This window comes from Paenibacillus sp. GQ49, from assembly GCF_059759055.1.
In genome coordinates this window covers 173015-230685 of sequence record NZ_JCAXEL010000007.1, presented here as the reverse complement: position 1 = coordinate 230685, position 57671 = coordinate 173015, and the positions used below count along the sequence as shown (strand labels likewise).

Here is a 57671-nt window from a genome sequence, read left to right as displayed (position 1 = left end):
TATTATCTGACAGAACGTGTGAATAAGAAAAGAGGACAAGTACATGACGCAAGCACAACAGACTAACCCCATAGAACAGATCCTGCGTGAACATCCGGTCATGATTCTGGATGGAGCGTTGGCAACGGAACTCGAACAGCATGGATGTGATCTGGATGATCCACTATGGTCTGCTCGTGTGTTGCTTGAGAATCCGGATGTTATTGTTCAGGTCCATGCAGATTATTTTCGAGCAGGAGCCGACTGTGCGATTACATCCAGTTATCAGGCGACGGTGGATGGTTTCCGCAAGAGAGGGATTGATGAACAGGCAGCACTGGAACTGATCCGCAAGACGGTGGAACTGGCTGCACAGGCGAGAGATGATGTGTGGGCAGAAGTGCAGAGTAGTTTAGTAGGGAGAGAAAGCTCAACAGGTCAGCCTGTAGCAGCTCCTTCGGTACGTTCCCAGAACGTGGAGCACGAGGAGAATATAACAGATCGTACAGTAGATCGCGAAGGAGATTGTCTTCGTCCACGTCCAATTATTGCCGGGTCCGTTGGACCGTATGGCGCCTATCTGGCGGATGGTTCAGAGTATGTGGGACATTACGGCGTGTCGGATGAGACGCTTGTCGCATTTCACCGTCCGCGTATGGCGGCGTTGATTGAAGCGGGTGCAGATATTCTGGCGTTTGAGACGATTCCTTCCTTGCAGGAAGCACAGGTGCTGGTTGATTTACTGAAGGAGTTTCCTCATGCGTATGCCTGGTTATCTTTTTCTTTAAAAGACGGGACAAGCATCAGCGAGGGCACACCGCTTGAGGTATGTGCACAGAAGTTTGGCTCCGAGCCGCAGGTTGCGGCGATTGGCCTGAACTGTGCTCCGATGGAAGTGGTGACGGAAGCAGTGGGCATTCTCAGCCGTGCGAGCGACAAACCTGTTATTGTGTATCCGAACTCGGGAGAAGTATACGATGCAGTGACGAAGACGTGGACTGGACAGGGTACTTGTGGCAGCATGAGTGATGCTTCGGAGCAGTGGGTTGCTGCGGGCGCTAAAATCATTGGTGGCTGCTGCCGAACAACGCCACATCAGATTGGTGCACTTGCGAAGAAATGGCGGAAATAGTTCATATCATGATAACAAGCCCTTCCACATCCTGTAGAGGTATGGAAGGGCTTGTTTTATTGTGTTAAGGCATCCTTATTACATTATTCGATAACCAGCATACGTGGCGATGCTTCCCGAATGATTCTCGAAGAGAACCATGAGCCAAGACTGGCTGCAATGATGCTTAGACAGGTGAACAGTACCATTCCACCCCAATGCAGGATCAGTGGAAGTTGTACGATACCATAACCGGAAAGGACCATTTCGAGTAGAAGAGGCAGCAGATATACGCCGACGAAAATACCCAGTATGGCTCCCACGGAGGACAGTATGAACATTCCCATGGTGAGCGACAACCGGATTAGGCGAGATGTCATTCCCAGCGATTTGTATATTCCGTACGTTCTGCTTTCTTTACGAATATTGATTCTACAGGTACTGAAAATAATGATGAACGTCACAGTGATAAACAGCAATCCAATCAGGCTCATCGGATAGATCAGGATGTTCGCGGCTTCCGCGTAAACGGAATCAAGCAATGTCTTCTGAGTAACTACCGAAGCAAAATCTTTAAATTGCTCATTTAATTCCGAGGCAACCTTATCCGCTTGTGCCATATCGTTCACATTGATAAAGATAACATCAAATTCACTATAACCGGGGTTTACACTTCTCATGGCATCAATGGTGATTCTGCCTGAAACAGACATGTTGGCGATCGCCTGATAGATTCCTGTAATGAGGAATGTACGCTTTTCTCCATCAATATAGATATCGATAAGATCACCGAGATCTTTATTTGATGTGTTGGCTACACTTACACCAAGGGCAATTTCATTCGCATGTTGTGGGTTAAACCCTTTTAACGTTTCGAATCCAAGTTCCTGATAACTCCCGTCCAGTACATTTAAGTTGATACTGGTGGATTGGCCCTTCACTGTTGCCGAAGACTCCGGGCTAATTACACCCGTTGTGTTCCCTTGCCAGCCTGCATTGCTAATCCTTGAATCCTCTTCTAACGTTTGTTTTAATTCAGTCTTTGGAACGTTACTTTTGTTCACGACCACTGCTGCAATATTGGCATTGTCATACCCCCATTTAGCTGCGGTCTGTTCAATTCCGGTTATACTGGTCAGCAGAACATAACCCAGAACAAGTACGGAGGAAGCCATGGTGGTTAGCAGGAGTGTTAGAACAGAGCTTTTGGTGTTTTTGAACACATGTCGGAATCCAAGCACGGCGGTCACAGGCAGTCGTGTGAAGCCGATCCGGTGGGCCAATGGCGAATTCATTTTGCCAGCCATCCGGCCGTGATCTATCTCCGACATACCATAACGAATAGCCTGCACGGGCTGTATGCTGCGTGCCTTTTTGGCATATAACACAGTGAACAGAATTACTAGAGCAAATAGTAGTACGCCGGACATTATGGCCGCATCCAATCCATGGACTGGAATGTTCTGATTCCCCACTCGAAGAGAGGATACAGAAATATTAATGATCCATTTGGATATCCATATACTGAGTGCAAGTCCTGGGATAATGGCTACGATGGATAACAATGCATATTGAATAACATAGGTGCCAATCGTTTTTCGGGAAGTCAGACCTAGGGATTTGAGGATTCCTATCGTTCTGTAATTGGCCAGGATGGCATCCGCAATCGTAAACCCGATGGTCATCAGGGCGATAGAGAGCATGACAACACCCATGAATATCATGATAAATCCAATAACCTGATTGATGATCAGATAAAAAGAGGCAATGGCCTCGAACTCCATTTTGGATTCTAGAAACGGAATACCTGTCTCACGATTGTATCGTTCCCAATACACCGAATTCATGCTGTAATCGTTAAAATGGATGCCTATCATACGATTCTCGTTGCCAGCAAGTGTAGCGAGATCATGTTGATAATCGGTAGGATTCATCCAGACCCGTGCTGTATTGGAGAATGGTGCCCCGTATGGTACATCGATTACAATGCCCGATACATTCAGATTCAGCGTACTTAAGCCGGTTTTGAAGCCAATGGTATCACCTACCGAAATATGATAGGTATTTGCCATAGATGTTGGAATCCAGACGGAGCCTTGTTCGGGAACTGTGTCGGGCGTCCCGCTTGAGAAAATTAGTTCATCCACACCCCAAGGCGGTGGAGGCGTATTAAACATGTACAGGTAGATGTTAGGGATGTGAGTTTCATTCAAAATGATGCCTGACAATGTACGATACGTTAACAAAGGGGACACCTGAACTCCATCCTGAGAAGCCCACCAGTTGTGCACAGCGTCAGGGTCATTCAGTCCTTTTTCAAACGTCAGGATCTGATGAGATCCATGGGTTCGGGTATGCATTTCATAAAACTGATTGCCTGTGTTCGCCAGAATGATAATAGCTGTAGATACAAGAAGTGTCGAGAGTAGCAGGAGCAGCGCAATCAACGCATTTTGTATTTTGTTCCTACTCAGATACGACAAGCTAAGTTTAAACATGACAGCCATCGTTATTCCTTCCCCGTAACTAAAGCGAAGATAATCGCTTCACGATCTTGAATTTGATGTTCGTCATAAGTGTCAAACTCAAGGATTCCGCCAATCTTGCCGTCCAAAATGTAGATCAGGCGGTCTGCCCGGCAGGCTGCTTTGATATCATGTGTAACCATAACTACGGACTGTCCTTTTCGATGGATAGCCGTAAGGATATCGAGAACAGCTGTGCCGTGTTCCATATTTAAGCTTCCGGTCGGTTCATCCGCAAAAATGATATCCGGCGAATTGATCAAAGCCCGTGCAATCGCAGCTCGTTGCTGCTGTCCTCCGGAAGTTTGGGATGGGAGGCGGTTACGCTGTCCATCAATATCCATGGCATTCATCAGCTCAGCAGCGCGGGATAGGATGTCCTTCTTTTTGTTTCCTGCAATATATCCCGGTAAAGCAATGTTCTCTTCGATGGAGAGGTCCGGGACCAGATTGATGCTCTGATAGATATAACCGATCTGGCGGGTGCGGAAGTTGGACATTTCCCGTTCACTGTAAGCGTCAATCCGCTGGTCGCGAAAATAGACCTCACCTGCTGTGATCTGGTCCAGTCCGCTTAGCAGATATAAGAGGGTTGATTTGCCAGAGCCAGAGTTACCCATGATGACCGTGAATTCCCCTTCATAGATATCGAGATCAACATTACGGATGGCATGATATTGTTCACTTCCGCTGTTGTACGTTTTGCACAGATTCTGTGCACGGATAATCACCTTTTTGGACAAGTTGAATCACTCCCGAGTGCAATATAGGATTCATTCTAGAGGAGGGATGTTGAGGAAGCCTTATCAAATTATGAATAAAGTATTACAGCTGTGGAGGGTGCTCAGCAGATCGGCAGATAGAACCGGAAGGTAGTACCTTGCCCTTCTCTACTAGTAAAGGAAATATGACCTCCGTGTGCTTCAATGATGCTTTGGCAGATGGAAAGGCCCAGCCCTGTACCTTCTTGAACACGTTGTTCTGCATGACTCGCCTGGCCTCTGAAGTAACGCTGAAAAACAAACGGCATGTCCTGTACACGTATTCCCTGACCCGAATCGGCAATCGTCACTTTCAAGTGCCCGGATTCCAGTTCCATATCAATACGGATCGTGTCTCCTGGAGCTGTATGCTTGAGGGCATTGGCGGCAAGATTGGAGATCACCTGTTCAATTCGAGTGGGGTCGATAGCGATTAACACATTGGGGATGTAGTTGGGCCCTTTATAGATAAGCCCCTTTGTTAGGACAACATGTTCAATCGGTTTCAACATCGTCTCCAGTATAGGCCCGCTGTACATTTCACGGGTTTCCACCGAAATTTGCCCCAATTCCTGAAGTGCATGAACCAGCAGATCCTCCACAAGGCGGGCCGTTTTATCCGTATGGGTTCGCATCACTCCCATGTATTCCATCAGCGTCTCCTGATCGTTGCATAGTCCTTCCTCAATAGCTTTTATGTATGCTTTTATTGTTGTAATTGGTGTTTTAATATCATGAGATATATTGGTGATGAGTTCTTTTTGTGCTTGTTCCTGCTGAATACGCTGCTCGCTCATATGTTTAATCTCCGTACGCATGAGATCAAACATGGCATATACTTCGAGCAATTCATCGTTCCGGTTGTAATGAATTTTTTCTTCATAATTGCCTTTAAGCATGGATTCCGCATGTTGCTTCAATTGATGGATGGGAGAGAGCAGGTGTTTGTCCAGTTTTCGTTTCATCCAGAATAGAAATAAGCTCAGAATCAGTGACAGGAGCATGAGTGCGCTAATCAATATAACCGGAAAAGTCATCGATTGCTGAACCGTAACCATGGCTTGGGGGATGGAAAAGATAGCATTGCCGATCTGACTTCCCACTGGTCCGTCCATCACGGGAAACGCAATATCAAGCAAATCGTTACCGTCCGCGGCCTGCGTGGCATGATGCAGATCATAATGGAGAGCTGAACGCAGATTAACTTGCGTTCCTTCAGAGGTGGGGTCGGAGGACAGAATGACTTTTCCATCCAAGTTTAGATAGGTAAGCAGAACCCCGGTATCTCTGGCGGCGGAACGTATGTCTTCACGAATAATTTGTTCATTGAGATGCTGATGATTTTGCTCCAAAGCGAGTAAGATCGAATTGACCTTGAGGCGAACCTGATTCAGGGACAGATTGGATTCGCCTGAATTTTGATCTTGTAACAGCATCATCGACAGTGCAAGGATACTTAAAACGATAATTATGAGAAGCCCAAGTGTTGTTAACAACCATCGTCTGGACCAGCTGTTCAATGACATGTGGGAGCCTCCAATCTCACTTATTCGTAATTGAATTTGTAACCGACACCCCATACCGTCTTCAGAACGGTCGGATGCGAGGCATCTGCCTCGATTTTTTCACGCAGTCTGCGAATGTATACGGTTACGGTATTTTCATCACCGTAGGTTGCATATCCCCAGATAGCGTCGAGCAACTGGGCTTTGGAGAATACCTGATTCTTATGGCTTGCCAGATAATGAAGTAATTCGAATTCCTTGGCAGACAGAGAAACTTCCGATCCGTCTAAGGTAACTTTATAGGCTTTTTTATCAATCACCAGGTTTCCAAGATGCAGCAGATCTGTTCTGTCTCCAACGGATGTCATGCTGTCATAACGCCTGAAGTGGGCATTAATTCGTGCTAACAGTTCGCTCAGCGAGAAGGGCTTGGTCATATAGTCGTCTGCTCCAAAGCCAAGACCAAGTACCTTATCGGTATCACTGCCTCTGGCACTTAGAATGAGGATGGGGATATTGTTGCGCCGTCTGATCTCTCGACAGACCTCGATCCCGTCCATGTCCGGAAGCATGATATCCAGAATGATGTAGTCTGGTTGAATAAGCTCCATAATCTGAAGTCCATCTTGTCCAGTGGCTGCCACGGCTGCTTCATATTGATTTTTGGTTAAATAATCTCGCAGAATGCGCGAAATATCGGATTCATCCTCGATGATGAGGACTTTGCGCTGGTGGATTAGCATATGTATCGCTCCAGTATGATAGATGGGAATTCAATGAGATATATGAATTAGGTAAGGTGACAGTCTTTATAATTGTACAGTCTTGTTCTGTTGGAGTCACATGAAAAAATATTAAAGTGTACTTCATTCTTATATAAAACGTTCTGACTTCCAGTCGTACTGAGAGTTGATCATAGTTCAATGTATTAAAATAACCCATGAACCTCTTTAAGGTCATGGGTTTCTGATACTGAACATCATACATGCTCCAGATCATCGATAGGTTCATGCTGCTTGGATTTGAGATACTCCGCCGGAGACACACCGAAGTGTGCCCGGAATACCCGGTGGAAATAGGAGTAACTTGCAAAACCGCAGGATTCGGCAATATGCTCCAGTGTCATTTCACTGTATTTCATTCGTTCCAGCGCTGCATTCAGACGGATCTCAATCGCATATTGAATCATGGTCTGATTGTAGTGCTCCTTAAATAAACGAACTGCACGTGACAGGCTGAGGCCCGCATAACGAGCCGCTTCGTCAAGCTTGAACGTAACCGTGGCATGCTCCTCAATAAAACGTTTTAACTTCAGCGCAGAGGAAACTGCCCGATCGGTCTGAATATTCTCTTTAATTGCCCGGTCGATATAAAGACATAATCCGCGCAGTAACGCATCCTTTAGCTCCGCATTTTCCTCAAGAGGTCCGCGACGTTTCTCAAGTAACATATTTCTCCACAGGCTGATGAGCTTGTCATCCAGTCCAATTCGGCTCACGGTAGATCGATGCTGCCTTTTCCACCAGTTCTCGATCCAGCTGCCCTCGCAGAACAGATAATAATCTCCGCTGGACAAACGTCCCTCCTTATGTGGTTCATCGACCACGAGATGATAATCGTCACCAGGCTTGAGCAGCAGCAAGTCCCCGCTCGTCATCCTGAATTCCTCATCCTGTACATATACTTTGCACGAGCCTTCGGTCTGCAGACGGAACAGATAGGTTTGCAGCTCGCCCTTCATATTATGAGTGAACGCCTTATAGTGGTATGAGTAGTCACAGATTAGTACAGATGTCTCTAACGTATCCAAAGATAAAATCCCCCAATATGTACATCCTGCATGCATTTAAATGGGCTCCATTCAATTGATGCAAAATGATGGAAATAAAATTTGATCAGATAGTTCATGTTCTGACTATATTGTATATGTTCATTCTAGCCTGTTTTGCGGTAGGATGATACCAGATAGAGCAATGAAAGCAAATTTGAGAACAGAGGTGTATCCTACATGAAAAAACTTAATATTGGTTTGCAATTGTTTACACTCCGTGATGAAACTGCAGCAGATTTTCGTGGTACGTTGCGTAAGGTAGCGGCCCTTGGATATGAAGGTGTGGAGTTTGCCGGATATGGCGATATTCCAGCTGAGGAAATGAAAGCGCTACTAGATGAACTTGGACTGAAAGGATTCAGCAGCCACGTTTCACTACATGCGATGCGTGAAGACTTGCAGAAACAAATCGATTACTTGAAAACAATTGGTGCACAATATATCATTTGCCCTTACCTGATGCCAGAAGATCGTCCTGAGAATGCAGAAGGTTGGACCAAGCTATTCGCTGAGTTACAACAATATGGAGCTGAAGCAGCGAAACAAGGATTGATCTTCGGATACCATAACCATGACTTTGAATTCCACGGCCAGGTTGGTGATGCCAATGCCTTTGATGCCATGTTCGCTCAAACATCACCGGAAGCGGTAAAAGTGGAAATGGACGTATGTTGGGTACAATTTGCGGGACAAAATCCGATCGAGTATATTAAACAATATGCGGGTCGCTTGCCGCTGCTTCATCTGAAGGACTTCAGCAAAGACGAACAGGGCCAGATGAAAACACTGGAATTGGGACAAGGTTCGGTTGACCTGCCAGCTGTTATTGAAGGCGCTACGAATGCAGGCGTGGAATGGCTGATCGTGGAACAAGACGTATGTCAGAACCCTCCGCTTGAGAGCGTATCCAACAGCTACAACTGGTTGAAAGAAAACTACCTGAATCAATTCTAATGGACCATCGAACCATGAAAAATGCGAATCTATTTGTCAAAGGAGACTTATGTACATGAGTAAAATTAAAGTTGCTGTATTCGGCTGTGGAGCCATTGCCGAGCGCAGACATATTCCAGAGTACGCTGCCAATGAGAACGTAGAACTTGTCGCTTTTGCCGATCCGGTTGTGGAGCGTGCGGAAAAGATGGCCGAGACTTACGGCGGTAAAGCGTATTCCAGTTACGAAGAATTGCTTGCAAACGAAACGGTGGATGCCGTTAGTGTGTGTACACCAAACTATCTGCATGCGCCAATGGCGATTGCTGCTGCAAATGCAGGCAAGCATGTATTGGTTGAGAAACCAATGGCAGTATCCACTGAAGAAGGCGAGCAAATGATTGAAGCTGCCAAGAAAAATGGCGTGTATTTGATGGTTGGTCACAACCAGCGTTTGATGCCTCCTCACGTAAAAGCAAAAGAAATCCTCGACTCCGGTAAACTCGGTAAAGTCCTGAATTTCCGTACATCATTTGGTCACCCGGGTCCGGAAGGATGGAGTGTGGACGGAGCTGAAAGCTGGTTCTTCCGTAAAGAAGAAGCGATTATGGGCGCAATGGGCGACCTGGGCGTGCACAAATCCGACTTCATCCGTTATTTGCTGAATGATGAAGTATCTGAAGTGGCTGGTTTCATCAGCACACTGCACAAGGAAGGCACTAAAGTTGACGATAACGCAACTTGTTTGCTGCGTATGAAGAGCGGAGCGATCGGAACGCTCGTAGCAAGCTGGACTCAATACAGAGCTGGAGACAACAGTACAGTGCTGTGGTGCGAGAATGGCGTTATGAAGATCGGAACAGTGGAAGGCGATGAAGTTATCGTTGAACTGACCAATGGTACAGTTGAGACGTACAAAGTTGGTGCCATGGCTACCAATGAGAAACAAGTGCCGAGTGGTGTCATTGACGCATTTGTAGAGTCGATTGTAACCCAAACACCTCCAGCGATTTCCGGAGAAGAGGGATTACGTTCCCTGCAAGTGATCCTGGCAGCATTCGAATCCGAGAAAACAGGTCAGATCATTAAGCTGTAATTCAACTGAATAACAGTGCAATTTCTAACATTCTATATGGCTTAATCTATGACATAAAGGACTTACCTTCAGAGATGTGCTCTGGGGTAAGTCCTTCTGTATTTGTTGATGAATAATTAACTTTCTTTAGATGCCGGCCGGCACTTCACTGCCTAGGTCCAGCCATGTTATTTCAGCAGGAGTCAGCGTGATGCGGGAACCTTCGTCACAGGAGAGCAGCTCCGCCTGATTCTGGGCTCCGATCAGGGCACAGGTTGGGAACGTCTGATTCAATACATAAGCGAGTGCAATCTGGATCGGTGTTGTTTTCTTCGAATTCGCCAATTGTTCAGCCCGGCGCAACCGTTCCCAGTTGCCATCACTGTAGAATACACGCACCAGATCTTCGTTATCCCGAACTTCAGGTGTGAATCTTCCAGTGAAGAAACCACGTGCTTGGGAGGACCAGGATAGCAAGGGCAACTTGGATTGCTCATGCCATGCCAGTGTCTCTGCATCTGCTGACACACAGCCTTCCCAGAAAGGTTCGTTTGCTTTGGCGAGACTGAGATTTGGGCTGCTGAATGTGAAGCCCTTCAGGCCATTTGCCGCAGCGTATGCATTGGCTTCCTCGAGCCGCTGCCAGGTCCAGTTGGAGGCGCCAATTGCGCCGATTTTACCAGATTCAATATGTTCGTTCAGTGCTTCAAGAATAACACTGACAGGGGTACTGGGATCATCCCGGTGCAAGGCATACATCTCTACGTGATCTGTCTGAAGACGCTCCAGACTTTCCATCAAGTCACTGCGGATGGCATCAGCGTTCACGCGTGGTCCATTCTGGTCATGATGCCCGCCTTTGGTGAGAATGACGATCTGGTCGCGGTTACCACGTTCCTTCATGTAACGACCAAGGACTTCTTCACTCTGTCCACCACAATAGATATGTGCTGTATCTACAGTGTTACCGCCAATCGACAGAAAAGCATCCATGTTCGTAGCTGCTTTATCGTAGGCATTATGCACGAAATAATCGGTTCCTTTAATTAATCGGGAGACACGTTTACCTGCACCAGCAATTTCGATATATTCCATAAGTCAGTTCATCCTCTCAATTATAGTGTAATTCGTGTACGTTCTTCCGCTGAACGAAGGCAAGCTTCCAGTACTTTCATATTAGCTACCGCATCGGAAGGGGCGAAGCGCAGATCCTTGCCCTGAAGTACAGCACGTGCCATATCATCTCCCTGTAGAGAGTAGTGGTTCACTTGCGGGACTTCAATCTCTCTGCGTTCACCACCAGCCGTTACATAGAAGTTGGAACTGCGGTCCTGTCCGCTGATAAATGCCGATGGGACTTCAATAATTCCTTCGGACCCCAGTACCTCCAGCGTATTGCGGAAGGCTGCCCACATGCTGCTGTCAAAGGTCACACCAACGTGATTATCGAATTCCAGCAGTCCGGAAGCCATCATATCGACTTGATCATGCTGTGGGGAGAACATGCCAATAACGGTAACTGCACTTGGTTCTTGACCAAGCAGCAGACGTGCTACGCTGATGGAATAACATCCGATATCATACAGTGCACCTCCACCCCACTCTTTCCGAAAGCGGACATTGCCGGATGCATTGGAGTTATTAAATGAAAATGTGCTGTGGATACCACGGATCTCACCGATCTCACCGCTGGCAATGATATCCCGGATCTGCTCATATCGTGGATGATGGCGGTACATGAATGCTTCAGCCAGATGCACACCTGCATCTGCACAAGCTTGAACCATCTCCTGAGCTTCCTGCGCTGTCAGAGCCATTGGTTTTTCACACAAAATATGTTTGCCTGCTTCAGCAGCACGGATCGTCCATTCCCGATGCAGATGATTCGGCAGTGGGATATATACCGCATCAATGGAATCATCCGCGAGCAAAGCTTCATAACTGCCATAAGCCTTGTCGATCCCAAGTTGATCAGCCGTCTGCTTGGCTTTATCTTCGTCCCGACTGGCAATCGCGGTTACTTCATTCAACTCGGATTGCTGCAAGCCTGGAATGACGGATTCCACAGCAATGCTAGCGCTACCAAGAATGCCCCAACGCAATTTTTGAACTGAATTCATGTGTTGTATCCTCCTGTGTATGAATGTATATTGTGATTATAAAGAATAGACCAATGAAATAAAATGATAATATATTGAAGTTAGTTAACACAATATTGTTGATCAAGGAGAACCGGCTATGATGAGACAAACCGTATTGCTTACCCTGCAGGATATTCCATATTTTTGTTATCCCGAGTCCGTTGGACATTATATGGACCACGTCCAGCATTCCGTGTTGCGTGAGGCTGGCGCACTGAACAACTTTAATATTCACTACGTCGCTTCGGGCAAGGGATATGTGGAAGTGGACGGGGTGGTGCATGAGCTTCGTGCAGGTCAGGCGTTTCTCTATTTCCCGCAGCAGCGGCAGCATTATTATAGTAGTGAAGATGATCCATGGGATGTACGATGGCTTCATTTTTACGGTGAACGTCTGCATGATTATATGATCGAGCGGGGGTTACATCGCAATCTACTGTGGACACTGCGGCAACGCAGCTCTTGGGAAGAGGCTCATCTGGCCTTGCTCACTGAGGCGGAACAGAACACGATGCTGCGTCCGGCTCAGCTATCCACACTGACCTATGCCGTACTCGCCGAGTTCGTGCAGCATGCAGTACCTTTAAAGAGCACACGCACCACAAGTAAGGCGGAGAGTCGGGTTCTTGCACTTCTTCCACAGATGCAGCAGGAGGCCTGTCAACCTTTCCTGTTACAGGACTGGGCGGATCTCGCAGGTGTGAGTTCGTATTACTTTTGCAAAATGTTCAAGAGTGCTGTGGAGATGACGCCCATGGAATTTATCACTCGTTCACGACTACAGATGGCAAAGCAATGGTTACTCGAACGGCCTACGGCCAACATTGGACAAATCGCGGAGGAAGCGGGGTATCCCAATGCCAGTTATTTTAACCGCCAGTTCATGGCCCATGAAGGGATGACACCTACGGATTACCGCGGATTGTATCACAATTAACCCGTATCCTTTCGTTTTTGCAAGCGCTTGAGGCATAGTGGTTTGACAGAGAGCTCAATCAAGTCTATTATGGATAAATTAAATCCGTGTATAATGAGGTGCCCTCATGAAATATTCAAAAGCGACAAATTATGCTTTGCATACGATGCTTCATCTTGTAAGTACTGCCCCTGAGCAGCTGGTTAGTGTACACCAACTTGCAGAATTGCAGAAGGTATCACCAACGTATCTGTCCAAAATTTTAACCAAATTGGTTAAGGCGGGCATGATCGAATCGACTTCTGGCGCCAATGGTGGCTACCGGCTTAGTCGTAAAAATCCGGATCCTTCTTTCCTGGAGATCATTCATGCGATTGAAGGTCAGGCGTCCCTGTTCGAATGTTCCCAGAATCATAACGCAGGCTGTTTGATCCAGCAGGTGATGGTGCAGGCGGAAGAAGAGATGGAAAGTTTTTTGAACAATAAAAAAATGTCGGAACTGGCTTCCCAGATGAAGGGTGCACATTCCCTGTAACTTGCAGATAGAAGTGAAGCTTCAATGGACGCTGTTACCCTCGTCTGGCACATAGGTATATCCAGATCTTTCCCCAACCTCGTGAGAGGTAAGGAAAGATTTTTTGTATCGTTGTACCTAATAGAAGCCGAATGGTACAATAAGGAAGGTATAGTATGCATACATACATGATCCTAATCTTACATCACATTTTACATCTCTGGAGGGACAACACATGAGCCAATCAACGATCACAGGACAGGAACAATTACTCGCGCTGGAAAACATTCGGAACACCAAGGCGCGTTATTGCCGCTATATTGATACGAAACAGTGGGATACCTTGGGTGATGTGTTTGCTCCGGATGCAGTGGCCGATTTCAGCACAGAAGGCAATCCAATTCCGGTATTAACAGGCCGAGATACGATCGTACAAGTCTTCCGTGATCTGGTGGATGTGGCCGTAACCGTGCATCATGTACATAGCGCCGAAGTTGAATTTGTATCCGAGAACGAAGCAAAGGTCATCTCCCCAATGGAAGATTGGGTCACGTTCCCGGAGGGCAATGAGAACAAATCCTTCCACGGATTTGGGCACTACCACGAAACTTTTGTCAAAATAGACGGCCAGTGGTACATCAAACATACAAGTCTGAAACGTCTTCGTTTGGACCTGTTTGAATAGGATAAGGATGGATAAAGATCACTTACAGAGGTTCGGTGCTGTAAGTGATTTTTTGGTTACCATGGAGACGAGTATTGTTCCGAAATTCGATATCAGACAAAATGTGAGTGCTTTATGTGAATTGTAAGATTATTTTACATAAAATTGAATTAATAGCATTGACGTTCCAAAAGTCATGGGTTAAGATATTCACAACAAAACAATTACATTTTATTACACAAATTGAAACTTAGGGATTTAATTCTCTCATATTTTATGTATATTTCCGCTTGGCTAATTTGTTAATCAGAGGATGATGCCATGAACTGGTACGCATTGTTTGTACATACAGGAAGCGAAGAAGTCATTAGGAAATACCTACATATGTATCTAGGAACCTCCATCCGAGTTTTAATCCCCAAGAGAAAAGTTCCGGAGAAGAAATCGGGTATTTTTGAAGCCTGTACCAAAAAAGTCTTTCCTGGTTATGTATTAATTCAAGTCAACATGTCCGCCGAAACATACCACTTAATCTGTTCTATTCCTCATATCATTAAAATGCTGGGAACTAATGCAAGCTGCACGCCAATCCCGGATCATGAAATGACCACATTGCTTAACCTCATCAATCCGGAAGATATTATCGATTATTCAACCGTATATATGGAAAATACCAAAGTTGTGGTGCTGGATGGCCCATTGATGGGAAACGAAGGCATCATTAAGAAGATTGACAAGCATACACGCAGAGCAAAGGTTTGGCTTCATCTAACAGGCTACGATGAACCCAAATTAGTTGATTTGGGTGTTGAAATTTTATATGCAACACAAGAAAAATGAGTACTCAGACATGTTATGGTCACATACGACAACCAAAACCGGAGGAGCAGAATGAAGCTTAGGCACATTATGCAACCAAGGGAGTCATATGCATAAACACTGAAATACACATTGTGTATCAACAGGGCGAAGCCATGTACGTTGAGCAGTCATCACTACATGTTGTTGAATAAGGTATTTCTGTGACAGTAAAGCGCAAACAAGCGGCTGAACTGTTTTTTTGTTGTCTTCAGGAAATTTATTGTTTTCAGAGAGGGCTGCTCACCTTGGATTCAGGAAAGGAAGACGTGATGCATGAGACAAATGACCATTCGCGGTATCGGCATGTATGTGCCGGAATCCGTGTTGACGAATCAGGGGCTGGAGGCCATGGGCATTAACGCCAATGCGGACTGGATCTACCATAACCTTGGAATCCGCGAACGAAGAATCTCCCATAAGCATGAGTACACCAGTGATTTGGCATTGGAAGCTGCGAGACAAGCTATAGAGCAGGCTGCGATGGATGCCGAGGATATTGATATGATCATTATGGCGACCTTCACACCGGATCGTTTAATACCACATCCGTCCGCTCTTGTGAAGGAAAAGCTTGGAGCAGACCAAGCCATTTGTCTGGATCTTCGCGCGGGCTGTGCCGGGTTCAGCTATGGATTATTGAATGCGTATTATACGTTCCAGGCTGAAGGAGATATAAGAAATATTCTAGTCATCGGCGCGGATACCTATTCGAAAGTAACGGATTGGCAGGATCGGGCAGCATGTTCCAGTGTGGGAGACGGCGCAGGGGCATTTGTCTTACAGGAATTAGATGAAAATGATTCTTATCACAGCGTTTTTTTGAACGGAATCATGCATCACGAGAATATGGAAGATATCAGTTATGGAACATTGCCTGTTCATTATGGACACATTCCTGACGGATCTGTTTCCGTCTATACGTCCAATGGCCGATATTTATATGAACAATTGGTCCGAGGTATTCCACGGCTCGTGAACCGTCTTTTGCGCAAAGTAAAATGGAATATGGAGGAAGTAGATCTGTTTATTTTCCCGCAAACGAACAGTAATCTGATTCGAGAACTCGCCGTTGCCTTGGGCATCCCGCAAGAAAAAGCCTATATGACGATGGAAAAATACGGGTATACCTCTAACGCCTGTTTGCCAATTGCGGTGACCGAGGCTGTGAAGCAAGGGGCACTGAAAGCAGGTAATCGTGTTGTGTTGGTTGGGGCCGGGGCTGGAACGTATTATTGCGCTACAGCGATTAGATGGGGAGAAGTCGTGTAAGTGGAGAGGAGATTATGACCAAGATGCGATTATATTGTGTCCCTTATGCAGGTGGTTCAGCATCAATATATAACAAATGGAAAAAGGGGTTATCCGAATCCATTGTACTGAACCCTGTTGAACTTGCAGGACGTGGATTGAAATTCTCCAAGCCGCTCTATGAGAGTATTCAGCAAAGTGTAGATGATGTATTTGATTATATATCTAGCGATTTACCAGATGAGGAGCCATATGCCCTATTTGGACATAGCCTCGGAAGTCTGATTATCTATGAACTGTATAACAAAATGCATGAAGAGCAGTTCAGGAAACCCATACACATGTTTTTCTCGGGGCGAGAGACGCCGGATTATAAAAAAGAACAGGTCTATTACCATTTGCCCGAAGGACAGTTCATCGACCGCATTAAGGAAATGGGCGGTACCCCGGATGAGTTCTTTGAGAACCAGCAACTGATGGATATGTTCATCCCCATATTACGTAAGGATCTGGAGATGAATGAGACGTATACTTACGAAGAGAAGCCTTATAAGCTGCAATGTGATATCACGATACTGAACGGAGCAGAGGATGAAGGTTACATTCTGGATTGTGCAGAACGTTGGAGAGGTTATACGGAACAAGGAAGTGCCGCCCGGATATACAAAGGGGGGCATTTTTATTTATTTGAAGGCAGTATGCATCGGGTGACTAGCATGATCAATCAGACATTAACAAGTTATATGGAGTAGATCCTATACGGAGGTGAGGTGTCCAATGAATCAACGGCAGATTACTTCAATTGAACAGCTAGAGGCAACTATTCTGGACGTATTTCATGTTGTGCTGGGAGCTGATGCGGGAGTCACAACCACGATTAATTTTTTTGACTTAGGGAGTGATTCTCTGCTTCTTGCCCAGGTCTATAATCAACTTGAAAAATTATATCCAGCCCAAATTACGTTAACCAATATGTTCGCCTATCCTACGATCTCCAGACTTGCCAAATTCATCGCAGACCAGGAAGGCATGGAACTGGAAGCATACCCTGTTCCATTGGATTACATGCAGAATGGTGGACAGGCCCTTCAAGACCATCGGTATGAATTCCGGATCGAGAAGGATCGCTTTAATGAAATCAGGAACTTGTCCAAAACGGCAGGCTGCACGCCTGTAGAATGGTTATGGTCTTTGTTTGCATATCTGTTGACGGAGATTGGCAATCAGCCGCAACTCACGGTCTATACACTGATTTATCGGATGAATCATATCAGTTCCATTCCGCTGGATGTGCAAGAGGTGCAGGATTTCAATGAGTTGTTTGCCCTAGCTAAACAAGCTTTACATACAGCAGACGAACAGCCTGGTCATCATATCCAGGATCTGGTTAGAGCAGGGATGAAATCACAGCATGACGCCATCCGTCCGCTATTTTACGAGGCAGATTATGTCAGTGGAGGCAGGGGGGCGCTGGAGGAACTGTTTGATGTCATCTGTGAAATTCAGAATGAAAAACGAAATATGTTGGTAACGCTGTATTGTAAACCCGGAATGAATACGGTTCAATGGAACCTTTTTTTCAGAACCTATGATCAAATGCTTGCCAAAGTGATTGAAAGTCTCCGCTCAGCGGCTGAAAGGGGATAAAACAATGAAAAACAAACTGATGGATTTCAGTGAACTGGGTATTCGTGACACAGCTCAGACGGAGTCGTCTAGTCAGCTGCCTCCAGTGGCAATTCCAGCTACTATCCGTCCGGGTGATATCGCGATCGTTGGGCTCAGTGTTCGTATGCCCTTGGCAGATGATGCGGAGCAATTCTGGAATAACTTGTTGCATGGTCTGGATTGTACGAGGGATCTGCCGGAGCAGCGACGCCAGGATGCCGATAATTACATCTCTCGTAAAATGAACCCTGGTGAAGACACCAAATACTTGGATGGCTCTTATCTGGAACATATCGATACCTTTGATTATCCCTTTTTTCGATTTACCCCAAAGGAAGCCAGTTTAATGAATCCGGCTCAACGTATCTTTATGGAGACAGCTTGGGCCGCTTTTGAAGATGGAGGATATACCAGTGAGAAGCTGGCGGGAAGCAATACAGGAGTATACGTTGGACTGGTATCCGATCTGGAAGGTTATCGGTATAAAGAGATGATTCATGATGTGGAGCCACAGTCTCTGCCGATCTCGGTCACAGGCAATCTATCCTGCATTTTACCCAGCCGTTTATCATACCTTCTTGATCTGAGAGGACCGAGTATGGTGGTGGACACTGCCTGTTCTTCATCTCTGGTTGCAGTGCATCATGCCTGTAATGCCATTCGTTTGGGTGAGTGTGACATGGCGCTGGCAGGAGGCGTAAAACTCAACGTGCTTCCTCTGGACAAGGATTACTACCGAATGGGCATTGAATCATCGAATGGCATGACACGCCCCTTTGATGATAGCTCAGATGGTTCCGGAATAGGTGAAGGTGCGGCAGTCATTATGCTGAAACCACTTCAGGATGCTATCAAGGACAAGGACCAGGTGTATGCAGTCATCAAGGGCAGTGCCATTAACCAGGACGGGAACTCCATGGGGATTACGGCGCCGAATGCCAGAGCCCAGAGTGAGGTCATTGTGAAGGCGTGGAAAGCTGCGGGGGTCGATCCGGAAAGTATCGCTTATATTGAAACCCATGGAACCGGGACTGTCTTGGGAGATCCGATTGAAATCGATGGCATTAAGGGAGCATTTGAGCAATACACCGATAAGAGGCAATTTTGTGCGATCGGTTCGGTGAAGTCCAATATCGGACATTTGTATGAAAGTGCTGGGATTACAGGACTTGTTAAATCCGTATTGTCCTTAAAAAAAGGAATTTTACCTGCGGTGCAGCATTTCGATCGCCCGAATCGCAATATTGATTTTAGTGGAACGCCTGTGTATGTAAATACACGTAACCGAATCTGGCCTGCTGAGGGTGAACCTGTACGAATGGGTGTCAGTGCATTTGGATTCAGCGGAACCAATTGCCATCTCATTCTGGAGCAGGCGGGTGCAGTGGAAACCAGCAGCGAGACTGAGACGCGGGAGTACCTCTTCCCTCTTTCAGCCAAGACGCTTCAAGCCCTGCAACAATATATATCCAAATATACGAAATATCTGAAAACAACCGATCACACGTTAGCTGATATATGTTACACGGCAGGCACCTCCCGAACCCATTATGAACACCGTCTGGTACGGATTGCTTCCAGCAAAGAGGATTTGCTCGCCCAACTGGCCGAACTTGAAGAAGGCGGATTGGAATCCATTCGAGAGCAGTCAGTCCCGGAGTCCAGTCAGCTGCATTTAACCGCTCATTGTGAAACCTATCTTGGGGGTGGGGAGGTAAGCTGGCCAAGCCTGTATTCAGGTGAGGATGTTCGCCGAATCAGCATCCCGACGTATCCATTTGAAGCTCATCGCTGCTGGATTGAGCTATCTGCTCCTCCGTCCCAAACCAAGACGGATGCCAGCGCTATGGAGAACATTCACCATTATGAGTTGGGTTGGGTTCCTGAACCGGAACGTAATTCCGATCGGAAGTTATCGGAAGGTCATATCGTTATTTTTATGGACGAAAAAAGAGAGGAAAAAAGAGAAGATCTATCTCTTCGTAAGACACTACAGCAGCAGGGGCATCAGGTTATTGAAGTGTTTGATGGACCTTCGTTCCTTCAAGTAGCTTCCGAGGAGTATGTCATTTCAGACCATCGTGAGAGCATGGAACAATTGTGGACTCATTTGGAAAAATTGACGATCACCCGGATTATCTATATTCAACAGGATCAGTCCTTTCATCCATTCTTCTATCTCCTTCAGGAGATGATAGGTGCCCAATCGCTGGAGCCTGTTGACCTGGTGTTGTTGACGAATCCAATCCATTCCATCACCGGGACCGAGGAAAATGTATTTCCTCAGGCTGCCCTGATGTTTGGTTTGGGTTTGGCTGGACGAAAAGAAGATGCACGCCTGCAATGCCGATCCATCCAAGTGGACGCGGAGACTTCACTCCAGGATATTGTGGCTGAACTGGATCATGAAAGTGATGATTATGGTGTAGCTTATCGTGCAGGTACGCGTTACATTCAGCAGTTTGGAGCACTGGACCCGTGTGCGTATCCTAAATGGAACTACAACATTCGCAATGACGGGTTGTATCTCATTACTGGCGGACTGGGCGGCATTGGGCTGGAGCTTGGATTACAACTCGCGGAGCGATACCCGGGAATTACACTCGCACTGGTGAACAGAACTTCGCTTCCCGCACGAGAAGAGTGGGATAGCATTGTTGCTACACATTCCAACGAAGTGTTAGCTCAGAAAATCCGATCTGTGCAACAAATGGAAGCTGCTGGTGCGACAGTTCTTCCTTACCAAGCAGACATTTCAGATGAAGCTTCCATGCGAATGATTTTGAGTGAATTACGTCAGAAATACGTTCGCATTGCAGGTGTCATTCATGGAGCAGGGGTCGCTGTAGGTGGAGATCATCCACTTAAGGATAGAACGATAGAAGAAGCTGAACGTGTATTATGCCCTAAAGTGCAAGGAACCCAGGTCGTGGATCAACTCACCAGAGAGGACAATCCAGACTTTTTTGTGATGTTTTCATCCATTGCAACGTTATTTAGCGGACCGGGACAGGCCGATTATGTTGCTGCCAATGCGTATCAGGATGCTTACGCAGCCTATCGCAACCAAGAGATGGACGGAACGATGACGGTCAACTGGTCAACCTGGAAAGAAACAGGCGCAGCTGCCGCAACGGGCTACGGAGTAGACACCCTTTTCAAAGCCATGACCAATAAAGAGGCTCTGACTTGGCTGGATCAGGTGGAAGGACGTCAGATTGAACGTGTATTAATAGGACAGATGTCGACAGACCGTGGCATGTTGAAGATGATTCGCAACTATCCGTTTAGACTTTCTCCTCAAGTGGAGGGCTGGATTGATTCACGTCTACAGAGAACTTCATCACCGAAGGCGCCAGCGCCAGTGACCCCGCAAAGTGTAGCCCGGCAGGATACCGTGCTGAATGGTGCGGATGACGGAGAATACACACCATGGGAGAGAAAGGTTGCCGAAGTGTGCCAAGCTATTCTGGGCTTTAATGAAATTGATATCCATGACAGTTTCTTCGAACTTGGAGCTGACTCGATTCTGGTGAAACAAATGTATGCACAACTTGACCGTCAGTACCCGGGGGTGCTCGTTGTTGCAGATCTGTTCGAACATCCGTCTGTGCACCGATTGGGTGGATATCTCGCTGATAAAACAGGCCACAAACGGGAGAAGAAACATGTAGAGGAGCCTGTAGGTGGGGCAATTGCGCTGGACGAGGAAGTCCATTCTCTTTTTGATCAGTTGGAAGATGGCAAGATCAGCATGGAGGATATGCTCAAAGGATTAAAACATATCTGATATGTAAGGGGACGATACATTGGAACAGTTGCTTAAATACATTATTGAGAATACATCTGGTGGCAAAATCGACAAAAAAACGGCGATTGATATGATTACGCTGTTGAAACAGCAGAAAAAGAACACTCGTGAAGATATTGCCATTATCGGCATATCTGCGCATATGCCCATGGCTGATCATGTGGAGGAGTTCTGGAACAATATCGAGAACAAAGTGAATTCCATTGTGGAGTTCCCTGAAGCGAGACAAGAGGATGTGCTGAAATATGTACGTTTCAAACAGCAGGATGAAGATGGGCTGAGCTTTATTAAAGGTTCCTACCTGGATGAAGTGGACAAATTTGATTATCGCTACTTTAAGCTGACACCCAAAGAAGCAGCCCTGATGAGTCCTGACCAGAGAATTTTTCTCCAGACGGCATGGGAAGCGGTGGAAGATGCAGGTTATGGAGGCGCAAAGTTATCTGGTAGCAATACGGGATTGTATGTAGGGTATTACAGCAGCACCCGAGACAATTATGCCAATATTATCGCCGATGTAGAACCGGAATCCATCTCCATCTCGGTAACGGGCAATGTGACTGCGGTACTGGCTGGGAGAATATCCTATTTGCTGAATTTGAAAGGCCCCAGCATGGTGGTGGATACTGCATGTTCATCATCTCTTGTTGCTGTTCATATGGCCTGTCAGTCGATCCGAAGTGGTGAGTGTGATGCAGCCATAGCGGGTGGGGTGAAGGTGAATACGCTCCCTGTTTTTAATAAATATGAGCAATTTGGCATTGAGTCCTCCGACGGGGAGACGCGGACATTTGATGATGCCTCAGATGGGGCAGGTGTGGGTGAAGGTGTGGCCGCCATTCTTCTGAAACCGTTAAGTCGGGCCATTGAGGATGGGGATCATATCTACGCCGTCATTAAGGGAACTGCTGCCAATCAGGATGGAACCTCTATTGGGTTGACTGCACCGAATCCGCGTGCCCAATCCGAAGCGATCGTGAAGGCATGGGAAGAAGCGGGGATTGACCCTGAGACCATCCGTTATATTGAAGCCCATGGTACAGCGACGGAGCTAGGAGACCCGATTGAGATTAAAGGGATTACCAATGCTTTTGAACAGTTTACCACCAAAAAACAATTTTGCGCGATTGGCTCTGTGAAATCCAATATCGGTCATTTATATGAATGTGCAGGCGTAACCGGGCTGCTCAAAGCAGTGATGGCCTTGAAACATCAGAAGCTGCCGCCGTCTCTTCATTTTGCCAAACCCAACCGCAACATCCGGTTTGAGCAAACGCCAGTGTATGTGAATACACAACTCCGACCCTGGGAAGCGGAAGAAGGAGTCCCGCGCAGATGTGGTGTCAGTGCTTTTGGATTTAGCGGAACCAACTGTCATGTCGTGCTTGAGGAAGCTCCAGCCGTTACTGCTCAAGACACAGGAGAGGATCAGGCTTTAGGCAAGCAGCTGTTTGTGTGTTCGGCTCAGACGGAAGAAGCGCTTATTCGATTGCTCCAGCGGTATGAGCGTTTCCTGAAGGAGAATCGTGAAGTTCCTGTTGCGAATGTCTGTTATACGGCAGCTACAGGTCGTGGGCATTATGAACATCGTCTGTCCCTGCTTGTGGAAGACACGGCTCAACTGATTCACCTGTTGGAACAACCGTGGACCCAATTGAAGACACAAGAGGGAGTCTATACCGGTGCTCCCGCTCCTAAGCCTACAGGAGCCGAGCGTATGGGATCGGAAGAACGTGAGCGCACCAGACGTCAATCGTCTCAGGCACAGGAACGGATCAAAGCACTTACTTCCAGTCCTCTTGTATGGGATGAATCAGCACTTCGGGAGCTGGCTTTACTCTATGCCGAGGGTGCAACGATGGATTGGGGGCAGCTATATCAAAGAAGACAGGTACGGAAGTTGAGTTTACCTACGTATCCGTTTGAGCCCAGCAGATGCTGGATTGATATTCAAGACCCGACTGCTGTGTCGTTAAAGGACTATTTTCATACGGTGCGCTGGATAGAGGACGATGGGGATACGACTTTGCATACCTCGGTGCCTTCCTCTTCAGGCACAGTCATGATGATCGGTAATGGTACCGAATTGGAACAGGAACTGTCGGCAGAACTGGAGGGCGAATGCAAGCGGGTAGTCCATGTGAGACCGGGTAACCAGTTCCGGCAAATATCGGAGAATCAATACGAAGTCGGCGGAGCTGCTCCGGCGGCCTATACTGAGCTGTTAAACATGTTCACAGACGGTGAAATTACTGAAATCATCTATTTATCCATGATGGGCAATTCATTATATCCTGAAGATTTGGCAGCTATTGAAGCCAGACAACAGGAAGCTTTCTACTCACCGGTCTATCTGATTCAGGCGCTTATGAGCAAAGGCTTTGCTGAAGAAATTCATCTGAACCTGATTGCTGAGTACGCTGGACAAGTCACAGGAAGAGAAGAGAGGATTACCCCTCATAATGCACTCTTAATGGGACTTGGTAAAGTGATTCAGCAGGAATATGGACATATTCGGAGCAAGTTTATAGATGTGGATCAGTCCATATCTGCGAAGGATATCCTCAAGGAAAGACATATCAACGGTGAAGCTTATGCTGTTTCGTATCGTGAAGGCCAGCGTTATACGGAGACCTTTACAGAGATGGATCTTGATGAACATGAGAGCGTACCTTTCAAGGTGCGTCCAGGCGGTTTATATCTCGTGACAGGCGGTACAAGTGGTATTGGTCTGGAAGCAGCACGGTTTCTGGCTTCTTCGGAGCAAGTGAAGCTGGCGATTGTTGGTCGGACACTTCTTCCGGCAAAGGAGGAATGGGAAGAAATATTGGAAGCAGGCCAAGATTCCCGTGGTCCCAAGATGCAAGGCATCCTTGAACTGGAAGCATTGGGCGCAACCGTTCATTATTACAATGCGGATCTGGCCGATGTTGTAGGCATGACGGAAGTGATTCAGGATATCACCCACCGCTATGGAAACATACATGGTGTTATTCATGGAGCAGGTATTCCCGGAGACGGATTTATATATCGCAAAAGCGATGATGAATTCCAGACCATTCTTGGACCCAAGGTGAAGGGAACCTGGATTCTGGAGAAACTGACGCGAGATCAAGACATGGACTTTATGGTATTGTTCTCCTCCGGTATATCTGTTATCGGTGAAATTGGACAAGGTGATTATACGGCTGCCAATTGTTATTTGGATTCCTTCGCGGCATGGAGGACGGGGCAGGGACGCAGAACACTCTCCATTGATTGGGTATCGTGGAAAGAGACCGGAATGTCCGTGGAATTTGGTATTAATGTGGATGGCATGTTCAAGACTATTCCTACAACGGATGGCATTGCAGCGATGGAAGCAGCCATGAGCAGACGACTCTCCCGAGTATTCATCGGTGCGATGAATTATGAAAGCAAACATCTCGCTGCACTCGGGCAGTTCCCGTTCCGTTTGTCGGATAAGTTGGAAGCTGGAGTGAAGCGGAGTAAGGAAATCGCTGACCAGGGAGCATCGAATCGTTCCAACCGGACCGTACCACAGGAGAAGCATACGGGGCCCGTAGATCTTTCAGGGAATGAAGGGGGACTCTATTCGGAAACCGAGCAGCAGGTAGCACGCATATACAGTGAGATTCTGGGTTATCAGGAGATCAATATCTATGATAATTTCTTCGATCTCGGGGGCAACTCCATTATGCTGATCCGTATGCATGAGAGGCTGAACGAGGAGTTTCCGGGTAAAGTGAAGATTGCTCATTTATTTGCACATACGTCTATCCATAAGCTGGCACTGCATGTGAACCAGGGTAACGGCACGGCTGTAAAAGCAAAAGCGGCTGCTCCTCTGGAGCAAAAGAAACCAATCGTTGAACAGGATGAGGCCATCGCCATTATTGGGATTGCTGCGGAAATGCCAATGGCTGATACGGCAGAGCAGTATTGGGACAACATCTTGAACGGTGTGGACTGTACAACGGATTTTCCAGAGGGACGCAAAAAAGACATGGATGCCTATCATCAATGGATGAATGCCAAGCTGGGTGCGGACAAAGAAGTGCAGTACCTTCAGGGTGCATTTCTGGATGATATTGATCAGTTTGATTATAAGTATTTCCGTTTGTCTCCGAAGGAGGCCGGATTAACGGACCCGATTCAGCGGTTATTCATGAAGACGTCATGGCATGCGGTAGAGGATGCAGGTTACGGAGGGCGCATCGAAGGAACAAATACAGGTGTCTATATGGGTTTTGCAAGTAGCCTGAACGATTCTTATCTCAAAATGATCTGTGATCTGGACCCCTATCAATATCCGATGTCCATTGTCGGGAACATCACAGCCATGATGCCGACTCGTATTGCCTATCCACTCGATCTCAAGGGGCCTACGATGGTGATCGACACGGCATGTTCTGCATCACTTGTCGCTACTCATCTGGCCTGCCGGGCCATTCGTAATGGTGATTGCGAGATGGCGATTGTCGCGGGTGCACGGATCAGCCTCAGTCCGTTGGATCATGATTATTTGAAAGTCGGCATTGAATCTTCGGATGGATTAACCAAGCCATTTGATCAAGAAGCAGATGGTTCGGGGCTTGGTGAAGGCGGAGCCGCCGTAGTATTGAAGTCACTAAGCAAGGCGATTGCGGATAAAGACAATATTTATGCGGTGATCAAAGGAAGTGCCATTAATCAGGATGGAGCTTCGATTGGCATTACCGCTCCGAATCCTGAAGCACAGACGGATGTCATTGTGAAGGCATGGCAGGATGCCGGTATTGATCCTTCGACCATTGGTTATGTGGAGACGCATGGTACAGCGACGAAGCTCGGCGATCCAATTGAAATGGATGGACTTACCACAGCGCTGCGCCGATATACAGACAAGCATCAGTTTGTTGCTATAGGCTCGGTCAAGTCCAATATAGGCCATTTGTTTGAAGCAGCTGGTGTGGGCAGTCTGGTTAAAGCGGCTATGGCCTTGAAGCATCGGGTATTACCACCTACGCTTCATTTTGATAAGCCTAACTCATCCATTTCATTCCAGGATTCGCCGTTGTATGTCAACACGAAATCGAGACCATGGGACGGGAACGGGGAGCCGCTTCGCTGCGGAGTCAGTGCCTTTGGATTTAGCGGAACCAATTGCCATCTCGTACTGGAAGAGCCGCCTGTGATCCAGGAACGGAAGATTACCAGAGATGTGGAAGTGTTCACGCTAAGTACCAAGAGCCGCAAGTCATTACTTGCGCTGGTTGATAACTATATCCGTTTTATCTCGGAACGTCAGCAGGAACTTTCGCTCAAAAACATATGTTATACCGCGAATACGGGGCGCTGGCATCATGTATATCGGATTGCCTTTGGAGTGACGGACACATCCGATCTGCTCATGAAGTTGCGGCTACTCGCTACATCAGGTCTCGAATCCACAGGTGAGCATCAGCTCTATTATGGCGTGCATAAAGTAGTCACAGAGAAGATCGAAGGGAAAGACCACGAATTGACGGGGCAGGAGAAGTCCATCTTGAAGCAGGAGGGCAGAGATTGCCTATCCCGATACATGGAGTCTTCAGATCCGGGTTTATTACATGAATTATGCAGACTGTACACTACAGGCAGTGACGTGGATTGGAGCCTGATGTACAGGGAAGAGGAAATTCGTAAAATCAGTCTTCCATTGTATCCATACGATAATACACGCTGCTGGGTGGATCTTCCCGAGCAGTCTTCAGTGTATGCACAAGCGAGCACCAGATCGGTACCGCAAGCCTACGAGCTTGTATGGCAGCAGAAAGAGATAGCGAAAGAGGATTCCGATCAGCCGATCGAAGCGAGCCATGGTACTACACTGGTACTTCTGGATGGGTCCGATTATGCAGCTGAGATAGCAGCACGTATGGAACAGTCGGGGATGCAGGTATATACCGTACTTCAGGCGGATGTTCTGCAATCTGACCCGGACAGTCGAAATCTGGAACAGGTGGAAGTCTATCAGCGTGTGCTGCAACAGGCGGGCCTAGACCAACTTTCCAGAGTGGTGTATCTAAACGGTGTGGGCAGTGATGAACATGCAGCAAGTGTATCTAGTGACATGGAATCATTAGAGTCTGTTCTAGATGAACGTGTATATGGGTTCTTCCGGTTTATTCGAGCGCTGTTGTCCAGTTCTCTGAGCCAGCCCATGGAGTTAGTTCTGGTATCCCGTGAGGTCAATTGCATTACCGGTACGGAGCGGATAAAGCCTCATCTGGCTTCTGCCTTTGGAATGGGCAGAGTGGTAGGCAAGGAGAACATACAGGTTCATTGCCGTTGTATAGATATGGATGAGGACTCTTCTCTGGAGCAGTTGTTGCAAGAGATCGGTACGACATCTTCCTATTATGAGGTGGCCTATCGTAATGGAACACGGTATGTTCAGGAGTTCAGAGCATTGAATGAATCTGCACCTGCTGAAGATGCCTTTATTTTTGACAACGATGGTGTGTACATCATTACTGGTGGTACCGGTGGAATTGGCTTGGAAACCGCGCGATATCTGGCTTCCGACGCTCCAGTGAACCTAGCATTAATCAGCCGTACACCGATGCCTGCACGTGAGGAATGGGATGCCATTGTTGCAGAACAATCGAGATTCAAGGTGATTCATCAAATTACAGTTATTCGTGAACTGGAGAGCCGGGGACATCAGGTTAGTTGCCATGCTGCAGATGTGTCGGATCTGGATGCCATGCGTGTAGTTCTGGATCAGCTTCGGGCAACGTTCGGGAAAATTAAAGGGGTTGTCCATGGCGCAGGGGTTGGAAGCTCGGAAATGATCACAAGCCGTTCACAGGCGGGATTCACCGAGGTATTCTCTCCCAAAGTACATGGTACTTGGGTATTGGATCAACTTACCGAACAGGATCATCTCGATTTTATGGTGCTATATTCATCGATCGCTTCGGTATTCAGCGCCCCGGGACAGGCGGATTACATTGCTGCCAATGCCTACCTAGATGCATATGCTGAATACAGATCAATGATGGGCAAGCGCACGCTGACTGTGCAATGGTCTACCTGGAAGGAAACGGGTATGTCAGCAGAGCACGGGTTTGCTGTGGATACGTTGTTCAAAGCCATGCCTACGGAACAAGCGATGAATCAATTATCTCTTGTGATGCGGCAATCATCGGTTCGCCGAGTACTTATTGGTCAGATTCATTATGAGGGTCAATTGATATCGGCACTGGCCAAAAGTCCGTTTGATCTCTCTTCCGCTATTCGCGTTCAACTGGACCAACGGATGAAGCAAATGGCCAACAAGCGTCTCCGGGTATCCCCGTCAGAGGAACGTGACGGAGAAGTGGTTTTGACAGGTAAATCAGACGCATCCTATACACCAACTGAAAAGGCACTCGCTTCCATCTGTCGAACGATGCTTGGTTTTCATGAGATTAATGTAGGGGACAGTTTCTTCGAGATGGGTGCTGATTCCATTGTGCTTATACAGGTTCAGGCCCGGATTGATCAGCAGTTTCCTGGTTTGACCAAAGTCACGGATTTGTTTGCGAACTCCAATATTAGCAGATTGGCTCGGTTTATGGATGAGAAGGCTACTTCGAAGCCACAAGACATGGAGCAGGATCTGAAGCGTGTAATCGACCAGATGGAAAGTGGCGACGTTACGCTGCAGCAGGCTTTGAATAACCTGATTAACCTGTAAAGGAGGAACTGTGGTGGAGAGTGTATACAAGTTTGTCATGGAACATCTGCAAGACGGAAGCTTGGACAAAACAGTGGCCGTGCAGCTGCTCAAAAAACTCAAATCGGAGGAGGACGCCTATACTGCGTCCGGGTCAACCAATACTGCCAAAGATATTGCCATTGTGGGCATGGCTTTGAAATTGCCGCAAGCTGATTCTCCCGAAGAATTCTGGGACAACATCGTCAGTGGTACGGACAGCATTCGTTCCTTTCCGGCTTCCAGAGTGCCGGACATTCATTCGTATCTGCAATATCTAGGTATGTCGCCAGACGAGATTCAATTCAACGAAAATGCCTATCTGGATGAGATTGATAAATTTGATTATGCCTATTTTAAAATGTCACCCAAAGAAGCCAGTCTGACGGACCCCAATCACAGGCTGTTTCTGGAAACGGCATGGAAAGCGATCGAGGACGCAGGGTATGGGGGAGGGAAACTGGTTGGCAGCCGCACGGGGGTATACCTGGGCCTTTCCAACAATATTCGGGATCTTTACTCACGTTTTATCTACGATGCGGAACCGGAATCCTTTGCGTACTCGCTTGTGGGTAATCTGGCTTCTGTAGCGGCTGGTCGGTTATCCTTCTTACTGGATTTAAAAGGGCCGAGCTTGGTGGTGGATACGTCTTGTTCATCCTCTCTGGTGGCCATTACACTGGCGTGTCAGGCGATCAAGGAGGGGCAATGCGATCAGGCGCTCGTTGGGGGAATCAAGATTAATCTGGTTCCGCTAAAGAGTGATCATATCAAAATTGGGATTGAGTCCACCGATTGGAGAACTAAAGCGTTTGATGACGATTCGGACGGATCGGGTATTGGTGAAGGCGCAGGGGTGGTGATGCTCAAACCATTGGTTAAAGCGTTGGAAGACCGGGATCAGATCTACGCTGTTATCAAAGGGTATGGCGTAAACCAGGACGGTAAATCCATCAGTATCGCTGCCCCGAACCCGGAGGCACAGACGGAAGCGATTCTTCAAGCCTGGGCGGATGCGGGTATCGATCCCGAGACGGTCTCTTATATTGAGACTCATGGCAGTGGCACCATGCTGGGCGATCCGCTTGAGGTACAAGGGATTGAGCAGGCATTCCGGCGTCACACGGGTAAAAGTCAATTTTGCGGAATCGGCTCGGTCAAAACGAATATCGGTCACCTGTCAGAGGCGGCTGGTGTCGTGGGTTTGATCAAATCGGCCTTGTCACTGAAACATAAACAGATTCCTGCCTCCAAACATTTTCACAGACCGAATCGGGCCATCGATTTTGCGGCATCCCCGGTCTATGTGAATGCCCGGTTGCGGGAGTGGGATAACGCTGCCACGCCACGACGTAGCGGTGTTAGTGCATTTGGCATCAGTGGGACCAATTGTCACATTGTGCTGGAAGAAGCGCCGACCACTACGGTTAAAGAGCCGGAAATACGCGGAGAATATCTTCTAACCGTATCGGCCAAAACGCAGGCAGCGCTCCAGACGCTGATTACGGAATATACTCACGTTCTCTCTCAAGTTGAAGCTCAGAATGTACCTTCTCTGTGTTATACCGCCAACACAGGGAGGGGGCACTACGCCTACCGTTTACTGGTCACCGGACAGGATGCGGAAGAGCTCTTGCTTCGATTAAATGAAGCTGGACGAATGATCGGAGCCGATGAGAATTTAAGCAAAAGTAGTGGACCCAGTGGACATCGAAGTCCAGGGATTTATTACGGTTATCACAAGGTTAGCAACGATCAAAATCGTCCAGATTCACCAGCTACAGGTGGCGAAGATGGCCACAAGGGCGATCGGACTATGAGTCTGAATCCGGAACTGGCGAAGATGGGTAAGGGTCAGCAGGCTGTACAGGACATACTGGACCAGATTGGACTGCATTATGTACAAGGTGCAGAACTGAACTGGGAGCTTCTATACACAGGAGACGGACTGCGCAAAACAAGTCTGCCAACCTATCCATTTACCCGGACTCGCTGCTGGTTTGAAGTTCCCGAGGGCGCTCGTACTGCCGCTACCGCAAATTGCAGCAGTGCGGTCTCGGAAGAACCGACGCCAGCCCGATTCTATCGGATGAACTGGAGGAAAGCTGATCTAACAGAGCCAGAACCGATTCAGGGAACAGGTGCAGTTCTGATTTTGAAGGATGAGGGTAAACGGGGAAGCGCATTGATTGAACGCCTTAAGCAGTCAGGGCGCCAAGTAATTGAGGTGCGTTACGGAGAATCCTTCAAGCATGAACCTGACGGTTCGTTCACGGTGAATGGTTCGGAAAGCAACTTTGCGGAGCTATTTGCAGCGCTGGGGAATACATCCATAAGTGACATTGTACATCTCTTTGCGGTGCCGAGTTCTGCGGAAATTCATACACTTCAGGATTTGGAACATAGTCAGCAAAAGGGCGTATATAGCCTGTTTTATCTGATTCGTGCACTCATTGAACACGGAAGTGACAACGCACTGAATATGATGCTGGTCTCCGAACAGGTCTACGAAGTTACAACGGATGAGAGTCGACTTTCTCCTGAAGCGGCCTCGTTATACGGTTTGGGTAAAGTGCTCGCCTTGGAATATCCGCATATTACCTGTCGAAGCATTGATCTGGACGAGAGCGCAGGGGCAGATGAACTGCTTCAGGAAATGGGTTCCCAAGATCAGAGTTATACCTCTGCCTATCGTAGTGGGGTCCGTTATATCGAGGAATTGGGTGAGGTTCAAGCCGATGAGCTGACAGATTCTCCTGTCGATATTCAACAGGGTGGTGTGTATGTCATTACTGGGGGTACAGGCGGGATTGGTCAGGAAATGGCAAAATTTTTCGCTTCCCAAGCAGAGGTCAAACTTGTGTTAATTGGGCGTACCCCAGTGCCTGCAAGATCGGAATGGGAGACACTGCTTAATGACCCTGAGCTTGAATCCAAGACGGCTGCTCGTCTCCGCAACTTCCTGGAGATTGAACAACAGGGTTCAGAAGTATCCTGTTATGCAGCCGATGTATCGGATTATGAAGCGATGCAGGATGTACTGGCCGATGTCAGGGAAAAGCATGGGTCCATCACAGGAGTGATCCACGGTGCAGGTGTACCGGCGGTTGGATATTTGATCCGCAAAACGCAGGAAACGTTTGACGAAGTCCTTCATCCAAAAGTGCAGGGAGCCTGGATACTGGACCAACTGACCCGTCAGGATGAGCTTGATTTCCTGGTCTTTTTCTCTTCCGGTCTGTCGCTGTCAAGTGAGGTTGGACAAGGAGATTATTCAGCGGCCAATGCATATCTGGATGCTTTGTCTTACTCGCGCAGTAAAAGCGGCCTGAAGACCTTGTCTATTAACTGGTCTTCGTGGAAAGAAGCGGGCATGTCTGTGGATTATGGTTTTAATGTGGACGCCATTACAAAAGCCCTTCCGACCGAACAGGCAACGGCCGGATTTTTTGCAGCATTGAACAAACAGGTGCCGCGTGTGTTGATCGGGGAATTTACATACCACCCACGGTTTGCCAAAGCACTGTTGACCAAATTTCCATTCCGATTCTCCGAAGAGATGACAAACAGGCTGAAAGAAGCCGAGAAGTTGGAAGAGTCGTGTCAGGTGGCTCCTGCTGCAGCTAAACGAAACAAATCGGCGAATGCACATGTTGAACTCAAAGGAAAAGACGGCGAGGATTACAACAGCATCGAACGGCAGATTGCAGGCATGTATAACGAAGTGCTTGGTTTTGAAGAGCTGGATATCCACGATAGCTTTTTTGATCTGGGCGGAGATTCCATTCTGTTAAATCGGTTATTCTCTCTGCTCGAAGAAGCCTATCCAGGCAAAATGAAACTAATCCATCTGTTTTCGTACACCAGTGTACATGCGCTATCCCAATTTGTCATGACCAAGCTGGATATAAAACCGGCTGCTGAGCCAGCCCCACCGGTGGATGATTTTGAACAACTGTTTAAGGATATTGAAGCTGGTAACCTGAGCATTGACGATGCAGTCAAGAGCTTCGAGGATCGTTGAGGAAGGAGAACCCGATGAACCAAACAAGCCAGATGCTGAGAATCATTATTGAGAATGCAGCTGCGGGCAAGATTGATAAGCAAGTTGCCGCCCAACTGCTCAAAGGATTGAAATCGGAGGGGAAGCGAAGCGACTCTGAGGGAATCGCCATTGTTGGCATATCGGCCATGCTTCCGTCTGCGGATAATATCGGCGAGTTTTGGGACAACATCCGTGATCGCTGTGATTCCATTGCCAATTTTCCAGACTCTCGTCGTCAAAATATTGATGCGTACCTCCGATATGCGGGCTATGGAGAGGACATCAAATATAGTGATGGTTCCTATCTGAAAGACATCGATCAATTTGATTACAAATTATTTCGGATACCCCCACGGGACGCGGCACTAATGGATCCTTTTCAGAGGCTGTTCCTGCGAACAGCCTGGAGTGCTCTTGAGGATGCGGGATATGGTGGGAAAAGCCTGGCTGGCAGCCGGACAGGTGTGTACCTGGGATTTGCCAGCAATATTAAGGACAGCTACTTGCGAATGATCCAGGATATTGATATCCAGCTAACTTCGGATGCGGCTGTGGGCAATATTTCTGCCATGATGCCTGCACGAATCTCGTATCTTCTGGATCTGAAAGGCCCTTCGATGGTGGTGGACACCGCCTGTTCATCCTCATTGGTGGCCGTGCATCTTGCCTGCCAGTCCATTCGGAATGGTGACTGTGATATGGCACTTGCTGGTGGATTGCGTGTGAACCTGATGCCTCTGGATACGGAATATTACCGCGGGGGACTTGAAGCATCGGATGGACGGACCAGAGCCTTTGACCATTCATCGGATGGGGCTGGAATCAGCGAAGGGGTTGCTACGGTATTACTGAAACCGTTGAGTAAAGCGCTCAAGGACAAGGACCAGATCTATGCAGTCATCAAAGGCAGCGCCATTAATCAGGACGGAGCTTCCATTGGAATCACTGCTCCCAATCCGGAGGCCCAGGCTGATGTGATTTCTAGAGCGTGGGATCAGGCGGGAATTCACCCCGAGACCTTGTCCTACATTGAGACCCATGGAACGGGTACTAAACTGGGAGATCCGCTGGAACTTGAAGGCTTGGAGCTTGCTTTTCAGAAGTACACGGATAAGAAGCAGTTTTGTCCGATTGGTACTGTGAAATCGAATATGGGTCATCCCTATGAAGCGGCAGGTCTGGTCAGTCTGATCAAGGCGGCACTGGTTATCAAAAACCGTGAAATCCCGCCGTCACTTCATTTTGACAGGCCCAATGGACAGATCGATTTCAAGACATCGCCCGTGTATGTCAACACCAGGCTCCGCAAATGGGAAGGAAAAGAGTCTCCGATGCGCTGTGCGGTCAGTAGTTTTGGTTTTAGCGGAACGAACTGCCATCTGGTGCTGGAAGAAGCACCGGTTGCCACGGTTGCTGACGCTTCTTATGCGAAAATAGGTCTGGTCGTGTTGTCCGCCAAGTCTGAGCCAGCTCTGAGGGACCTTGTCACAACATATAGCCGTTTAATACAGGAAAAACCGCCCGCATGCCATCTGCAGGATCTGTGTTATACCGCGAGTGTTGGCAGAGGACACTATAACTTCAGATTGGCTATAGTGGCAGCGAATCTTGCGGATCTGGGACTGAAGCTGCAAGTGCTATCCTTGGCGGAAACGTGGAATGAACCTGAGTCATGGTTCAGCTATGGGGAGCACAAGATTGTACCTGCCAGCAAATCACAGCTTGAACCTGGTGACATGACAGCAGCGTCACGGAAGAAGCTCGATCGACGGGTACAGGAGATTACACAAGGCATTAACCTTTCCGAGTGGAATGATGAGGCAGGCGTGTCCGAACTTGGTTCGTTATACGTCCAAGGGGCCGATGTGGATTGGGTGGAACTGTACAAAGGTACGGAGGTGCGTAGGGTCAGTCTACCTGTGTACCCTTTCGAATCTCATCGCTGCTGGATTGATCTCCCTGACGAATTGGTATCCAGTCGTATCGACAGAGGCGCGGCAGTGTCTGAACAAGACACAGAAGAATTTCATTATACGATGCAATGGAGAACTGCTGAGTGGAAACGTACAGGCAGCGGGATCTCCGTTTTACCGGAAACGGTATTGTTGATGGAAGGCAGGTCCGGTGCAGCTGATTCTGTAGCTCATGTGCTTGCACGAACTGGAGTGAAGGTGATCCGGGCAGCCCTGGGCTCTGCTTATGCAGACTTGAGTGATAATCGATATACACTTGGTGATCAGGAGTCAGATTATGACCTTCTCTTTGCAAGCCTTCGGGGCAAGTCGGTGGATCACATCATTCATGTTGGCTGTTCTTTGGATACCGGGCAGTCGGGTATTCAAAGTCTGAATGAATTGCAGAACAGTCAGCGCCGAGGTGTGTACAGTGTGTATTATTTGGTACGTGCTCTGATGAGAAGTGACTTTGCCGAGATTGCTGGTATGACACTGATTGCATTGAATGCTCACCATATTACGGGAGATGAATACGCTCAGCGGCCAGAACATGCGCCATTCCTGAGCTTAAGCAAGGTACTGAACCGTGAGCATCCGTCCATTTCTTTCCGCTCCTTTGACATAGATGCAGATACCCCTGCAGATGTCTGGATCGAGGAAGCACTGGGGACACAAGATCAGGGGGACTATCTGATCGCGTATCGTGGTGGACAACGTTACGTTGAAGAATTTACGCGTGTGCAGGTTGCAGGGGATACCCCAATATCTGTACGCCCTCAGGGCGTGTACCTGATTACAGGTGGTGGCGGTGGTATTGGTCTGGAAACAGCGCGTTTCCTGGCTTCCAAAGCTCCCGTGCGTCTGGCTCTGATCAATCGCACCCCGATACCGGAGCGTGTACATTGGGATAACCTGATGAATCAGCCCGGTCAAGCCAAGCTTTGCCGTTTCATTACAGCCGTTACGGAGCTGGAGGCCGCAGGTTCGGAAGTCTCCTGGTACAGTGCGGATGTGGCTGACCGGGAAGCGATGGATCGGGTAATTCGGGATATGCGTACACGTTATGGTGCTATTCATGGAATCATTCATGGTGCGGGTGTCGGTGGAGATCAACTTCTGGTAGATCGAAGTGAAGAACGATTCAGCGAAGTGCTGGCATCCAAAATATATGGTACCTGGAATCTGGACGAACTGACTCACAGTGACGATCTGGATTTCTTTGTGATGTATTCTTCTGTAGCGACGATGTTCAGTGGCGTAACGCAAGCAGACTACGTGGCGGCTAATGCCTACCTGGATGCCTTCGCCGATGAACGTTCCTTGAGAGGAAAACGCACACTCACCGTGAACTGGACAACATGGAAAGAGACGGGCATGTCGGTGGATGCTGGTTTCACCGCAGATACCATCTTCAAAACAGTCCTTACAGCACAGGCGATAAGAGGTTTGGAACAAGCCATGAACTCCTCTATTAGCAGGGTGCTGATCGGGCAACTGAACTTCAGTGGCGGCGGCGTTCGTTTGCTGGATAAAATGCAGGTTCGATTGTCCACAGAACTCAGTGGCAAAGTCACTGAATATCTGCAAAGTGCTGCTTCCAAAACGAGGTCGACCAAGAAGGCTGGAAGTACTTCAAGCGGTGAAGTGAAATTATCAGGCAAGAGCGAGGGAGGATATACGGCTACTGAACGGCATGTCGCCAGCGTATGCAAAGAAGTTCTGGGATTTGACGAGATCGATATCTATGAGAACTTTTTCGAGCTTGGTGCTGATTCCATTCTGCTGTTGAAAATTCACGCGGGACTTTCCAAAAGATACCCTGGCGTTCTTGTCGTAACGGACTTGTTTGAATTTTCGACGATTCACAAGCTGGCTGAATATATATTCAAGGAACATGGTGAATCGGAAGAAGATACGGTTACTGTACTGGGCGACATGGATGCTTCTGCAACCAGTGAAGAACAGACATCACCGGAAAGTGCGAAGCAAGCAGAGACGTGTCCTCAAGATCAGCAGCATTCAGGGCAGACGGCTTCCGGACCATTGTCCGGGGATTTAGCCATTGTAGGGATGGCTCTGAATGTGGCTTCCACAACCGATGTATCCGAATTCTGGGAGCATATTCAAGGCAAGGTGGATCATATCCGTCCTCTCCCGGAACGACGACAACAAGATCTGGACTGGTATTTGCAAAATACAAGGCTGGACCTCCCGGAACTGGATTCCAAAGCGGGAGCTTTTATAGAAGACATTGACTTATTCGATTATTCATTCTTTAAATTATCACCGAAAGAAGCGAGTCTGACAGATCCCAATCAGCGTCTCTTCCTGGAGACCGTGTGGAGAGCCATTGAGGACGCGGGTTACGGCGGCGGGAAACTGGCCGGTTCGGATACCGGTGTCTATTTGGGTTATTCAACAAACACGGTTGATATGTATTCACGATTTATATATGAGACAGATTTGGGCGCTCTGCCGGATGCCGTGGTGGGTAACACACCATCCATCATTCCTGCTCGCATATCGTATTTGCTGAACTTGAAAGGGCCAAGCATGTTGGTGGATACGGCCTGTTCTTCATCCCTTACAGCGGTGCATATTGCTTCGCGTGCCCTGTTAAGCGGAGAGTGCAGCATGGCCGCAGTGGGTGGAATCAAAATCTCAACCATGCCGATCACCAAAAAGAACGAAAACATGCTCCAGGGTCTGGAGTCTGGTGACGGAAAGACCAGAGCATTTGATGATGACTCTGATGGTGCCGGGCTTGGTGAAGGCATCGGAGTAGTCATGCTAAAAAGACTGGAGGATGCGCTTAGCGATGGGGATCAGGTATACGCTGTTCTCAAAGGCACTGCCATGAATCAGGATGGCAGTTCAGCCGGCATTACGGCTCCCAATCCAGCGGCTCAACAGGAAGTCATTACGAAGGCTTGGAAACAGGCAGGTATTCATCCCGAAACGATCACGTACATGGAAACGCATGGCACAGGAACCGCACTGGGTGACCCAATTGAAATTAAAGGCATCCAAAATGCGTTCCGACAATTCACGGATCGACGTCAATTCTGTGCGGTCGGTTCCATTAAAACCAATCTGGGTCATACCTCTGAGGCAGCAGGTATGATCAGCCTGATCAAGGCGGCACTTGCTGTCAGGCATGGTGTGATTCCGCCGAATCTTCATTTTAACCGTCCAAACCGAAATATTGATTTTCATGCTTCGCCTGTATATGTGAATACACGATTACGACCGTGGAAGGTGAAGGACGGACCTCGTCGCTGCGGTGTCAGCGCATTTGGCATCAGTGGAACGAATTGTCATGTCATCCTGGAAGAGCCACCAGTGATTACACCTGTATCTGCACCAGCACGTCCTCATTTGCTGGTATTGTCTGCTCGATCCGAAGAGGCACTTCAGCGGCTGGTTGCTGAATATGTTCGTCTGCTGGACCGAAACGAGCGATATGAACTCGTAGATATGTGCAGTACAGCAAGCACAGGACGGGGGCATTACCCGTTCCGGTTGTCACTTATGGTACGGGATACGGAAGGTTTGCTGAATACGCTGAGACAGCTGGAGAACAGATCATTCCAATCCATTGCACTGCCGGGAGTTGAGTTCGGTGAACATCGTACTGTTCCCAAGAGTAAGAAGGATAGGGCAGCTGGTGAGATGACCGAATCGGAAAAATTGGGTCTGAGCCAATTAATGCGTTCGGCCATTCAGAGCTTTGTACAGGATGGACGCGAGTCGGAGTATTTGTTAAAGCAGATTGCCCATCTGTATGTACAGGGAGCAGATGCGGACTGGGAAGAACTGTACGCAGGTGAACATGCTCGCAAAGTCAGCTTGCCCGCGTATCCGCTGGAACGGAAGCGCTGCTGGATCCATATTCCCGAACGTCCACAGCTGCGTGAGGTCTCTATAGAAGAGGCCGCGGATCCACTGCATTATGCGGCTATGTGGAAAGAAATGAATCGAATATCAATGGATCAGCATGGAGGCAATACAGAGCCGGTTGTGATATTGATGGATAGAAGTGGTATTGCCTCATCCGTAGCCGGGAAACTGGAAGCGGAAGGGCGGCTCGTGATCAAGGTTTACCGCGGAGAGTCCTATACCAATCAAGCCAACGCCGAATTTACCATTCGATCATGTGAAGAAGATTATGAACGGTTCATTCGAGCGGTAGAGCCTTATAAAATCTCGCAGCTCCTTCATTTCTTTGCACTGGATCAGCATGCGGATGAAGGTACTGTGGGCGAATTGGAGGAGTCGCTTGATCGCGGCGTGTATAGTCTGTTTTATCTGTCCAAAGCGATGTCCAAGGTTCATTTCAAACGACCAGTCGATCTGGTACTGGTGACATCTTGTACACAAAGCGTTACAGGCAGTGAGCCGTACATTCGTCCAGAGCATGCACCCATGGTTGGGCTTGGCAAGACTATCTGCCATGAGATGAATCAATTCCGCTGTCGAAGCATTGATATCGATGACGAGACACCAATGGATCAATGGTTGCAGGAAATTCGTGATCCTGACACGTTATATCTTGCCGCTTATCGTAAGGGGCGTCGATATGTCCAGGAGCTGGGTGAAATTCCAATTTCCTTGCTGCCCGACCAACCGATACACATGCGTGAAGGTGGTGTGTACCTCATCACTGGAGGGACAGGCGGGATTGGACTGGAGACGGCAAGTGCATTATCTTTAGCGCCGGAGAAAATCAAACTTGTGTTGATGAATCGTTCACCGTTTCCAGAACGGGCAACATGGGAAGATGTGCTGTCCTCAGGTGAGGAAACCAAGTTAACTGCTCAGATTGGGCGGATCAAAGAGATGGAAGCTCGGGGCACAGAAGTACATCTATACAGCGTAGATATTGCTGATCCTCTTCAGCTCGCATCGGTGCTAAGCAAGATCAGACAGCAGCACGGTCCCGTGTCTGGTATCATTCACGGCGCCGGTGTGGCTGGAGAGGGTTTCCTGATGAACAAAGAACGTGAAGCCTTTGAACGTGTCATGCGGCCTAAAGTGCTGGGGACATGGAGTTTGGATCAACTGACACGTGCGGACCAACCGGACTTCTTTGTCATGTTCTCCACGGCTACAACGTTCTTTAGTGAACCTGGACAAGGAGACTATACTGCTGCCAATGCCTATATGGATTCGTTTGCGGCACATCGCAGGCAGGCAGGTCTGTCCACCCTTGCCGTGAACTGGACCGCGTGGAAAGAAACCGGCATGGCCCGGGATTTTCATGCCAATTCAGATGGGGGATTCAAGGCGATTACGACGGCCAGAGGTATACAGGGACTGCAAGAAGCCATGGGCAAGGATGTAACCCAGGTTCTGATCGGGGAACTTAACCGGGAGGGAATCTATCAGCATGTCTCTGATGACATGCCGCTCATGCTGTTCTCTTCTGACATTAGCGAAGCTATTGAAACCGGACGCAAGGGGAATGCCAGTCGTGCACAGGAAGAATCGGGCGACATGAAGTTGTTGGGCAGGACAGACGAAGATTATTCCATCATTGAGAGCGCCTTAGGTCGATTATGGAGTAAGTCACTTGGGGTCAATGAACTCAGTATTTATGATGATTTCTATGAGCTGGGTGGAGACTCCATCCTGGGTCTCAAGATCGCCAATGGTCTCACCAAAGAGTTGTCGATCCTGGTAAATACAGCAGAGATCCTGATGTATCCAACCATTGCGGAATCGGCTGCTTATCTGGAAGAGTCTTATGGTCTCTCCATCAGCGGAGATTCCGAGGGAGCACTGCCTGTGCTGACTCGTGTGGAGCCCCAACCGTATTACCCGGTTTCTTCTGCGCAGAAGAGATTCGTAGTTCTGGACCGGCTTGAGGGTCAAAATACCAATGCAAACATCCCAAGAGCCTCCATCATGGAGGGAGATTTTGAGCACGGGGCATTTGAGCAGATCATTCGCAAGCTGATTCAACGTCATGAATCTTTCCGGACTTCCTTTGAATTTCTAGACGGAATTCCATATCAGAAGGTGTGGGACCAGGTCGACTTCAACGTCGGTTACTCGGAGTCCACTCGGGAACAACTCACCGAGAAGCTCCTTGGTTTCGTGAAACCTTTTGAGCTGGATCAGGCGCCTTTGTTTCGCTTTGAGGTGGTTAAGCTTGGTGATCGTGTACACGCCGTATTTTTTGACATGCACCACATTATTACGGATGGCATGTCGATGGACATCATTATGCAGGAGATCATAGATCTGTATGAAGGGCGTGAGCTGAAACCACTCACCATCCAGTACAAAGATTATGCGGTGTGGCATAATGCCTTGCTCTCTTCCGGTGCTCTGCTCAAACAGGAAGAGTATTGGCTGAACCTGTATGAGGATTCTATCCCGCAGCTCAAATTGCCTACCGATTATCTACGTCCTTTGGCTAATGAATTCGAAGGAGATCAGGTTGTATTTATCGGCAATGAAACATTGACTATGGATCTGGATCGCATGGCTGCCAAGACAGGAACAACCTTGTTTATGTTGCTGCTTGCAGCGTACAACGTGTTGCTTTCTAAATATGCAGATCAGGATGATATCGTTGTAGGCTCTCCCATTGCGGGCAGATCTCACGCCGATCTGGAGGATGTTGTTGGTGTGTTTATTAACATCATCACGATTCGTACCAAACCACAATCCGGGAAAACATTCCTGGAACTGCTGGCTGAAGTTAGGGAAGCTGCCTTGAAATCTTACGAGAATCAACAGTTTCAGTTCGAGGATCTGGTGCGGAAGCTTAACCTGAACAGAGACAGACACCGCAATCCTTTATTTGATGCGATGTTTGCACTTCAGAATGTAGGTACAGTGGACGTTACAGTCGGCAAATTCACCACAACTCCGTATGAGTTTGGAGCTGTGGAAAGCCGTTATGACGTGTATCTCGAAATCATCGAGAAACATGACAAGCTGCGATTTAATCTGGAGTATCGGACCAAGCTCTTCAAACGGGAAACGGCGGAGAAGATGCTTCACGATTATGTAGCGTTGCTGCAACAGTTATTGCTTCATCCGGAACAGAAGCTTGGTGAGATTGAATTGGAAAGCAGCAAGCATATGCTGGTTTCTTACGATTCAGCCGCAGAAGATCTTGATTTTAATTTCTGATCAGGGAGAGCACGGCTTCTCCCCCACAAACAGGAGGAACAGGGACGATGAAGAAGATCGGGGTAATTGGAGCAGGGGTGATGGGCCGCGGTGTAGCCCAGAGTTTTGCACAGACAGGTCATGAGGTTGTCTTGGTGGACATCAAGGATGAAGTGCTGGAGATCGCCGGAGAAGAGATCTATAACAATATCCGAATGCTGAAGTTATTCAAGAAAGTAGAGGGACTGGAAGACCCGGAGATTATTATGGAGCGCATCCATATGACGACGGAACTGGAGATGCTTCGTGAAGCGGATATCATCGTTGAAAATGTGAATGAACAGTGGGACATCAAAAAGGAAGTGTACGGCCGGATCGACTCGATCTGTCATGAGGCATGCATATTTCTGGTGAACACTTCATGTATCTCGATTACCAAAATTGCGGCATTAACCAAACGGCCTGATCAGGTCATTGGTACTCATTTTATGAATCCGGTTCCCTTGAAATCAGCCGTTGAAGTGATCAAGGGGATGCATACCTCGGAACGTACCATTGAAGAAGTAACTGAACTATTGTCATCGATCGGTAAAGAGACGATTCTGGTTAACGACTATCCCGGATTTGTCTCAAACCGCATTTCCCATCTGTTTATGAATGAAGCTGCTTTTGTTCTTCAGGATCAGGTGGCTACAGCACGTGAGGTGGATGATATTTTTGTTAAATGTTACGGCCATACGATGGGACCTTTGGAGACTGCGGATTTAATTGGCTTGGATACCGTTGTGGATTCTCTTGATGTGCTGTATGAGAGCTACCAGGACCCAAAATTCCGTTGTTGTCCTTTACTGAGAAAGATGGTGCACGCCGGACAGACCGGAAGAAAATCAGGGGAAGGTTTCTATAGTTACTAATCAACGACATGAATAATTCATGGCATAAACAAGCTTTATTGCGTATTCAAAACCATTTTAATGAGGGAAAGGGAGTTATACACATGGAAGAAGTTAAAGGTAGAGTTCGCAAGTTTTTGGGTCGTTTTTTCAAAAAGCATGAGCTTCAGGACGACGAGGACATCTTTGCCCTTGGTTTTGTGAATTCGTTGTTTGCGATGCAGCTGGTTATGTTTCTGGAGAAGGAATTCTCCATTCGTGTCGACAATAAAGATCTGGATTTGCAGAACTTCAAGTCCATTAATGCCATCGTTGAGCTTATTGAGAGCAAGACGGTCAGTTCCTAAAAGCCGCCGATTCTCTCCCCAGTACAGTGTGAAAAATGTGCATTCATCCGGTCCCATTATAGGAGGTTAACGTGTTGAAAATGGAATTGAGCGAACAGCAGTTACACTGCAAGCAGGATGCTGCATCATTTACCGATCAATATATCGTCCCGTACGCAGGCTTGCACGATAGAGAAGAACGTCTTCATCCAGAGGTGATCGACTCGCTGAAATCCTCAGGTTATCTGGGTTCTATGATTCCTCGGGAATATGGAGGTATGGGGCTTGATCCGATATCAGTTGGGGTGCTGAACGAGGAGATCGGAAGAGGATGTTCATCCGTACGAAGTCTGCTTACGGTTCACGGTATGGTTGCCATAGCCATTCAGAAGTTTGGTTCTGAAGAGATGCGTTCCTATTGGTTGCCACGTCTGGCCTCGGGTGAAGTCATTGGAGCCTTTGGTTTGAGCGAACCCGGAGTCGGTAGTGATGCCAAAAGCATCGAGACCGTAGCCGAATTCAATGGCGAAGGATATGTGTTGAACGGGAAGAAAAAGTGGATCACGATGGGTCAGCTTGCTGACCTGTTTCTCATCTTTGCCCAGGTGAATGATAAACCAACCGCGTTCCTGGTGGAACGGAACAACCCAGGATTGAAGATACAGCCGATCAACGGGATGTTGGGGGTTAAAGGCTCGATGCTGGCGGAACTGCATCTGGAGCATGTTTACGTTGAATCGGATCGTATGGTGGGGAGTTCAGGTATAGGTGTCTCTATGGTGGCCTTGCATTGCTTGGATTATGGTCGCTATACCGTAGCTTGGGGCTGTGTTGGACTGGGACAAGCCTGTCTGGATGCTTCGCTGAGTTATGCAGGCAGCCGCCGTCAGTTTGGAGTCCTCCTGCAGGAAAATCAGTTAATTCAGAAAATGCTGACGGAGATCATAGTGGATGTGAAAGCGGCGCGGCTTTTATGTTATCAATCCGGATATCTGAAAGAAGTGATGGACCCGGATTCCATTATGGAAACCTGGACGGCGAAATACTATGCGGCAGATATGGTCAACAAGGTAGCGCACCGTGCGGTACAGATTCATGGAGCCAAGGGCTGTAGTGCGGAGTATCCGGTGGAGCGATTTTACCGGGATGCTCGTGTGAATGAGATTATCGAGGGCACCACACAAATGCATGAGATGGTTATTGCTTCATATGCTGCGAGTACCTATGAATCCGTACAAGAGGAGGCTGTTCTGTCATGAAAAAAATAAAATGTGTAATCTGGGACTTGGACCATACGATTTGGAACGGAATTTTGCTGGAGGATGAACAGGTCACGCTGAAAGAAAATATTGTGGAGGTTATCTGTACTCTGGATGAACGAGGAATTCTGCAATCGATTGCCAGCCGTAACGATCATGAACTGGCGATGGCCAAGTTGGAAGAATTCGGTCTGCGCGAATATTTTATCTATCCACAAATCAATTGGAATGCCAAATCCCGATCGGTGAAAACCATCGTGGAATCCATCAATATCGGAATGGACACGATTGCTTTTATCGATGATCAGCCTTTCGAACGTGAGGAAGTATTATTCACTCACCCCGACGTCCTCTGTATCGATGCGATGGCCTATCTTGAATTAACAGATATGGATGAGATGAAGCCACGTTTCATTACCGAGGATTCTGCCTTACGCAGAAAGATGTATATGAATGATATTGCCCGCAATGAGAAGGAGGAGGAGTTCGAAGGTACTCAGGATGAATTCCTGGCCTCCCTTGGCATGATCTTCACGATCTCTGAAGTGAAGGAAGGGGATCTACAGCGTGCAGAAGAACTGACGGTCAGAACACATCAACTGAACGCCACAGGTTATACCTACTCTTACGAGGAACTCGATCAATTCCGGTATTCTCCACGCCACAAACTGCTGATTGCAGGACTGGAAGACAAGTACGGTACGTATGGCAAAATCGGCCTGGCGTTGCTCGAATTAAATGACGAAGTGTGGACACTGAAACTGCTGCTGGTGTCCTGCCGCGTCATGTCCAGAGGAGCAGGTACATTGCTGCTGCATCATGTGATGCGTATGGCTAAGGAAGCGAATGTCCGTTTGCAGGCCGAGTTTGTATCAACAGATCGAAATCGTACGATGATGATCACTTACAAATTTGCCGGATTCCGTGAGATTGAGCAGAACGGAGATTTTTATTTGTTTGAGAGTGATCTAAGCATGATCCAGGATCAGCCTGCGTATGTGTCCATGGAAGTTATCGCGTAAACCCAATCTAAGAGGCGAGGTGTTTAATCAATGGAAAAAATAGCATTTCTGTTTCCAGGGCAAGGTTCTCAATATGTAGGGATGATGAAAAACTTCTATGATCAGTACGAGATTGCAAGACAAACGTATGAAGAAGCCAACCATATTCTGGGCTTTGATTTGGCCAAATTGAGTTTTGAAGGCAGCCTTTTTGATCTGAACAAACCTTCCAATATGCAGCCGGCATTGTTGACAGCGAGTGTGGTTGCCTATCGTGTCTACATGGAGGAGATCGGGATCAACCCGCAATTCTGCGCAGGCCACAGCCTGGGTGAGTATGCAGCTCTAGCGTGCTCCGGTGCTATGACATTTGGTGATGCTGTGCGGATCACCAAGCGACGCGGGGAATTGACGGAACTTATCGCAGATGAAGCAGATGGAGCCATGACCATCATTGATGGCGCCGATGAGGAGATGATCCGCAGAGCCTGCGAGCAAGTGTCAACCGATACGGCTTGGTCTGCGATTTCCTGTTACAATGCTTCGAGCCAGTATGCCATATCCGGTCATCAGGATTCGATTGAACAAGTGGAATCCATCCTGCTGGACCAGGATGCCCAGACAACCCCGTTGATGATGAGTGCGCCGTTCCATAGCCGCTTGATGGAGTCGGCTGGTGAACAGCTTGGGGCGGAACTTGCCAATTATCGTTTCCATCCATTCAAGTGGCCTGTCGTATCCAATGTTACCGCCACGCCATACACCGAAGCCGGGCGAATTACGGGACTTCTCCAAAGGCAGCTGTCCCAGCCGGTCAAGTGGGCACAGACGATGCAATATCTCAAGAAGCATGGCGTTACGCTGACGATTGAACTTGGACCCAAAAATGTCCTGAGCGGACTGGTAGAAATGGATAAGCTCGGTATGAAATCTTTTGCCTACGGACAGAAAGAGGATCGTAAAGCACTGAAAGAGTTACTGGATCAGGCTGTTGTATCCAGACCGAGACCAACGGTAGTAACGAAATGTATGGCTGCGGCTGTAGCTACACCTAATCGGAATTGGGATCAGGAGGAATATCAAAAAGGAGTCGTTGAGCCATATAAACAGATTCAACAGCTTCAAGAGGAGCTTGAGGCGGCGGATCAGGCCCCGACTACGGAGCAGATGAAACAGTCGCTGGAATGGCTCGGAACGATATTCGAAACCAAACAAGTAGAGCAGGAAGAACGGGATGACTGGTTCCACCAGATCCTGGACGAGACGGGGCAGTATTATTTGTGGAGTGACCTGAAAGTTACTACGGCATAAACAAGCACGTGTACAACAATCAACCGGCAGGACAGGTGTGATCAACACTTGTTGTGCCGGTTTACTATGTATTCGGGGTGAGATCATGGATATCCATCTACTTAATGTTATGATGTCGAGTGATAAATTTAAGGAAGAACGAGTGTATTGGCAGAAACAACTAGATGGCGATATTCATATTGGAACGTTGTTTGATGGAATTCTGCAACCTTCGATACAGACTGGAGAACCCAACGTACAGATCCTTTCCTTATCCTTTCCAGATGAATTGTCCGCAAGATTGATCCGCATGAGTGGGGGATCAAATTTGGCGTTGTATATATTGCTCTTATCGGGATTTCAACATCTGTTGTATCGTTATCATGGACATCAAGATATGTTGCTGGGTATGCCCCTGACTCCAGAACAAGTCGAAGATTTTCGAAGTTCCCACTTGCTCGCCATTCGTGGGAAAGTAGACGAGACAGCATCGTTCAGACAATTGGTATTACATACCAAATCTGAAGTCATGTCCGCCCGAACATACTGGCATTTTCCTTACGATAAGATGGCAGAGAAGCTGGGGCGGCTTCCCGAGGAGTGCGAGTTGAAGACGGTTCTGTATATGAAAGGAATCCATGAGGAACCTATTCTGGATGAAGGAGCCCATTGTTCACTGGCGTTTGACCGGGTAGATCAACGACTTCAGATGACTCTCCGTTATGGTGCCATATCCCTTGAACCCAGCCAACCTGAGCGTTTATGTTCCCACTACATACGATTGCTGGAACAGACAACAGTCTTACCAGACCAACCGCTATCCATGAGTCAGCTCCTTTCTCTGGAAGAGGAGAATGAAATCATGGAAAGATGGAACAGGAGTCCACATTTGTTCCTGCCGGAGGCACGTTCTGTCTGTGCTCTATTTCTTGAACAAGTAATCAGAACACCCAACCAGACTGCGGTTATAGAGGGAGATCGCCAGATTTCGTATCAGTCTCTGGAGGAGCAATCCAATCAACTTGCCCGTCTCCTGATTGCTTCTGGGGTGACTGCGGAGAGTCCAGTCCCCGTTATGATGGCAGGCTCCATGGAGTTAATCATTACGATCCTGGCGGTGTTCAAGGCAGGAGGAACCTATATTCCTCTTCATCCTGAATATCCCATGGAGCGTATACGCCATATTTTAATGGAATCGGATGCCCGCATTATTCTTACGGGACTGTTGGAAACGAATGTACATCGAGCTTTAGAGGAGATGACATTGGCTATGCCTTCAGGCTCAGGCATAGAAATGATTGAGCTGGATGCTGCCCCATGGAGAGTAGAAGATGGAAGTGGTTTAAGTTTCGTACCCGATATGAATGGTCTAGCCTACATTCTGTATACGTCCGGCTCAACGGGTGAGCCCAAAGGGGTCGGAGTAGAGCAACGAAATCTGAGTGCATACGTGAACGCTTTTCAAGCCGAGTTTCAACTAAATTCAACAGACAAGGTGCTTCAACAAGCAGCGAGTACCTTTGATACTTATATGGAAGAAGTGTTTCCTTCATTAACTGCCGGGGCAACACTGGTTGTGGTTCAACGAGAACAACTGCTGGATATCCACGGACTAGTGCAGTTACTGGACAGACACAAGGTCACCCTTGTCAGCACTACACCTCATATCCTGAGGGAACTTAACCGGATGCCCAATCTTGCGAGTGTTCGCACCATTATCAGCGGTGGAGATGTATTGAAGATGGCGGATATTGGACATCTGCTCACCTATACCAATGTATACAATACGTACGGCCCCACCGAGACGACGGTATGTGCACTCTATGAGAAGCTGTCATCAGAGACTGTTGATCCGATTCCAGTGGGGCGCCCTATTCAAGGTTATTTTGTACACATTGGAGATCGTCATGGACTAATGTTGCCCATAGGCGTACCCGGAGAAATATGTATTTCGGGCAACGGGGTATCTCGCGGGTATATAGGATTGCAGGAATTGACAGATCAGAAGTTTATCGAGTCACCGTTTGTTGAAGGAGAGCGGATGTTTCGCACAGGGGATATAGGAATGTGGACAGCGGAAGGCCGCATGTTGTTTCTGGGAAGGATGGACAAGCAGGTTAAGGTCAGGGGCCATCGGATTGAATTGGCAGAAGTAGAGCGACATCTGAACCGTTACGGTCCAATTGACGAATGTGTTGTGCTGACGACCGGAGTCGAAGGTGAGAAGGTGCTGACCGCTTATATTGTGGCCGATACGGAACTGTATGTCATGGATATTCGCCAATATCTGATGTCATTGTTGCCCGAATATATGCTGCCTTCAAGATATATTCAAATATCACATATGCCGCGAACGATCCATGGGAAGATAGATACACGAGAGTTATTGAACCAGAGGCAGTCATTACATTTTGGCATGAACTATGCACCGCCCACGAATGAGCTGGAGCACCAACTGGTGCAAGTTTGGCGTACATTGCTGGAGATGGAACGGATCGGTATTGACGACGACTTCTTTCAGCTTGGCGGGCACTCCCTGCTTGTGATCCGAATGGAGGTTGAACTGGAGAATCTCGGTATTCGGGTCCTGCCTTCCATTTTGTATGACAATCCCACCATAAGGATGCTTGCAGCAGTTCTGGAAGAGAATCCCGAGCTTGCCGATTCATATGAAAGTGAAAATAACGGACAGCCATCTGGCGTTGTAAAGGTTAACAAGACGTCATCATCATTGGGTGTGGAGTATTCACAGCTAGCCCATTCCGGTGGATATCAGCCTTTTAACGAAGTCTTTTTCAAATTATGCTTCTATAACTCTTTATTTCCCATTGTATTGCAACAGAACAAAAGCATACATCCGTTTTTCATCCATCATGTGGATGAGTATCTATGGTCTGAGAATAAGCAATTTCTTGTGAATGGTTTCTTCTCCTGTCGCAAGGATACAGACATTCTGGACGATCTGGGCATTGGTTATGAAATGGTAAAAGCTAGCGAGGACATTATACAGGATGTCAGTCGAGCGGTTCTGAATGCCAAACCGGTTATTGTCTGGGTTGACGTCTATTACACATCCATACGCAATGATACGTATCTCAAAAAGCATATTCCACATACCTGGCTTGTATACGGTGCTGATCCGATCAACCAGACGTTTACCGTGATGGAGCATAAGCATCATGATAACTTGTCGTATGAAGAACGAATTGTTAGTTACCAGGATCTGTCGGATAGCTATCATGGCTATATCGAGCATTTTAATATGGAAAACCACACCTTCTATACGTTCTACAATAAGCATTATCCGGTGATACATCAAAGAGATGCCAGTTCGAAACAGTTGGAGGCTTACTGGAAGATCTATGTGGATCATATTGAAGAGCAACAGGAGCGGGTAGAGAACAGTCTGGCAAGACTGGAGGAGAGTGTGCCACAGTTTGAGGCCGTTGTTCAGGATCAACATGTGGTGTCTTCCATAGCGGAGGATTGGGTCATTTCGCTTCATAAATTGATTAGTGCCAAAAAGGCCGAGGTGTATCGTTGTGCCAATCTAACTGGCGCGGATTCCAGATTGACACATATTCGTGAGCGCATTGTCATGGAGTGGAGTGACATTCGCGCAGTTCTGACCAAGTATGTGCTTACTTCTTCATATAAACCAACATCGTTTCATAAACTCCCTGAGATATACAGAAATATAAGTGTGCTTGAACGGAAGTATTACGATGAGTTGGTTAAATCTCACATGATGGGGAGGATCTGAATGAGTGAAATCATGACATTGGAGACTCAAATAATACAGGTCATCGACAAGGTTATGGAGTATGGAACGGATATTCAGATGGATCAAGCCTGGGGGGAACTTGGAACGAATTCACTCGATTACATTAAAATTGTGGTGGAGATGGAGAAAGTATTCAACATTGAGATAGACGATGATCAATTGGCATTTGTGCAAACCGACACCATAGCCGATTTGAAGGATTACCTGGTCAGCCTCATTGAAGGAGATTCGGAACATGAGCCGGACTAAACGAATAGGACAGATCTGGTTCCGGCTTTCGATTCAATTACCCGTGGCTGCACTTATCATTATTGGATTAACTGTGACAGCATTAGTGACGTTAGCCATGCAATTCCATACGACCTCCTATCTGCGCAGTGAGACGGCAACGGCAACTGCAGGGTCTGAATCACTGCAAGGGGAGGATGTCAAAGTACACATTATAGCTGAATTTACAGAAGAGCCTATTACGGGGTTTCAGAAGGGTGACTCCTTGATCTGGTACACAGAGGAACAAGGTAAACGTTACGCTGCCCAGATCCTTGAGGTTAACCAGGACCCCACATCATCTACGACTCGAATTACAGCTGAAGGTGTATGGAATGAAGAGCTGGCCGAGCGGATGAAGTTATCCCATACAACCGAGTTCCCGATTGTTACCGAGGTACAATCCCAGAGCCAGACCGTACTTGATAGCTGGATATCCTAGAGGAGGATGGCATGGAGAATATTTCACTGAGCAAACGAATCCGTACATTCGCCAAACCCTACCGAATCAGCTTGATTACCATGTTGTTCTGCGAGCTAATCATGGTGGTGGTGGATCTGATTGGACCGCTTATTTTTGCCATCTTGATCGACGAAGTATTCTATCACCGTAATCTTCATTTCTTCGGCTATGTTATTTTGACTTATATTGCTTTGTATGTAGGTGTAAGGGCTCTAAGTTGGATCATTAAATCCATCTGGATCTACCTGAATGTTAAATTTCTATTTGATATTCGAAAAAGTTTATTTGATCGTATTCTTCATTTTAAAGCATCTTATTTTCAAAAAGCCCAGACCGGTGATCTGGTCACACGTCTAACAAGAGACACGGATTCTGTCATGCAGTTAATAGAGTTAATCATTTTTCAGATGGCAGCTCCATTTACCAAATTGCTGGTTTCGTTTGTTTTTTTATTTTATCTCAATCCGTATATCGCTCTGGCCATGATGGTGCTGGTTCCGGTTTCGGTCTGGGTATCACAGTATTTTAATCGTAAGATGACCAAGCAGCAGACCATTTTGCGTGGGAAATACGGCCATTTTGTCAGCTGGATGCTGGAGATACTTCAAGGCATGAGAGATATTCGTTTGTTGGGGAGTGGCAGAAGGGTCACTACACTGTTCACGGGACAGAGCGCAGACGTTATTCGTCTCGACAATCAGACAGAAGTCATGAAATGGATGTCTACCCGCTCTAATGCATTTATTTTTTTGCTATCAGATCTGTGTATCTATGCCATTGCGGGTGTGCTTATTGTTCAGGGACAGCTTACGGCAGGAGCCTTTGTTGCCATTATGTCGTATCTGACCAAGAATAATCAATCCATGATGATGATCTACGAGGCGGTTGTGAATCTGCCCAAGCTGACGGTACAGTCCCGCAAAGTCTTTGATCTTCTGGATGAAGAGACGGAGAGGAGCGGTGGTCAATCGGAAGTTGAGATGGAAAATGGGGAGACGTCATTCGAGCAAGTGAGATTTCGGTATGATGAACAGGGTCCCTATGTGCTGGACGGTCTCACGTTGGAGATCGGTGCTCATGAATCTGTTGCGCTTGTAGGTAAGAGTGGCTCGGGCAAAACAACGATTGTGAACATGCTGCTCGGTTTCTACACCCCGGAGGTAGGGGAGATTCGAATTGGTGGCAGGCATATAGATGACTATTCTCTGTCTCGACTGCGCAAGAGAGTAGGAATTGTGCAGCAGGAGGCCATTCTGTTCCATGAAACCATCCGTTACAATCTGATGCTTGGCAGCGCTCACGCGGATGATGATCAATTGCTGGAGGCATGTGATCAGGCCTATATTGGAGACTTTATCCGTTCTCTTCCTCAGGGTCTGGACACCGTTATTGGTGCAGGGGAAATGGAGTTCTCCGGTGGACAAAAGCAGCGTCTGTCTATTGCCCGCATTTTTCTGAAGCAACCCAAATTAATTATATTCGACGAAGCCACTTCCGCTTTGGACTATGAAGCTGAACAAGCGGTCCAGCATTCCTGGCAGAAATTGAGCAAGGATCGTGCTTCGATTGTCATCGCCCATCGCTTATCCTCCATCCTGAATGCTGATCGGGTTGCTGTTGTACATCAGGGACGCATTGTGGCTACAGGCACGCATGGATATCTGCTGGAGAATAGCGAGCACTACCGTGAGTTATTTGCAGAAGATTTCATCCGGAAGGAGGGACTGATGTCGTGACGAAGACACCGTCAACTTCCCGGTATGCACTCTTTAAACAGATTAAGCCATTTATCAAAAATGCGAATCGTCAAATCTTCATTCTAGGTACACTGAAATTGGCCTTGACTGCTATTGCGCTCATGATCCCTTATCTGTACAAGCTGCTCATTGATCATGTCATGGTTGGACGGGAGCTTGGAATGTTACCCTATATCCTTGCCGGATACCTGGGCTTATTTGCGTTGGAGACAACCGCTCTGGGTTTACAAACGCTGTTCAGTAACCGGTTATTAGGTCGGACCAAGCTCGATTTGCAGCTGAACATGTGGAAAAGATTAGTGCGAATGAAGCCAACTTTATATGAGCGCTATAGTGCGGGAGATCTGAAGAATAGGCTGGATGGAGACGTCACACTGGTTAAAGACTTTATCTTTTTGCATTTGATTGATTATACGTTCAAATGGATCAGCGTAGGGGCGTATGTGGTTATTCTGTTATCGCTGAATTGGAAGATGGCTTTGCTGGGTTTTGTTATGCTTCCCATTTCCTTTGTCATCAGTTCCCGATTGGGCAAAAAAGCCAAAGTACTGGTCTCTGAATTCCGCCAGACTACCGGAGAATATGAGACATGGATATCGAACAGCTTCAGACACTGGAAGGAAATCAAGGCACTGAATATGCAACGCAAAGAATCCATCAAGTTTGTGGGGTATTGGAAACGTTTTGGCAAAATCAAATTCCGACATCTGGCATATACGTATGCCAATGAGCTGTACTACACCTTTCAGGATGACTTTATTAATAAGATGAATCTTTATTTTATCGGCGGGTTGCTGATTTTTCAGGGAGAATTAACAATCGGGGGGCTGCTTGTTTTTCTGACATACTATCAACAGATGATTAACAACATTAATGAAATTAATGCCTCCAATGTTCAACTTCATGATGTGACACCTTCCATTGAACGGATCGTTGAATTGCTGGAACTAACCGTTGTACCACAGAGAAAGCTCGGACTACAGCCAGAGTTCCAAGGGCATCTCGAATTCAAGGATGTCTCCTTTCGTTATCAGGAGAATCAAAGTGATGTCTTGCATGAGATTAATCTGAACATCCAGCCTGGTGATTATACAGCGATCGTAGGCAGAAGTGGTTCGGGTAAGAGCACGTTAATCAAACTTATTCTAGGGCAGAATGAAACACAGCAAGGGGCTATTCTCGTTGACGGACAGCCCATTGGTGACTTGGGATCAGACTACCTTTATCAACATATAGGGGTGGTTATGCAGGAGAATACCTTGTTCAGTATGTCCCTCATGGATAATCTCAGACTCGTACAGCCACAGGCTACAGAAGAAGAGATACGAGAGGTTTGCCGCATGGCTTTGCTGGATGATTTCATTGAAGAATTGCCTGACAAGTATAATACGGTTCTGGGTGAGTCAAGTATTAAGCTGTCCGGAGGCCAGAAGCAGCGTTTGGCGCTTGCGAGGGTGCTGTTAACAAGACCCCGAATGCTTATTCTGGATGAAGCAACCTCTGCACTGGATAATGACTCGGAACGGAAAATAAATGAGGTGATCCGTAGGATCGCACAGCATATGACGGTGCTTGTGATCGCCCACCGGTATTCAGCTATTCAGGATGCCGAGCAAGTCATTGTGCTCGATCAGGGAGAGATTGTTGCTAGGGGCACTCATCTGGAACTGGCCGGGCGGCATGAGGTGTATGACACGTTGTTCAAGGAGCAGCGGCAAGGTGTCGGGTCAACTGTCACCTGACGTAAATAGAATGATTCTAGGAGGTTAATGACATGACCATCTATTGTCCACTACCTTTGGAAGAGCACTATAACAACAATGGTTTTAGCTATCTGGATACAAACCAGATAGGGAACTTCACGACCTTTGGTTCCTCATACCCTGGAGACGAACTTCCTGATCAGGAGAATGTGCAATGGCGGGATGTTCCGTTTCATTTTCCTTTACGCAGACAGGCATTTAATAATATAGAACTGGATAGCCAGCGCATTCCGGTACCATTGGATCTATATTCGACATTATATATTCTGGGTGCGGCAGATAATGGTTCATACCATGAATTCATTGATTTTGAACGAGCCGGAGAGCGGATGGGAAGAGCGTCATTGGATCTGACAAACTGGACCGAGACGAGCCCACATTATAATGAAGAAATTATGTTTCAATGTAGCGGGATGTGTACACAAAAGGGTACCTTACTGACATCCAAACAGCCTATTATTTGGTTCCAGCAGATTATGCTGGAAGAACCCATTTCATTTGACAAGATCCTATTGCCAGACAATCCATGCATGCATATCTTTGCACTAACCTTAGGGAAGGAGTGGAATATATGAATATTCAGCCAAGAGAAGCACATACAGAAGGTGAAGATTGCTTTACCCTATGTGTAAGCAGCATTCTCAACTATAAAGAAATCACGAATTTCCTGGCGGTATGGAAGCAATGCGGGATGATGTACCATGAAGACCCGGAGAGAGGCACCCCGAAACTTGTCCCTACTTATATGACTGTTGAAAATGAGTTTCAACGCATTCATCATATTGATTTGAATATCGTCAGAACAAACGAACGGACCGAGGTTATCCAGGAAATCATGACGTTGCTTCAGCAAAACGAAGCAGTCATTGTATGGGTTGATGTATTTTACATGAAGTACAATTCACTTTATCAATTACTTCATTCGTCGCATTGTATTGTCTTGTCCGACTATGCAGATGGACAGTTTGAGTTTATTGATGATTTTTATCATTTGAAAGGTAATATGGATGAACAGACGTTATTTGAAGCGCTTGATCTAGGTCAGACGCCATTAATTCGTGAGGGTACGCGTTATCGTTATGCTACATTAGATGTTGGGAATGCCGTTGAGCAGGTGAAAGAGAGAGAGTTCTACGAAATGCTTCAACAAAATCATGAAATCATGGATGGAATATCCGGGCAGCTAACCAAACAGGTTGAGTGGTATGAATTGGTTAATCCGCATGTTGGTTTGCCTGCCATTGAAAGGTATATCGACGCTACACGTCAGCATATGCAAGATTCATCCGCATTGACGGAAGAATATCTGGACAATATGTATGGCGACTTGGCGGGCATAAGTAATAACAGATATTTGTATGGCCATTTCCTAAGAGAAGGAATACCGTACAATCCGGATATTTCTCAACTGGTGGAGACGTACGAATATGCTGCGCAACGATGGAATCTCGCGGCTAATATGACATTGAAAAGTCAATACCTGGATCTGGATCGTCGACATCATATGTTAGATCGAGTGCTGGGTAAAATCGGAGAAATTATAGCTCTGGAACAAGAGGCCCATGACTTGGTCAAACATCTTGTTGCCAGTTAAGGGTATCACTAATCTTACGAAAATCAAAAAGGCCCGTAAAGCGACGTTCGCTTTACGGGCCTTTTTAATGATTTGCTTCATATTAAGCAGCAGCTTTTTTCTGTGACTGCATTCTCAGATACACCTGAGAGAAAATAACGGATGCCAGTGCGACCACGGTCATACCCCAGAAAATATTGGTATATGCCGAGGAGAGAGGCATGTTCTGCATCGCCGTTAATGCTACGCCAGTAACAGCAACACTGAAAGCACCACTGAAGAACTGACTGAGTTGGAACAGCCCCATACCTGCGCCCACTTGATCCATGGTCAGATTGCCAGACAATTCATTGGACACGCTGGTGGTTAGGGAAGAGAAGCCAACGCTGAGCAGGACATACACAGCCATAATGGCGTAGATGTTATTGTCTGCAAATAAGGCGAATAACCCGGCAGCTGCCAGTAGCAACCATGGTGCAAACTTCAGCAGCAACGTATTGCCATGTCGGTCAATCATGCGGCCGATCCGGTTGGACAGCAGCATGGACACGACTGCACCCGGGAAGATGACAAGTCCCGATTGAGCAGGTGTCAGTCCATATAGATGTGCCAAAATTTGCGGTAACAGAAACAACGTTGAGAAGTTATTAATGTACGATACAATCCCCAGCGAGCTGAGCATCATATATTTTTTGTCTTTGAACAAAGCAGGTTGAACAAATGGATCTGCCGCGCGCCGAATTCGGAGCCAGAACAGAAGCAGTGCCGCAGCACCGATAACAAGCGTGTACCACTGACGGGAAGTCAGGAATAACAGCACACCCGTAGTACCAATGGCAAGAAGCACGGCACCCAGCAGGTCAAATGAACCTTTTTGCGGTGTTTCCCGCGGAAGCAGTTTGAA

General features: G+C 47.4%; 35 protein-coding genes (2 of these 35 running past the window's edge). 27 read left to right on the top strand and 8 right to left on the bottom strand.

The features are described from left to right. Together mmuP and mmuM are read left to right on the top strand one after the other, a co-directional pair. Positions 1 to 66: the end of an S-methylmethionine permease gene (gene mmuP / locus AC6CIF_RS15270; RefSeq protein ID WP_498200310.1), read on the top strand. The gene continues 1347 nt to the left of window position 1, outside the view; 66 of the gene's 1413 nt are visible here — the last part of the coding sequence; its start codon lies off the left edge, out of view; the stop codon is at positions 64 to 66. Continuing rightward, positions 44 to 1111, top strand: a complete 1068-nt coding sequence (gene mmuM / locus AC6CIF_RS15265) for a homocysteine S-methyltransferase (protein WP_498200308.1) — start codon at positions 44 to 46, stop codon at positions 1109 to 1111. The genes mmuP and mmuM overlap by 23 nt, the downstream gene beginning before the upstream one ends. A gap of 83 nt (positions 1112 to 1194) precedes the next feature. On the opposite strand, the gene AC6CIF_RS15260 is transcribed toward mmuM, so the two are convergent. The 5 genes from AC6CIF_RS15260 to AC6CIF_RS15240 form a co-directional block, all read right to left on the bottom strand. Then, positions 1195 to 3597 carry an ABC transporter permease gene (locus AC6CIF_RS15260; protein ID WP_498200306.1) on the bottom strand — a complete coding sequence of 801 codons (2403 nt, stop codon included), beginning with the start codon at positions 3595 to 3597 and terminating at the stop codon, positions 1195 to 1197. Between the two features lie 2 nt (positions 3598 to 3599). Then, the gene (locus tag AC6CIF_RS15255) at positions 3600 to 4358 is read right to left on the bottom strand and encodes an ABC transporter ATP-binding protein (protein ID WP_498200304.1); all 759 of its coding nucleotides are present in this window, start codon (positions 4356 to 4358) and stop codon (positions 3600 to 3602) included. 101 nt (positions 4359 to 4459) lie between these two features. After that, positions 4460 to 5902: a HAMP domain-containing sensor histidine kinase gene (locus AC6CIF_RS15250; RefSeq protein ID WP_498200302.1), complete on the bottom strand. Its 1443-nt coding sequence runs from the start codon at positions 5900 to 5902 to the stop codon at positions 4460 to 4462. 20 nt (positions 5903 to 5922) lie between these two features. Then, on the bottom strand, positions 5923 to 6624 hold the full coding sequence (locus AC6CIF_RS15245; RefSeq protein WP_498200301.1) for a response regulator transcription factor: 702 nt from the start codon (positions 6622 to 6624) through the stop codon (positions 5923 to 5925). Positions 6625 to 6860: 236 nt separating this feature from the next. Then, a complete protein-coding gene (locus AC6CIF_RS15240; RefSeq protein ID WP_036668130.1) occupies positions 6861 to 7691 on the bottom strand; it encodes a helix-turn-helix domain-containing protein in 831 nt (276 codons plus the stop codon). A 198-nt stretch (positions 7692 to 7889) separates the two neighbouring features. Here AC6CIF_RS15240 and AC6CIF_RS15235 point away from each other — a divergent pair, with 198 nt between their 5' ends. Then, positions 7890 to 8666, top strand: a complete 777-nt coding sequence (locus AC6CIF_RS15235) for a sugar phosphate isomerase/epimerase family protein (protein ID WP_047841639.1) — start codon at positions 7890 to 7892, stop codon at positions 8664 to 8666. A gap of 55 nt (positions 8667 to 8721) precedes the next feature. Then, positions 8722 to 9741 (top strand): Gfo/Idh/MocA family protein, encoded by a 1020-nt coding sequence (locus AC6CIF_RS15230; RefSeq protein ID WP_237178182.1) that lies wholly within the window; start codon positions 8722 to 8724, stop codon positions 9739 to 9741. Between the two features lie 126 nt (positions 9742 to 9867). Here AC6CIF_RS15230 and AC6CIF_RS15225 read toward each other — a convergent pair whose 3' ends face one another. Both AC6CIF_RS15225 and AC6CIF_RS15220 read right to left on the bottom strand, forming a co-directional pair. Continuing rightward, positions 9868 to 10815, bottom strand: coding sequence for an aldo/keto reductase (locus AC6CIF_RS15225; RefSeq protein ID WP_498200299.1), 948 nt, complete (start codon positions 10813 to 10815; stop codon positions 9868 to 9870). Positions 10816 to 10835: 20 nt separating this feature from the next. Further along, positions 10836 to 11840: a Gfo/Idh/MocA family protein gene (locus AC6CIF_RS15220; protein WP_498200297.1), complete on the bottom strand. Its 1005-nt coding sequence runs from the start codon at positions 11838 to 11840 to the stop codon at positions 10836 to 10838. A 118-nt stretch (positions 11841 to 11958) separates the two neighbouring features. Here AC6CIF_RS15220 and AC6CIF_RS15215 point away from each other — a divergent pair, with 118 nt between their 5' ends. The 23 genes from AC6CIF_RS15215 (at position 11959) to AC6CIF_RS15105 (ending at position 56788) form a co-directional block, all read left to right on the top strand. Further along, positions 11959 to 12798: an AraC family transcriptional regulator gene (locus AC6CIF_RS15215; protein ID WP_498200295.1), complete on the top strand. Its 840-nt coding sequence runs from the start codon at positions 11959 to 11961 to the stop codon at positions 12796 to 12798. A 106-nt stretch (positions 12799 to 12904) separates the two neighbouring features. Continuing rightward, a complete protein-coding gene (locus AC6CIF_RS15210) occupies positions 12905 to 13312 on the top strand; it encodes an RrF2 family transcriptional regulator (RefSeq protein WP_017692155.1) in 408 nt (135 codons plus the stop codon). A 214-nt stretch (positions 13313 to 13526) separates the two neighbouring features. Beyond that, entirely contained in the window at positions 13527 to 13976 is a 450-nt protein-coding gene (locus AC6CIF_RS15205) for a nuclear transport factor 2 family protein (protein WP_498200293.1), read from the top strand. Between the two features lie 300 nt (positions 13977 to 14276). Then, a complete protein-coding gene (gene loaP, locus AC6CIF_RS15200) occupies positions 14277 to 14795 on the top strand; it encodes an antiterminator LoaP (protein ID WP_076212949.1) in 519 nt (172 codons plus the stop codon). Between the two features lie 294 nt (positions 14796 to 15089). Beyond that, the gene (locus tag AC6CIF_RS15195; RefSeq protein WP_498200291.1) at positions 15090 to 16085 is read left to right on the top strand and encodes a 3-oxoacyl-ACP synthase III family protein; all 996 of its coding nucleotides are present in this window, start codon (positions 15090 to 15092) and stop codon (positions 16083 to 16085) included. 14 nt (positions 16086 to 16099) lie between these two features. Further along, on the top strand, positions 16100 to 16816 hold the full coding sequence (locus tag AC6CIF_RS15190) for a thioesterase II family protein (RefSeq protein ID WP_179088547.1): 717 nt from the start codon (positions 16100 to 16102) through the stop codon (positions 16814 to 16816). Between the two features lie 25 nt (positions 16817 to 16841). Next, positions 16842 to 17711 carry an acyl carrier protein gene (locus AC6CIF_RS15185; RefSeq protein ID WP_498200288.1) on the top strand — a complete coding sequence of 290 codons (870 nt, stop codon included), beginning with the start codon at positions 16842 to 16844 and terminating at the stop codon, positions 17709 to 17711. A gap of 4 nt (positions 17712 to 17715) precedes the next feature. Then, positions 17716 to 21522 carry a type I polyketide synthase gene (locus AC6CIF_RS15180; RefSeq protein WP_498200287.1) on the top strand — a complete coding sequence of 1269 codons (3807 nt, stop codon included), beginning with the start codon at positions 17716 to 17718 and terminating at the stop codon, positions 21520 to 21522. A gap of 19 nt (positions 21523 to 21541) precedes the next feature. Beyond that, on the top strand, positions 21542 to 29248 hold the full coding sequence (locus AC6CIF_RS15175; protein ID WP_498200285.1) for an SDR family NAD(P)-dependent oxidoreductase: 7707 nt from the start codon (positions 21542 to 21544) through the stop codon (positions 29246 to 29248). A 13-nt stretch (positions 29249 to 29261) separates the two neighbouring features. Further along, on the top strand, positions 29262 to 33290 hold the full coding sequence (locus AC6CIF_RS15170) for an SDR family NAD(P)-dependent oxidoreductase (RefSeq protein WP_498200283.1): 4029 nt from the start codon (positions 29262 to 29264) through the stop codon (positions 33288 to 33290). Between the two features lie 14 nt (positions 33291 to 33304). Continuing rightward, positions 33305 to 42412 carry an SDR family NAD(P)-dependent oxidoreductase gene (locus tag AC6CIF_RS15165; protein WP_498200281.1) on the top strand — a complete coding sequence of 3036 codons (9108 nt, stop codon included), beginning with the start codon at positions 33305 to 33307 and terminating at the stop codon, positions 42410 to 42412. Between the two features lie 47 nt (positions 42413 to 42459). Further along, positions 42460 to 43305, top strand: coding sequence for a 3-hydroxyacyl-CoA dehydrogenase family protein (locus tag AC6CIF_RS15160; RefSeq protein WP_498200279.1), 846 nt, complete (start codon positions 42460 to 42462; stop codon positions 43303 to 43305). Positions 43306 to 43388: 83 nt separating this feature from the next. Further along, positions 43389 to 43631 carry an acyl carrier protein gene (locus AC6CIF_RS15155; RefSeq protein ID WP_076212934.1) on the top strand — a complete coding sequence of 81 codons (243 nt, stop codon included), beginning with the start codon at positions 43389 to 43391 and terminating at the stop codon, positions 43629 to 43631. 80 nt (positions 43632 to 43711) lie between these two features. Further along, entirely contained in the window at positions 43712 to 44869 is a 1158-nt protein-coding gene (locus AC6CIF_RS15150; protein WP_498200339.1) for an acyl-CoA dehydrogenase family protein, read from the top strand. Further along, the gene (locus AC6CIF_RS15145; RefSeq protein ID WP_076212928.1) at positions 44866 to 45891 is read left to right on the top strand and encodes an HAD-IIIC family phosphatase; all 1026 of its coding nucleotides are present in this window, start codon (positions 44866 to 44868) and stop codon (positions 45889 to 45891) included. Before AC6CIF_RS15150 ends, AC6CIF_RS15145 begins: the two co-directional genes overlap by 4 nt. Before the next feature lie 30 nt (positions 45892 to 45921). Further along, positions 45922 to 47181, top strand: a complete 1260-nt coding sequence (gene fabD / locus AC6CIF_RS15140; protein ID WP_498200277.1) for an ACP S-malonyltransferase — start codon at positions 45922 to 45924, stop codon at positions 47179 to 47181. 85 nt (positions 47182 to 47266) lie between these two features. After that, the gene (locus AC6CIF_RS15135) at positions 47267 to 50923 is read left to right on the top strand and encodes an amino acid adenylation domain-containing protein (RefSeq protein WP_498200276.1); all 3657 of its coding nucleotides are present in this window, start codon (positions 47267 to 47269) and stop codon (positions 50921 to 50923) included. Continuing rightward, the gene (locus tag AC6CIF_RS15130; RefSeq protein ID WP_498200274.1) at positions 50924 to 51193 is read left to right on the top strand and encodes an acyl carrier protein; all 270 of its coding nucleotides are present in this window, start codon (positions 50924 to 50926) and stop codon (positions 51191 to 51193) included. Beyond that, positions 51180 to 51653 (top strand): hypothetical protein, encoded by a 474-nt coding sequence (locus AC6CIF_RS15125; RefSeq protein ID WP_498200272.1) that lies wholly within the window; start codon positions 51180 to 51182, stop codon positions 51651 to 51653. Before AC6CIF_RS15130 ends, AC6CIF_RS15125 begins: the two co-directional genes overlap by 14 nt. 11 nt (positions 51654 to 51664) lie before the next feature. Next, positions 51665 to 53410 carry an ABC transporter ATP-binding protein gene (locus tag AC6CIF_RS15120; RefSeq protein WP_498200270.1) on the top strand — a complete coding sequence of 582 codons (1746 nt, stop codon included), beginning with the start codon at positions 51665 to 51667 and terminating at the stop codon, positions 53408 to 53410. Then, on the top strand, positions 53407 to 55173 hold the full coding sequence (locus AC6CIF_RS15115) for an ABC transporter ATP-binding protein (RefSeq protein ID WP_498200268.1): 1767 nt from the start codon (positions 53407 to 53409) through the stop codon (positions 55171 to 55173). Before AC6CIF_RS15120 ends, AC6CIF_RS15115 begins: the two co-directional genes overlap by 4 nt. 32 nt (positions 55174 to 55205) lie before the next feature. After that, positions 55206 to 55769 carry a beta-sandwich domain-containing protein gene (locus AC6CIF_RS15110; protein ID WP_076212910.1) on the top strand — a complete coding sequence of 188 codons (564 nt, stop codon included), beginning with the start codon at positions 55206 to 55208 and terminating at the stop codon, positions 55767 to 55769. Continuing rightward, positions 55766 to 56788, top strand: a complete 1023-nt coding sequence (locus tag AC6CIF_RS15105; RefSeq protein WP_076212907.1) for a BtrH N-terminal domain-containing protein — start codon at positions 55766 to 55768, stop codon at positions 56786 to 56788. Before AC6CIF_RS15110 ends, AC6CIF_RS15105 begins: the two co-directional genes overlap by 4 nt. 82 nt (positions 56789 to 56870) lie before the next feature. Here AC6CIF_RS15105 and AC6CIF_RS15100 read toward each other — a convergent pair whose 3' ends face one another. Then, positions 56871 to 57671, bottom strand: the 3' portion of a protein-coding gene (locus AC6CIF_RS15100; RefSeq protein ID WP_498200267.1) for an MFS transporter. It continues 567 nt past the right edge of the window; only the last 801 of its 1368 coding nucleotides appear in the window; its start codon lies off the right edge, out of view — the gene reads right to left on this strand; it ends in the stop codon at positions 56871 to 56873.

Coding starts and splice junctions, on each gene's coding strand:
- mmuM (WP_498200308.1), top strand. CDS start 44: ATGACGCAAGCACAACAGACTAACCCCATAGAACAGATCCTGCGTGAA.
- AC6CIF_RS15260 (WP_498200306.1), bottom strand. CDS start 3,597: ATGGCTGTCATGTTTAAACTTAGCTTGTCGTATCTGAGTAGGAACAAA.
- AC6CIF_RS15250 (WP_498200302.1), bottom strand. CDS start 5,902: ATGTCATTGAACAGCTGGTCCAGACGATGGTTGTTAACAACACTTGGG.
- AC6CIF_RS15245 (WP_498200301.1), bottom strand. CDS start 6,624: ATGCTAATCCACCAGCGCAAAGTCCTCATCATCGAGGATGAATCCGAT.
- AC6CIF_RS15235 (WP_047841639.1), top strand. CDS start 7,890: ATGAAAAAACTTAATATTGGTTTGCAATTGTTTACACTCCGTGATGAA.
- AC6CIF_RS15230 (WP_237178182.1), top strand. CDS start 8,722: ATGAGTAAAATTAAAGTTGCTGTATTCGGCTGTGGAGCCATTGCCGAG.
- AC6CIF_RS15225 (WP_498200299.1), bottom strand. CDS start 10,815: ATGGAATATATCGAAATTGCTGGTGCAGGTAAACGTGTCTCCCGATTA.
- AC6CIF_RS15220 (WP_498200297.1), bottom strand. CDS start 11,840: ATGAATTCAGTTCAAAAATTGCGTTGGGGCATTCTTGGTAGCGCTAGC.
- AC6CIF_RS15215 (WP_498200295.1), top strand. CDS start 11,959: ATGATGAGACAAACCGTATTGCTTACCCTGCAGGATATTCCATATTTT.
- AC6CIF_RS15210 (WP_017692155.1), top strand. CDS start 12,905: ATGAAATATTCAAAAGCGACAAATTATGCTTTGCATACGATGCTTCAT.
- AC6CIF_RS15205 (WP_498200293.1), top strand. CDS start 13,527: ATGAGCCAATCAACGATCACAGGACAGGAACAATTACTCGCGCTGGAA.
- loaP (WP_076212949.1), top strand. CDS start 14,277: ATGAACTGGTACGCATTGTTTGTACATACAGGAAGCGAAGAAGTCATT.
- AC6CIF_RS15195 (WP_498200291.1), top strand. CDS start 15,090: ATGAGACAAATGACCATTCGCGGTATCGGCATGTATGTGCCGGAATCC.
- AC6CIF_RS15190 (WP_179088547.1), top strand. CDS start 16,100: ATGACCAAGATGCGATTATATTGTGTCCCTTATGCAGGTGGTTCAGCA.
- AC6CIF_RS15185 (WP_498200288.1), top strand. CDS start 16,842: ATGAATCAACGGCAGATTACTTCAATTGAACAGCTAGAGGCAACTATT.
- AC6CIF_RS15180 (WP_498200287.1), top strand. CDS start 17,716: ATGAAAAACAAACTGATGGATTTCAGTGAACTGGGTATTCGTGACACA.
- AC6CIF_RS15165 (WP_498200281.1), top strand. CDS start 33,305: ATGAACCAAACAAGCCAGATGCTGAGAATCATTATTGAGAATGCAGCT.
- AC6CIF_RS15160 (WP_498200279.1), top strand. CDS start 42,460: ATGAAGAAGATCGGGGTAATTGGAGCAGGGGTGATGGGCCGCGGTGTA.
- AC6CIF_RS15155 (WP_076212934.1), top strand. CDS start 43,389: ATGGAAGAAGTTAAAGGTAGAGTTCGCAAGTTTTTGGGTCGTTTTTTC.
- AC6CIF_RS15150 (WP_498200339.1), top strand. CDS start 43,712: ATGGAATTGAGCGAACAGCAGTTACACTGCAAGCAGGATGCTGCATCA.
- AC6CIF_RS15145 (WP_076212928.1), top strand. CDS start 44,866: ATGAAAAAAATAAAATGTGTAATCTGGGACTTGGACCATACGATTTGG.
- fabD (WP_498200277.1), top strand. CDS start 45,922: ATGGAAAAAATAGCATTTCTGTTTCCAGGGCAAGGTTCTCAATATGTA.
- AC6CIF_RS15135 (WP_498200276.1), top strand. CDS start 47,267: ATGGATATCCATCTACTTAATGTTATGATGTCGAGTGATAAATTTAAG.
- AC6CIF_RS15130 (WP_498200274.1), top strand. CDS start 50,924: ATGAGTGAAATCATGACATTGGAGACTCAAATAATACAGGTCATCGAC.
- AC6CIF_RS15125 (WP_498200272.1), top strand. CDS start 51,180: ATGAGCCGGACTAAACGAATAGGACAGATCTGGTTCCGGCTTTCGATT.
- AC6CIF_RS15120 (WP_498200270.1), top strand. CDS start 51,665: ATGGAGAATATTTCACTGAGCAAACGAATCCGTACATTCGCCAAACCC.
- AC6CIF_RS15110 (WP_076212910.1), top strand. CDS start 55,206: ATGACCATCTATTGTCCACTACCTTTGGAAGAGCACTATAACAACAAT.
- AC6CIF_RS15105 (WP_076212907.1), top strand. CDS start 55,766: ATGAATATTCAGCCAAGAGAAGCACATACAGAAGGTGAAGATTGCTTT.